57 protein-coding genes and 2 tRNA genes (2 of these 59 cut by a window edge) are annotated in these 55,167 nt (G+C 58.7%); 22 read left to right on the top strand and 37 right to left on the bottom strand.

Annotated features, from left to right (window positions below; all coding sequences use genetic code 11):
• Positions 1–271 carry the 3' portion of an urease subunit beta gene (locus AC1DNI_RS05015; protein ID WP_477691045.1) on the top strand. It extends 35 nt beyond the left edge of the window, so the window shows 271 of its 306 coding nt (coding positions 36–306); its start codon lies off the left edge, out of view; it ends in the stop codon at positions 269–271.
• Positions 272–360: 89 nt separating this feature from the next.
• Here AC1DNI_RS05015 and AC1DNI_RS05010 read toward each other — a convergent pair whose 3' ends face one another.
• Positions 361–744 (bottom strand): hypothetical protein, encoded by a 384-nt coding sequence (locus AC1DNI_RS05010; protein WP_027230283.1) that lies wholly within the window; start codon positions 742–744, stop codon positions 361–363.
• A gap of 175 nt (positions 745–919) precedes the next feature.
• Between AC1DNI_RS05010 and ureC the strand changes: the two genes are divergently transcribed.
• From ureC to ureG, 5 genes are read left to right on the top strand one after another with little or no spacing between them, the layout of a single operon-like run.
• Complete coding sequence (gene ureC / locus AC1DNI_RS05005) at positions 920–2,632, top strand: urease subunit alpha (protein WP_477691044.1); 1,713 nt, start codon at positions 920–922, stop codon at positions 2,630–2,632.
• 14 nt (positions 2,633–2,646) lie between these two features.
• Positions 2,647–3,162, top strand: a complete 516-nt coding sequence (locus AC1DNI_RS05000) for a DinB family protein (protein ID WP_244532718.1) — start codon at positions 2,647–2,649, stop codon at positions 3,160–3,162.
• Positions 3,159–3,668: an urease accessory protein UreE gene (locus tag AC1DNI_RS04995; RefSeq protein ID WP_477691043.1), complete on the top strand. Its 510-nt coding sequence runs from the start codon at positions 3,159–3,161 to the stop codon at positions 3,666–3,668. Before AC1DNI_RS05000 ends, AC1DNI_RS04995 begins: the two co-directional genes overlap by 4 nt.
• Positions 3,669–3,722: 54 nt before the next feature.
• Positions 3,723–4,337 (top strand): urease accessory protein UreF, encoded by a 615-nt coding sequence (locus tag AC1DNI_RS04990; RefSeq protein ID WP_477691482.1) that lies wholly within the window; start codon positions 3,723–3,725, stop codon positions 4,335–4,337.
• Positions 4,334–4,957, top strand: a complete 624-nt coding sequence (gene ureG, locus AC1DNI_RS04985) for an urease accessory protein UreG (protein ID WP_477691042.1) — start codon at positions 4,334–4,336, stop codon at positions 4,955–4,957. Before AC1DNI_RS04990 ends, ureG begins: the two co-directional genes overlap by 4 nt.
• On the opposite strand, the gene AC1DNI_RS04980 is transcribed toward ureG, so the two are convergent.
• From AC1DNI_RS04980 to AC1DNI_RS04950, 7 genes are all read right to left on the bottom strand, one after another.
• Positions 4,940–5,953 (bottom strand): LLM class flavin-dependent oxidoreductase, encoded by a 1,014-nt coding sequence (locus tag AC1DNI_RS04980; RefSeq protein WP_477691481.1) that lies wholly within the window; start codon positions 5,951–5,953, stop codon positions 4,940–4,942. The genes ureG and AC1DNI_RS04980 overlap by 18 nt on opposite strands.
• A 115-nt stretch (positions 5,954–6,068) precedes the next feature.
• Positions 6,069–6,263 (bottom strand): hypothetical protein, encoded by a 195-nt coding sequence (locus tag AC1DNI_RS04975; RefSeq protein ID WP_477691041.1) that lies wholly within the window; start codon positions 6,261–6,263, stop codon positions 6,069–6,071.
• Between the two features lie 321 nt (positions 6,264–6,584).
• Entirely contained in the window at positions 6,585–6,914 is a 330-nt protein-coding gene (locus AC1DNI_RS04970; protein WP_477691040.1) for a hypothetical protein, read from the bottom strand.
• A gap of 482 nt (positions 6,915–7,396) precedes the next feature.
• Positions 7,397–7,615 carry a hypothetical protein gene (locus AC1DNI_RS04965; RefSeq protein ID WP_091919731.1) on the bottom strand — a complete coding sequence of 73 codons (219 nt, stop codon included), beginning with the start codon at positions 7,613–7,615 and terminating at the stop codon, positions 7,397–7,399.
• Positions 7,616–7,706: 91 nt separating this feature from the next.
• A complete protein-coding gene (locus AC1DNI_RS04960; protein WP_477691039.1) occupies positions 7,707–8,966 on the bottom strand; it encodes a glycerate kinase type-2 family protein in 1,260 nt (419 codons plus the stop codon).
• A 2-nt stretch (positions 8,967–8,968) separates the two neighbouring features.
• Positions 8,969–9,280: a Dabb family protein gene (locus AC1DNI_RS04955; protein WP_477691038.1), complete on the bottom strand. Its 312-nt coding sequence runs from the start codon at positions 9,278–9,280 to the stop codon at positions 8,969–8,971.
• Positions 9,281–9,410: 130 nt separating this feature from the next.
• Positions 9,411–10,718 (bottom strand): amidase, encoded by a 1,308-nt coding sequence (locus AC1DNI_RS04950; protein ID WP_477691037.1) that lies wholly within the window; start codon positions 10,716–10,718, stop codon positions 9,411–9,413.
• A 192-nt stretch (positions 10,719–10,910) separates the two neighbouring features.
• Between AC1DNI_RS04950 and AC1DNI_RS04945 the strand changes: the two genes are divergently transcribed.
• A complete protein-coding gene (locus AC1DNI_RS04945) occupies positions 10,911–11,054 on the top strand; it encodes a DUF1127 domain-containing protein (protein WP_081815759.1) in 144 nt (47 codons plus the stop codon).
• Between the two features lie 64 nt (positions 11,055–11,118).
• Here AC1DNI_RS04945 and AC1DNI_RS04940 read toward each other — a convergent pair whose 3' ends face one another.
• From AC1DNI_RS04940 to AC1DNI_RS04920, 5 genes are all read right to left on the bottom strand, one after another.
• On the bottom strand, positions 11,119–11,475 hold the full coding sequence (locus tag AC1DNI_RS04940) for a VanZ family protein (protein WP_477691036.1): 357 nt from the start codon (positions 11,473–11,475) through the stop codon (positions 11,119–11,121).
• Between the two features lie 94 nt (positions 11,476–11,569).
• Positions 11,570–12,898 carry an HlyD family type I secretion periplasmic adaptor subunit gene (locus tag AC1DNI_RS04935; protein ID WP_477691035.1) on the bottom strand — a complete coding sequence of 443 codons (1,329 nt, stop codon included), beginning with the start codon at positions 12,896–12,898 and terminating at the stop codon, positions 11,570–11,572.
• A gap of 12 nt (positions 12,899–12,910) precedes the next feature.
• A complete protein-coding gene (locus tag AC1DNI_RS04930) occupies positions 12,911–15,031 on the bottom strand; it encodes a type I secretion system permease/ATPase (RefSeq protein ID WP_477691034.1) in 2,121 nt (706 codons plus the stop codon).
• Between the two features lie 36 nt (positions 15,032–15,067).
• Entirely contained in the window at positions 15,068–17,092 is a 2,025-nt protein-coding gene (locus AC1DNI_RS04925) for a hypothetical protein (RefSeq protein ID WP_477691033.1), read from the bottom strand.
• A gap of 99 nt (positions 17,093–17,191) precedes the next feature.
• The gene (locus AC1DNI_RS04920) at positions 17,192–18,082 is read right to left on the bottom strand and encodes a hypothetical protein (protein WP_228019234.1); all 891 of its coding nucleotides are present in this window, start codon (positions 18,080–18,082) and stop codon (positions 17,192–17,194) included.
• A 671-nt stretch (positions 18,083–18,753) separates the two neighbouring features.
• On the opposite strand from AC1DNI_RS04920, the gene AC1DNI_RS04915 reads away from it, so the two are divergent.
• From AC1DNI_RS04915 to AC1DNI_RS04905, 3 genes are all read left to right on the top strand, one after another.
• Positions 18,754–19,566, top strand: coding sequence for a helix-turn-helix transcriptional regulator (locus tag AC1DNI_RS04915; protein WP_477691032.1), 813 nt, complete (start codon positions 18,754–18,756; stop codon positions 19,564–19,566).
• A 20-nt stretch (positions 19,567–19,586) separates the two neighbouring features.
• Positions 19,587–20,069 carry a hypothetical protein gene (locus AC1DNI_RS04910; RefSeq protein ID WP_027230299.1) on the top strand — a complete coding sequence of 161 codons (483 nt, stop codon included), beginning with the start codon at positions 19,587–19,589 and terminating at the stop codon, positions 20,067–20,069.
• A 667-nt stretch (positions 20,070–20,736) separates the two neighbouring features.
• Positions 20,737–20,970 carry a hypothetical protein gene (locus AC1DNI_RS04905; RefSeq protein WP_139202545.1) on the top strand — a complete coding sequence of 78 codons (234 nt, stop codon included), beginning with the start codon at positions 20,737–20,739 and terminating at the stop codon, positions 20,968–20,970.
• A gap of 442 nt (positions 20,971–21,412) precedes the next feature.
• Here AC1DNI_RS04905 and AC1DNI_RS04900 read toward each other — a convergent pair whose 3' ends face one another.
• The 5 genes from AC1DNI_RS04900 to AC1DNI_RS04880 form a co-directional block, all read right to left on the bottom strand.
• Positions 21,413–22,150: a TfuA-like protein gene (locus AC1DNI_RS04900; protein ID WP_477691031.1), complete on the bottom strand. Its 738-nt coding sequence runs from the start codon at positions 22,148–22,150 to the stop codon at positions 21,413–21,415.
• An 8-nt stretch (positions 22,151–22,158) separates the two neighbouring features.
• Positions 22,159–23,409, bottom strand: a complete 1,251-nt coding sequence (locus tag AC1DNI_RS04895) for a YcaO-like family protein (protein ID WP_477691030.1) — start codon at positions 23,407–23,409, stop codon at positions 22,159–22,161.
• A gap of 62 nt (positions 23,410–23,471) precedes the next feature.
• Positions 23,472–23,921 carry a hypothetical protein gene (locus AC1DNI_RS04890; protein ID WP_153668143.1) on the bottom strand — a complete coding sequence of 150 codons (450 nt, stop codon included), beginning with the start codon at positions 23,919–23,921 and terminating at the stop codon, positions 23,472–23,474.
• Between the two features lie 121 nt (positions 23,922–24,042).
• Positions 24,043–24,306 carry a hypothetical protein gene (locus AC1DNI_RS04885; RefSeq protein WP_477691029.1) on the bottom strand — a complete coding sequence of 88 codons (264 nt, stop codon included), beginning with the start codon at positions 24,304–24,306 and terminating at the stop codon, positions 24,043–24,045.
• A 36-nt stretch (positions 24,307–24,342) separates the two neighbouring features.
• The gene (locus AC1DNI_RS04880) at positions 24,343–26,367 is read right to left on the bottom strand and encodes an AfsR/SARP family transcriptional regulator (protein WP_153668145.1); all 2,025 of its coding nucleotides are present in this window, start codon (positions 26,365–26,367) and stop codon (positions 24,343–24,345) included.
• A 553-nt stretch (positions 26,368–26,920) separates the two neighbouring features.
• Here AC1DNI_RS04880 and AC1DNI_RS04875 point away from each other — a divergent pair.
• Together AC1DNI_RS04875 and AC1DNI_RS04870 are read left to right on the top strand one after the other, a co-directional pair.
• Positions 26,921–27,961, top strand: coding sequence for a glycosyltransferase family 2 protein (locus AC1DNI_RS04875; protein ID WP_477691028.1), 1,041 nt, complete (start codon positions 26,921–26,923; stop codon positions 27,959–27,961).
• A gap of 383 nt (positions 27,962–28,344) precedes the next feature.
• Positions 28,345–29,073 (top strand): hypothetical protein, encoded by a 729-nt coding sequence (locus AC1DNI_RS04870; RefSeq protein ID WP_477691027.1) that lies wholly within the window; start codon positions 28,345–28,347, stop codon positions 29,071–29,073.
• A gap of 172 nt (positions 29,074–29,245) precedes the next feature.
• Here AC1DNI_RS04870 and AC1DNI_RS04865 read toward each other — a convergent pair.
• Positions 29,246–29,321, bottom strand: a tRNA-Phe gene (locus AC1DNI_RS04865).
• Positions 29,322–29,514: 193 nt separating this feature from the next.
• Between AC1DNI_RS04865 and AC1DNI_RS04860 the strand changes: the two genes are divergently transcribed.
• Positions 29,515–30,600 (top strand): Gfo/Idh/MocA family protein, encoded by a 1,086-nt coding sequence (locus AC1DNI_RS04860; RefSeq protein WP_477691026.1) that lies wholly within the window; start codon positions 29,515–29,517, stop codon positions 30,598–30,600.
• On the opposite strand, the gene yacG is transcribed toward AC1DNI_RS04860, so the two are convergent.
• The 9 genes from yacG to AC1DNI_RS04815 all read right to left on the bottom strand — a co-directional run bounded on the left by yacG (position 30,601) and on the right by AC1DNI_RS04815 (position 36,304).
• A complete protein-coding gene (gene yacG, locus AC1DNI_RS04855; RefSeq protein ID WP_477691025.1) occupies positions 30,601–30,804 on the bottom strand; it encodes a DNA gyrase inhibitor YacG in 204 nt (67 codons plus the stop codon).
• Positions 30,805–30,818: 14 nt separating this feature from the next.
• Positions 30,819–31,445 (bottom strand): Maf-like protein, encoded by a 627-nt coding sequence (locus tag AC1DNI_RS04850; protein ID WP_027230308.1) that lies wholly within the window; start codon positions 31,443–31,445, stop codon positions 30,819–30,821.
• 32 nt (positions 31,446–31,477) lie between these two features.
• The gene (gene infA / locus AC1DNI_RS04845; protein WP_008122731.1) at positions 31,478–31,696 is read right to left on the bottom strand and encodes a translation initiation factor IF-1; all 219 of its coding nucleotides are present in this window, start codon (positions 31,694–31,696) and stop codon (positions 31,478–31,480) included.
• 126 nt (positions 31,697–31,822) lie between these two features.
• Entirely contained in the window at positions 31,823–32,245 is a 423-nt protein-coding gene (locus tag AC1DNI_RS04840; protein ID WP_051614812.1) for an arsenate-mycothiol transferase ArsC, read from the bottom strand.
• 62 nt (positions 32,246–32,307) lie between these two features.
• The gene (locus AC1DNI_RS04835; protein ID WP_153668149.1) at positions 32,308–32,793 is read right to left on the bottom strand and encodes a UPF0262 family protein; all 486 of its coding nucleotides are present in this window, start codon (positions 32,791–32,793) and stop codon (positions 32,308–32,310) included.
• A gap of 7 nt (positions 32,794–32,800) precedes the next feature.
• On the bottom strand, positions 32,801–34,093 hold the full coding sequence (gene hisD / locus AC1DNI_RS04830; RefSeq protein ID WP_477691024.1) for a histidinol dehydrogenase: 1,293 nt from the start codon (positions 34,091–34,093) through the stop codon (positions 32,801–32,803).
• Between the two features lie 20 nt (positions 34,094–34,113).
• A complete protein-coding gene (locus AC1DNI_RS04825) occupies positions 34,114–34,551 on the bottom strand; it encodes a DUF2948 family protein (RefSeq protein ID WP_477691023.1) in 438 nt (145 codons plus the stop codon).
• A 152-nt stretch (positions 34,552–34,703) separates the two neighbouring features.
• The gene (murA, locus tag AC1DNI_RS04820) at positions 34,704–35,993 is read right to left on the bottom strand and encodes a UDP-N-acetylglucosamine 1-carboxyvinyltransferase (protein ID WP_027230313.1); all 1,290 of its coding nucleotides are present in this window, start codon (positions 35,991–35,993) and stop codon (positions 34,704–34,706) included.
• Positions 35,994–36,106: 113 nt separating this feature from the next.
• Entirely contained in the window at positions 36,107–36,304 is a 198-nt protein-coding gene (locus tag AC1DNI_RS04815) for a hypothetical protein (protein ID WP_091950449.1), read from the bottom strand.
• A 156-nt stretch (positions 36,305–36,460) separates the two neighbouring features.
• Here AC1DNI_RS04815 and AC1DNI_RS04810 point away from each other — a divergent pair.
• Positions 36,461–36,535 (top strand) — tRNA-Thr (locus AC1DNI_RS04810).
• 256 nt (positions 36,536–36,791) lie between these two features.
• Here AC1DNI_RS04810 and AC1DNI_RS04805 read toward each other — a convergent pair.
• Both AC1DNI_RS04805 and AC1DNI_RS04800 read right to left on the bottom strand, forming a co-directional pair.
• Positions 36,792–37,382 carry a Holotricin-3 precursor gene (locus tag AC1DNI_RS04805; protein ID WP_477691022.1) on the bottom strand — a complete coding sequence of 197 codons (591 nt, stop codon included), beginning with the start codon at positions 37,380–37,382 and terminating at the stop codon, positions 36,792–36,794.
• 107 nt (positions 37,383–37,489) lie between these two features.
• Positions 37,490–38,101 carry a TetR/AcrR family transcriptional regulator gene (locus AC1DNI_RS04800; RefSeq protein ID WP_477691021.1) on the bottom strand — a complete coding sequence of 204 codons (612 nt, stop codon included), beginning with the start codon at positions 38,099–38,101 and terminating at the stop codon, positions 37,490–37,492.
• A gap of 207 nt (positions 38,102–38,308) precedes the next feature.
• Between AC1DNI_RS04800 and AC1DNI_RS04795 the strand changes: the two genes are divergently transcribed.
• Genes AC1DNI_RS04795 through AC1DNI_RS04785 form a run of 3 tightly spaced genes read left to right on the top strand, consistent with a single transcriptional unit; the run spans position 38,309 to position 42,056 of the window.
• On the top strand, positions 38,309–38,785 hold the full coding sequence (locus AC1DNI_RS04795) for a (2Fe-2S)-binding protein (RefSeq protein WP_091919777.1): 477 nt from the start codon (positions 38,309–38,311) through the stop codon (positions 38,783–38,785).
• Positions 38,782–39,765, top strand: coding sequence for an FAD binding domain-containing protein (locus AC1DNI_RS04790; RefSeq protein ID WP_477691020.1), 984 nt, complete (start codon positions 38,782–38,784; stop codon positions 39,763–39,765). The genes AC1DNI_RS04795 and AC1DNI_RS04790 overlap by 4 nt, the downstream gene beginning before the upstream one ends.
• Entirely contained in the window at positions 39,762–42,056 is a 2,295-nt protein-coding gene (locus AC1DNI_RS04785; RefSeq protein ID WP_477691019.1) for a xanthine dehydrogenase family protein molybdopterin-binding subunit, read from the top strand. Before AC1DNI_RS04790 ends, AC1DNI_RS04785 begins: the two co-directional genes overlap by 4 nt.
• A 164-nt stretch (positions 42,057–42,220) precedes the next feature.
• On the opposite strand, the gene AC1DNI_RS04780 is transcribed toward AC1DNI_RS04785, so the two are convergent.
• A complete protein-coding gene (locus tag AC1DNI_RS04780) occupies positions 42,221–43,126 on the bottom strand; it encodes a LysR family transcriptional regulator (RefSeq protein ID WP_477691018.1) in 906 nt (301 codons plus the stop codon).
• 125 nt (positions 43,127–43,251) lie between these two features.
• Here AC1DNI_RS04780 and AC1DNI_RS04775 point away from each other — a divergent pair, with 125 nt between their 5' ends.
• The gene (locus tag AC1DNI_RS04775) at positions 43,252–43,869 is read left to right on the top strand and encodes an FMN-dependent NADH-azoreductase (protein ID WP_027230319.1); all 618 of its coding nucleotides are present in this window, start codon (positions 43,252–43,254) and stop codon (positions 43,867–43,869) included.
• A 69-nt stretch (positions 43,870–43,938) separates the two neighbouring features.
• Here AC1DNI_RS04775 and AC1DNI_RS04770 read toward each other — a convergent pair whose 3' ends face one another.
• Positions 43,939–44,127 carry a hypothetical protein gene (locus AC1DNI_RS04770; RefSeq protein ID WP_027230320.1) on the bottom strand — a complete coding sequence of 63 codons (189 nt, stop codon included), beginning with the start codon at positions 44,125–44,127 and terminating at the stop codon, positions 43,939–43,941.
• 190 nt (positions 44,128–44,317) lie between these two features.
• Between AC1DNI_RS04770 and AC1DNI_RS04765 the strand changes: the two genes are divergently transcribed.
• Positions 44,318–44,764 (top strand): MgtC/SapB family protein, encoded by a 447-nt coding sequence (locus tag AC1DNI_RS04765; protein WP_051614557.1) that lies wholly within the window; start codon positions 44,318–44,320, stop codon positions 44,762–44,764.
• Positions 44,765–44,774: 10 nt separating this feature from the next.
• On the opposite strand, the gene galE is transcribed toward AC1DNI_RS04765, so the two are convergent.
• Positions 44,775–45,767, bottom strand: coding sequence for a UDP-glucose 4-epimerase GalE (gene galE, locus AC1DNI_RS04760; protein ID WP_113279790.1), 993 nt, complete (start codon positions 45,765–45,767; stop codon positions 44,775–44,777).
• 323 nt (positions 45,768–46,090) lie between these two features.
• Here galE and hemA point away from each other — a divergent pair, with 323 nt between their 5' ends.
• Positions 46,091–47,368 (top strand): 5-aminolevulinate synthase, encoded by a 1,278-nt coding sequence (hemA, locus tag AC1DNI_RS04755; protein WP_027230323.1) that lies wholly within the window; start codon positions 46,091–46,093, stop codon positions 47,366–47,368.
• Positions 47,369–47,425: 57 nt separating this feature from the next.
• On the opposite strand, the gene AC1DNI_RS04750 is transcribed toward hemA, so the two are convergent.
• From AC1DNI_RS04750 to mscL, 3 genes are all read right to left on the bottom strand, one after another.
• Positions 47,426–48,469 (bottom strand): AbrB family transcriptional regulator, encoded by a 1,044-nt coding sequence (locus AC1DNI_RS04750; protein ID WP_477691017.1) that lies wholly within the window; start codon positions 48,467–48,469, stop codon positions 47,426–47,428.
• The gene (locus AC1DNI_RS04745; protein WP_477691016.1) at positions 48,466–49,632 is read right to left on the bottom strand and encodes a pyridoxal phosphate-dependent aminotransferase; all 1,167 of its coding nucleotides are present in this window, start codon (positions 49,630–49,632) and stop codon (positions 48,466–48,468) included. Before AC1DNI_RS04745 ends, AC1DNI_RS04750 begins: the two co-directional genes overlap by 4 nt.
• A 252-nt stretch (positions 49,633–49,884) precedes the next feature.
• The gene (mscL, locus tag AC1DNI_RS04740; protein WP_153668168.1) at positions 49,885–50,292 is read right to left on the bottom strand and encodes a large conductance mechanosensitive channel protein MscL; all 408 of its coding nucleotides are present in this window, start codon (positions 50,290–50,292) and stop codon (positions 49,885–49,887) included.
• A gap of 206 nt (positions 50,293–50,498) precedes the next feature.
• Here mscL and AC1DNI_RS04735 point away from each other — a divergent pair, with 206 nt between their 5' ends.
• The gene (locus tag AC1DNI_RS04735) at positions 50,499–53,969 is read left to right on the top strand and encodes a hybrid sensor histidine kinase/response regulator (RefSeq protein ID WP_477691015.1); all 3,471 of its coding nucleotides are present in this window, start codon (positions 50,499–50,501) and stop codon (positions 53,967–53,969) included.
• Positions 53,970–53,977: 8 nt separating this feature from the next.
• Here AC1DNI_RS04735 and AC1DNI_RS04730 read toward each other — a convergent pair whose 3' ends face one another.
• The gene (locus AC1DNI_RS04730; RefSeq protein ID WP_091919797.1) at positions 53,978–54,637 is read right to left on the bottom strand and encodes a response regulator transcription factor; all 660 of its coding nucleotides are present in this window, start codon (positions 54,635–54,637) and stop codon (positions 53,978–53,980) included.
• Positions 54,638–54,856: 219 nt separating this feature from the next.
• On the opposite strand from AC1DNI_RS04730, the gene pip reads away from it, so the two are divergent.
• Positions 54,857–55,167, top strand: the beginning of a protein-coding gene (pip, locus tag AC1DNI_RS04725) for a prolyl aminopeptidase (protein ID WP_477691014.1). It continues 640 nt past the right edge of the window; only the first 311 of its 951 coding nucleotides appear in the window; its start codon is at positions 54,857–54,859; the stop codon falls past the right edge of the window.

Here is a 55,167-nt window from a genome sequence, read left to right as displayed (position 1 = left end):
CATCGAACTCAACGCCGGCGCGATCACGGTGACCTTGAAGGTCGCCAACAGGGGCGACCGGCCGGTTCAGGTCGGTTCGCATTACCATTTCTTCGAGACCAATTCCGCCCTCGACTTCGAGCGCGGAAAAGCCCGCGGCATGCGCCTCGATATTGCCGCCGGCACCGCAGTCCGCTTCGAGCCCGGACAGGAGCGCGACGTCACGCTGGTGCAGCTCGGCGGGAACCGGACCGTCTATGGATTCCAGCAAAAGATCATGGGCAAGCTTTGAGAATACCGCTTGAATCTTTCATGCCGAAAAGCGACCGGAAGATCTCCGATCGCAACGCGCCTACCGAATTGCCGGGCAGAAGCGGGCGGTCAGCTCGGCTTCTTGGTGACCAGCGTCAGCAGACCCTTGGAATCAAGACTTGCGATGACAACGGCAGCGGACGTCAGGCCCTTTTCCTTGAGGGCGGCCGAAACCTGGGGCGACTTGTCAATCGAGGTCCGGAGCTTCTGTACGTCCGTATCGCTGCGCTTGGCGATAGCCTCGTTGACCTGGCTCTTCGTCCCTTCGGGCAGTTCGTTGATATCGACAATGTTGATGGTGGTGATCGGCGTCGCTCCGGCTTTTGCTGGCGCCTCGGTCTTGCCTGCCGGCTGTTCAGCCGACGGGGCCTGCGGAGCGGCGGACTGCGCGTAGGCAACGGATGTCGCCAGCGGGAATGCCGCACACAGCGTCAGGACTATCATCTTTCGCATCGTTTTTCCTTTCATGCGATTGGCGAACGATCATCTACTGATGACGGGCGCAGTTCACATGCGGAATTCGATCTGAAGCGGTCAGCAATCGGGTCTTGTCGGGGCAATAACACGGCGAGAATGTGTCGCACTGAACCGGCAATACCGCAGCCTACTCATGCAAGAGGGAATGTTCATGCCCGCTAAAATCAGCCGTCCCGCCTATGCCCGCATGTTCGGCCCGACGACCGGCGACCGTGTGCGCCTTGCCGATACCGAACTCTTTATCGAAGTCGAGAAGGACTTCACGGTCTATGGCGAAGAAGTGAAATTCGGCGGCGGCAAGGTCATTCGCGACGGCATGGGGCAGAGCCAGATCGCACGGGCGGACGGCGCTGTCGATACGGTCATTACCAATGCCTTGATCGTCGATCATACCGGCATCTACAAGGCCGATGTCGGCCTGAAAGACGGTTTGATCGCCTCCATCGGCAAGGCCGGCAATCCCGACACGCAGGCCGGCGTTTCGATCATCATCGGGCCGGGCACGGAAATCATCGCAGGCGAAGGCAAGATCCTGACCGCTGGGGGCATGGACGCACATATACATTTCATCTGTCCGCAGCAGATCGAGGAAGCGCTGATGTCGGGCGTGACCACGATGTTCGGAGGCGGCACCGGCCCGGCCCATGGAACCTTGGCCACCACCTGCACGCCCGGGCCTTGGCATTTGGCACGAATGATCCAGTCCTTTGACAATATTCCGATGAATATCGGCCTTTCCGGCAAGGGCAACGCCTCGCGGCCGAAGGCGCTTGTGGAAATGATCCTCGGCGGCGCCTGCTCGCTGAAACTGCACGAGGATTGGGGAACGACCCCTGCAGCCATCGATAATTGCCTCACTGTTGCCGATGAATACGACGTACAGGTGATGATCCACACCGATACGCTCAATGAAAGCGGCTTCGTCGAGGATACGGTCAACGCCTTCAAGGGGCGCACCATCCATGCATTTCACACGGAAGGCGCCGGGGGCGGCCACGCGCCCGACATCATCAAGATCTGCGGACTGGCGAATGTCATTCCTTCATCGACCAATCCGACCCGGCCCTATACGAAGAACACGATCGCCGAGCATCTCGACATGCTCATGGTCTGTCATCATCTCTCTTCGTCGATCCCGGAGGACGTTGCCTTTGCCGAGAGCCGCATCCGCAAGGAGACGATCGCGGCTGAAGACATACTCCACGATATCGGAGCTTTCTCGATCATCTCGTCCGACAGCCAGGCGATGGGCCGTGTCGGCGAAGTGCTGATCCGCACCTGGCAGACGGCCGACAAGATGAAGCGGCAGCGCGGAAGCCTGCCGCAGGAGACCGGCGACAACGACAATTTCAGGGTGAAGCGCTATATAGCGAAATACACGATCAATCCTGCCATCGCGCAAGGCATCTCGCGGCATGTCGGTTCGATCGAAACCGGCAAGCGGGCCGATCTTGTGTTGTGGAACCCGGCCTTCTTCGGCGTCAAACCCGATCTTGTGTTGCTTGGCGGCTCGATTGCCGCCGCGCCCATGGGCGATCCCAATGCCTCGATCCCAACACCGCAGCCGGTGCACTACCGCTACATGTTCGGCGCCTTTGGCCGCAATGTCAGCAATTCGTCGGTGACATTCGTCAGCAAGGCGGCTGAGGAAGCCGGCCTGCGGCAGTCGCTTGGCGTCGACAAGCAGTTCATCGCCGTCGAGAACACCCGTGGCGGCATTTCAAAGGCTTCGATGATCCATAATGACGCGACGCCTCATGTCGAGGTCGACCCCGAGACCTATGAGGTGCGGGCCGACGGCGAATTGCTGACCTGCGAGCCGGCCACTATACTGCCGATGGCGCAGCGCTATTTCTTGTTCTGATGGATGGTAAATTGATGAAAGAGCACTTCAAGCGGCTGGCCTACTATAATAAATGGGCCAATACCCGCATATATGACGCTGCCGCGGCGCTCGACAGCGAGGACTATTATGCCGACCGGCGGGCGTTCTTCCGGTCCGTGCACGGCACGCTGAATCATATTCTCGCCATCGACAAATTGTGGTTCGGGCGGATTACGGGCGATCCCTACATTCCGCCGAGCCTCGACGTCATCCTTCATGACAACCTCGCGGATTTGCGGGCCACCCGCGACGCATTTGACAATCACATCATCGATGTCATCGGTGACCTCGGCGAGGATCGCGTCACCGGCGTGTTCCGCTGGACGACGATGGAGGGTGCGCCCTATGCATCGACGCTCGATCGCTGCCTGACGCAGAACTTCAATCACCAGACACACCATCGCGGGCAAGTACACACCCTGCTCAGCCAGTTGACCGGCAATGCGCCGCCGCTCGACTTCTTCTTGTGCATGAACGACGATTTCAATGAGGAAGACCATTTGCAATGAAACGGGTGACCGATCACGACCACGCCGGGCACTATCATGGCGCACCGTTCGACAGCGTCGTCCTTGCCCATGATGAGCGGCATTTGCGGCGTAAGGTTCTGACCTTGCGCAACGGCGAACAAATTCTCGTTGACCTGCCCGAGGCGATCGCCTTTGCCCATGGCGACGTCCTTGTGCTCGAAGACGGGCGCATGGCCGAAATCATCGCCGCCGACGAGCAGCTTTACGAGGTCTTGCCGCGCGATCGCCAACATCTTTCGGAGCTTGCCTGGCACCTCGGCAACCGTCACCTGCCGGCGCAGTTGGAAGAACAGCGGATCGTGATCCTGCGCGACCATGTCATCAAGGCCATGCTCGAGGGGCTGGGGGCAAGGGTCAATGAGATTGTCGCCCCCTTTCAACCGCTGCGCGGGGCGTACCATGGCGGGCACGGGCACCATCATCACGGGCACGGCCATGAGCACGAGGATGAGCATGAGCATGAGCATGAGCATGAGCATAATTGAGGCCGTCGCTTACGTGAGGCCTATGTCGTGAACACCCCTCACCTCATCCGCCTCATGACCTGGCTGTCGCCGGCCTTCCCCGTCGGGGCGTTTTCGTACAGCCATGGCATCGAGCGGGTGATCCATGACGGCATAATTCGCGACAGGGCGACGCTTGAAGACTGGCTGCGCGACCTCCTCCACCAGGGCTCTGTATGGAATGATGCCGTCCTTTTTGCTGCGGCGTGGCGTGAACCTGATGCCGGTGAGGATATCGCCGCGCTTGGCGCGGCGATGGCGGGCTCGGCTGAGCGATACATGGAAACGACGCTGCAAGGCAGCGCTTTCATCCAGGCGGCAAGCCATTGGATGGACGTGCGATCCGCAGACGATATACCCTACCCCGTAGCTGTCGCAAAAGTCGCAGCCGCAAACGGTGTAGAACTCGAACCGGCGCTTGCCGCCTATCTCCATGCCGTCCTGTCCAACCTGATCCAGGGCGCGGTCAGGCTGGTACCCCTCGGGCAAAGCCAGGGCGTGGCCCTGATGGCTTCGCTTGAACCGGCGATCCTTGGCGTGGCAAGTGCCGCAGCACGGTCCAGCCTTGATGATCTTGGCTCGGCCGCGATCATGTCGGAAATCGCCGCCATGCAACATGAAACACAATATTCGAGGGTCTTTCGCTCATGATTTCCCAGAATGGACCATTGCGGGTCGGCATTGGCGGACCCGTCGGCTCGGGCAAAACCACCGTCACGGAAATGCTGTGCAAGGCGTTGCGCGGCAGATATTCCGTCGCGGTCGTCACCAACGATATCTATACGAAGGAAGATGCGCTCATTCTCAACCGCTTGCAGGCCCTGCCGGAGGACCGCATCGTGGGCGTCGAGACCGGCGGTTGTCCCCATACGGCCATCCGCGAGGACGCGACAATCAATTTGCAGGCCATTGCCGAGATGAACAAGCGGCATCCCGATCTCGACATCATCTTCATCGAATCGGGCGGCGACAATCTGGCGGCGACGTTCTCGCCCGATCTTGCTGACCTCACCCTCTATGTGATCTCGGTGTGCCAGGGCGAGAAGATCCCGCGCAAGGGTGGCCCCGGCATCACGCGATCCGATCTCCTGATCATCAACAAGAAGGACCTTGCGCCCTATGTTGGAGCTGATCTCGAGGTGATGGATGCAGACACGAAGACCCAGCGCGGCGGCAAGCCCTATGTCTTTACGGATATGCTGCGCCGCGACGGGCTCGATGCCGTCATTGCCTTCATCGAGGCAGCCGGCGGCCTACGCCAGGCGGCTTAGCGCATCGCTGGGTCCGATCATCGCTTCGGCCAGGATCTCATAGGACCTGATTCGCGCCTTGTGATCGAAAATCTGTCCAGTGACCATGACTTCATCGGCGCCGGTGCGTTGAATGAATTCCTCTACACCGGCCTTGACCGTCGCGCGCGAGCCAACGACGCTGCATGACAATGCCAGGCGAAGAATGGCCTTGGAGTGCAGGTCGAGTGTTTCCTCGTAGTTTTCGACCGGCGGCGGCAGCGGGCCGGGCCTGCCTGTGCGCAAGTTTACGAAGGCCTGTTGCTGCGAACTCTGCAGGAGTTTTGCCTCCGCATCTGTTTCGGCCGCAAAGACATTGAGGCCGAGCATCACGTAGGGCTGATCGATATGTCCCGAAGGCTCGAAGCGGGCACGGTAGATTTCGATCGCCCGCTCCATTTCCGCTGGCGCAAAATGCGACGCGAAGGCGTATGGAAGTCCGAGCGCCGCAGCAAGCTGCGCGCCGAAGAGGCTGGAGCCCAATATCCAGACCGGCACGTTCGTGCCGGCACCCGGTACCGCGATGACCCGCTGGCCGGGTTCCGGGTCGCGCAGATAGCCCATCAACTCGACCACATCCTGCGGAAAACCGTTGACGTCCTGATTGAGATTGCGGCGCAGCGCCTGCGCCGTGATCTGATCGGTTCCGGGCGCGCGCCCGACGCCGAGATCAATGCGACCCGGATGCAGCGAAGCGAGCGTGCCGAAGGCCTCTGCTACCATCAGCGGCGCATGATTGGGCAACATGATGCCGCCAGCGCCCACGCGGATGGTCGAAGTTCCAGCGGCAATATGAGCAATGACGACCGCAGTCGCCGCGCTGGCAATGCCGCGCATGCTGTGATGCTCGGCGAGCCACAAGCGGTTATAGCCGAGCCGTTCGGCATTCTGGGCAAGATCGAGTGAATTGCGAAGCGATTGCCCGGCATTGCTGCCTTCGGCGATCGGTGAGAGGTCGAGGACGGATATTGGGGTCATCGGCTTCATATAGGCGCGCGCCTACGCGGCGCAATGCACGCCCGCCGTTTCATGATTCACAAATATTGAAGCTTGTTTGAATTTGGAGGCGAACACGGCAGCCCAATGGCCGGTCTCAGAGCGAACGGGAGTGAAGACGCAGTTCCGGCCCCTTGAGGGCACGCGTCTCCTGCGACAACTGCTCATCGGCCTCGCGAATAGCGGTCTCGATGAAATAAGCGATCATTTCAAAACCTTCATCATCTGCCATGGCGCAGAGTCTCGAGAGTTCTTCTTTTAATTCTTCAAGTTTATTGGCTCTCTTCGTCATTCCGTTCCATCCATCCAATGAATCCCGGCTTGCCCCATCACATCGGTCCGCCGGCACTAGCCATGCGAGCAACGCGGGGTGCAAGACGTTCCACGATACTTCCGCGGAATTTCCCCGTCATAGTTAATTGTGCTTGTTGATTCCGACAAGACTTCGCACAAACAATAATCGCAACTTGCTCGTATTGAAAAGACCCCATATATCCTCAAATCATTGTGACAACTTGTAATAGTAATATAAACTTTCATTAAAATTTTACATGACGTTTCACAAGCCACTGAAAAGCCTGACCTATTACGTCAAGCCGCAATTAAGGACTTATCAAAAATGTGAGAGTTGAACTTCGGCCTTGCCGCAGATTTTCTGTGATTTCGTCTTTACGGCCTGATCGATAATTCCCGATGCTAGGTCCGAGACGATCTCGACCGCGATGTCCTCCGGAAGGCCAGTCTCTTTCATGCCCTTGCGCATCGCAGTTTCGCTGGCCTCGCTGGTCCCGCAAATGTATGCGCGCGCCTCAAGATAGGCCGCACGTTCAAGCTGCGGGTTGTTGACTTCGTCGCCCTCGCCGCCTTTTGGTATTGAAGACTGCACTTCGCTCTTGATGCTGAAAGCCTGAACAGGTGCATAGCCCGCGGCAACTGATATCATCAGCCCTGCTGCGAGTACGGGGATACATGATTTAGAGAATTGCATTGCCCTGCCCCTTCCAACCAAGTTCAAACGGCGCTCGCAGAATTGCTACTCGCCTCATTCATAGGTTGTTAACGGATTGGGGACTGGTTCCGTTCCAATTATATAGTCAACGCTCCGTGATAGAGGCGTGACGACTGCACGCAAATTGCTGCAATGCACCAAATGCAATGCTGCTATGCAATATTGTGCATATTAAATCAGATCAGTTGAGTTATTCTCAAATCAGGAATTTTCGGCAGCGTCACCTCCTCCCGGCTCTGTCGAAACGGATGGCCTCTCTCCTCCCAGAAGGCCTTCCATACCCAACGAAACCCACCGCACCTCCTCCCGCGGTGGGTTTTGTCGTTTCAGGCCCTGACGTCGATCATCCGGCATGAAGAAAGCCGCCTCGCGAAATCGCCAGGCGGCTGCACTAAGCACGGTCGAATTCGATAAAACTATTGAGGCGCGGCGGGCTTCGCCGGCTTTGCCGCATCGGCTACGCTCGGTTCCTTCGACGGCGATGCGCGTGTGGTCAATGATTTCGGCGGCGGCACGTAGTAGGTATCCTTGGCCGGCGACGGCCCTGATGCGGCCGTGCTGCCGCCCTTCATTCCAGTGGTGCAGCCCGCAACGACGAGGAGGCCAAGGGCGATGACGGACAGTGCTGCTCGCATTCGATATTCCTTTGCGTGATGGCGCCAAAGGGGGCGCTGGAGAATCGCTACCCCGTTGACCATTCAATCGTGGCGATACCGCGTCAAGGCATCAGCGAATGAGAATGGCGCGCAAGTCGTTGACATTCGTCCCGGTCGGGCCCGGCACAAAAAGGTCGTCGATCGCTGCGAATGCAGTCCAGGCATCGTTGCTGTTGAGGCGTGCCGACGCATCGTGTCCCTTGGCAAGGAGCCGCGCCACTGTCGTGCTGTCGGCAAATGCTCCGGCATTGTCCTCGGAACCGTCGATGCCGTCCGTATCGGCCGCAAAGGCGCTGATACCGTCCACACCGTCGATATCAATGGCGAGCGACAGCAGGAATTCGCTGTTGCGCCCGCCCTTGCCTTTGCCGCGAACGGTTACGGTCGTCTCGCCGCCGGAAAGAATGACGACCGACTTCTTGAACGGTTGATCCTTCGCCAGAACCTGCCTGGCCATCGCTGCGTGGACGTGGGCAACCTCGCGCGCTTCGCCTTCGATTGCATCCGAAAGGATCGCAGCCTGTATATCCATGTCGCGCGCCACCTTGGCAGCTGCTTCGAGCGAGACCGCAGCAGATGCAATCACATGGTGTTCATGCTCCGTAAAGACGCTGTCCGAGGGCTTGGGCGCATCGGCTTTGGCCGAGTTGAGATGAGCGAGCGCGGCCTTGGGCAAATCGAGATTGTAGCGTTCGACAATGCGCAACGCGTCTTCGCGTGTGGTCTCGTCGGTGACGGTGGGGCCGGAGGCCACGAATGCCGGGTTATCGCCGGGAATGTCCGACACGATCAGTGAGTAGACGCGGGCCGGATGTGCCGCTGCGGCGAGCCGCCCGCCCTTGATCGTCGAAAGATGCTTGCGCACCGCATTCATCGCCGAAATAGGCGCGCCCGAGGCAAGCAGCATCTTGTTGACGGCAATCTCGTCGTCAAGCGTCATGCCATCGGGAGGCGAAGGGAGAAGTGCCGACCCGCCGCCTGAAATAAGAGCCACCACCAGATCGTCGGCCGACAGGTCCGACACTGTTTCAAGCAGGCGCTTGGACGCGACCAGCCCAGCAGCATCGGGAACCGGATGCGATGCTTCGATGATTTCGATATGTTTGCAGGGCGCGCCAAAGCCGTAGCGGGTGACCACGACACCTTCGAGCGGACCGTCCCAGACCTTCTCGAAGGCGCTCGCCATCTGCGCCGAGCCCTTGCCAGCGCCGATGACAATGGTCCTGCCCTTCGGCTTAGGCGGCAAGTGTGCAGCAATCGTCCGCTCAGGATCAGCGGCATCAACTGCGGCCCGAAACAGTTTTACGAAGAATTCCTTGTCCTCACCCATTTTCACACTTCCAGATCAAAAACCAAAACGCCCGCAACACCGTCTGCCGTGGCGGCAACGATGCGCCCTGCTATGGCCTGGTGTTCGGGATGGACGAGATAGGCGTCACGCGCCGAAGCATCGGCAAAATCGAGAATAAACCCCTCGGAATAGCCCTTGTCCATGCCTGCCTCCGGGCTGACATTGCCGCCATACGCCATTGCCAGCGCACCGGGGAGATTGTCGCAAAGTTTTCGCAGATCGCGATAGATCGATTGGCGCTCCTGCGCGGTGACCTCATCACGAAAGCGGAGAAAAACACAATGGCGGATCAAGACCGGAACCCCTCTAGAATAATGCACGGGCTGGACGTCGTAATGTCCGGCTGCGCATCCTGAACAGATTGCCGGAAATTGCGAGCGCTATTTCCGCCTTGAGGCAAAATAGCATCAGGCGAAGCAAGGACTACATCGCTTTCGAAAGAAGCTGTTCAACAGAGAGAGCCATAGCAAGCAGTCGACGGTCCGCGCCGTGACGCCCAATCAGCATCAATCCGCCCGGCAAGGCCATGCCGGGCATCGGCAGGCTGATCGCCGTCAGGTCGAACTGGTTGGCAACCTGCGTGTTGCGCAGAAGCAATCCTTCGATCTCCCGGTACCGCTGCTCGTTGGCGGCGACTTCCTCGATCAGCGGTGCAACGATCGGACAGGTCGGCACCGCAATAAGATCAAAGGCGCTGATCCGCCGATCCATCGCCTCTACAAGCGCACGCCGGCGCTGCATCAACGCGATGTATTCACTCTCGGGGACAGCAAGGCGGCGAAGCAGAGGACGACGAACACGTTGATCGACATCGAGGCCCTCATCATGCAGCCAGTCGGCGTGGACCCTGCTTCCCTCAATGCCGGCGATCGAGCCGACGGAGGTTGCGACAGCCATCGAATCGATGAGATCGTCAATCGAGCAATCTGCAAGGATGGCACCGGCGGCCTCGAAGGTGCTTAGGCTAGTCTCGAATGCCGTAGCGATCGATGGTTCGGTCAGGTCGAAGAGTTGGCCGCGCGGCACACCGATTCGCAGGCCCTTCAGCGCGATGGGCATGGGCACAGCCGGCAATTCATCGGCCATGACGGCATCCACCAGCGCGCAATCCGCGACGGAGCGCGCCAGTGGACCGAGAGAATCAAGGCTGGGAGACAGCGGAAAGGCGCCCTGAAGCGGGATGCGCCTTGCCGTAGGCTTGAAGCCGACGACGCCATTCAACGCCGCGGGAATGCGGATAGAACCGCCAGTATCGGAACCGATGGCGATTTCGCTCGTGCCTTCGGCAACTGAAATACCGGCGCCTATCGAAGAACCGCCCGCGACCCGGTCAGGATCACCTGCATTTCCTGCGACAGGATAGTGCGGATTAAGGCCGACCGCTGTAAAGGCAAACTCTGTCATGAGCGTCTTGCCGATGATCACGGCACCGGCCTTGCGCAATCTTTCCACCACCAATGCGTCGGCTGCGGGGGCTGCAGCGGTTCGTCGGATGACGGATCCCGACAGTGTCGGCTCGCCGGCGACATCGAGAAGGTCCTTGATCGAGACGATGCGCCCGTCAAGCGGACCGAGGGAGCCGCCTTCAGCGGCACGTCTGTCCGCGGCCTCGGCGGCGTTGCGCGCCGCGTCAGCATAGACCTTGACGAAGACACGCTCGTCGTCCCGTCTGGCATCGAGTTTGGCGAGCGCCAGTTCGAGCCGTTCGCGTGCTGATGGTACCGTTTGCATCTCTACCCGCTGCAGTTGTTTGCACCGAGATATAGCTGCTGGGGATCCAACTTTGGAAGAGCACCGCGCAAACATTCGGTTGCTGCTATGCAGCATCATCAATGCTGCTCTGCAACATTGGCAATTTTCTTGCCCGCCGAAGCAACGCATATTCCTTTCAGGGAGGCCAATGAAATCAAAGGGGTATAAAAAATGAGCCTTCGCAACCGTATTCTTCAGTATCGCCAGTACCGCCAGAACCTTCATGAACTCAGCCGCTGCACCGATCGCAATCTCGCCGATCTTGGTATTGCCCGCGCTGACATCCGCCGCGTTGCCTGGCAGGCCGCACTTTAATTGCCGCACAATTGATATATGGCGTTCGTGACCGTGTAGTCGCGAGCGCCATGTGCATTTTTGGCTAGCGAATGAGCGTTCCCGCCAACATACCGACCACTGCCCCGGCGCTCTTGACCAGGAAATTCCCGAAGTCCGGATGCCGACCCGGGATGAAGTGCTGCGCGTATTCGAGCAATCCGCATGCGAGTACGATCAAGACTGTGTTTGCAACCCGTCGCGTGGGATAGGTCAGGCTGAACAGCCCCCCAACCACAACAAAGGCGGCGAACCGCTCCACATCCGGCCCAAACGGCGTGATCGGACGCAGGCCGATCGGCCCAACTGTTACGATGACGATCAGCGCCAGCGCAATCCAGGCAAACAGGTGATAGCGCGCGGGGATACCAGCGAGCGCTTTGTGAAGCCTGCGCCAGTTCATCTTGCCCCTCCCCGCGTTGCAATGGACTCAAACGTCAGCACGCTTGATATTTGAGCCAAATCCTGCGCGGAGGCAATCTGTTGGCGGCCGCTTCTCAATACTCCCTGAAGGCGCGAGACATGCTGTCGATCACGGGCTTGGCCAGATATTCAAAGAATGTGCGCTCATGCGTCTGGATCAAAATATCCGCCGGCATGCCGGGCGTTGGCGTGAATCCGTGCACCCGCGCAAGTTCGTCCGCCGGAATGCTGACGCGGGCGAGATAGACTTCCTGGTGCTGGTTGGTGTCGGTCATCGAGTCGGCCGATACATAGTCGACCCGCCCGTTGATGATCGGCGTGGTACGCTGATTGAGCGCGCTGAGGCGTACATGCGCGACCTGCCCTTCCTTGACCTCATCGATCTGCATGCGCGGTATTTGCGCCTCGATGATAAGCGGCACGCCGGCTGGCAGGATCTCGATGATCGGCTTGCCGGTCTCGATAACGCCGCCCGGCGTGTGATAGTAGAGCCGTATGATCGTGCCGGCGACCGGCGCCTTTACGACGGTGCGTTCGAGGATGTTTTCTGCCTGGCGCGATTGCTCGCGTACAGTGTCGAGTTCGGCTTCGGCGCTTTGTATCTCGTCAAGGGCTGCCTGCTTTTCAGTATCCTTTGTCTGGATCATTTCCTTCTGGAGCTTCTCGATCTGCGCGTTGACTTCCTCGATCTCGGCGTCGAGCCGGGCGATCGTGCCCTCGCCATCGGCAATGGCGCGCTCCAGCACATTCACTTCAGAGCGAGCCATCAGTCCCTGACGGAAGAGAGAATCCTTTGCTACGTACTCGTCCTTCAAGAGGGCCAGCTGTTTTTTGGTGGAGATAATCTGCGCGTTACGGCCAATGCGGCGAAATTCGAGCGCCGAGATGTTACGCTGCATCATCTGGTATTCATTGGCATATTTGGAGTGAGCGGCATTGAAGTTGTCGCTCTGGCTGTCATTGACCGCCTTTATTTCGGGATTGGCGATATTATCGAGGATGATTGCCGGCGGCTGATACCGGTCTTCCCCGCGTACGATCGCGTGCAGCCGGGCAAGAATTGCCTCAAGGCGGGCCTGACGCAAGTATAGTTGCTGCGCATTGGCGCGCGGTGCGGTTTCATCGAGCGTCAGCAGGTCGTCGCCCTCCTTGACGCGGTCGCCTTCGCGGACCAGCAGGTCCTTGATAATGCCGCCCTCGAGATGCTGCACTATCTTGTTCTTGCCAGTGGCGACGAAGGTGCCAGGTGCAATCACCGCTGCGGCAAGCGGCGCTGTAGCCGCCCAAGTGCCGAAACCACCGAAACAGACGATGATCAGCATGATGCCGAACCTGGTGTAGGGCTTGATGGAGCGCGGAACCCCATCGTACCATTGAAGATCGTTAACGGCGTGCGTGGCCATCTTTTATCCCACCTATTCCGCCGCTTCGATGCTCGGCATGATCCCGGCTTCCTTATTCTTGCGCGCAATCGCTTCAAGCACCGTCGCGCGCGAGCCAAACATCGTCACCGTACCGTTGCTGAGCACCATGATCTTGTCGACGCAGCTGAGCAGCGCCGGGCGCTGCGTGATCGTGACAACCGTGATCTTGTGCTTCTTGGCGTGCGACAGCGCCTTGGTCAACGCCGCATCGCCCTGCGAGTCAAGGTTCGAATTTGGCTCGTCGAGGACGACCAATGTCGGGCTGCCGAAGAAGGCTCGCGCAAGCGCGATGCGCTGTTTCTGCCCGCCCGAGAGCGGCGCACCGTCACCTGCCACAACAGTTTCGTAGCCTTGCGGGAAGCTTGCGATCAATTCGTGCACATCAGCAAGGATAGCCGCGTCGTAGATCGCCTCGTCGGTCACATCCTCGCGCATGCGGGCGATGTTGGCCTTGATCGTTCCCGGGAAGAGCTGCACATCCTGCGGCAGGTAGCCGATGTTTTCGCCGAACTGCCGTTGGTCCCAGTTGCGCAGGTCCATGAGATCGAGACGGACGCTGCCCGACGTTGGCAGGATCGATCCAACCAGCATCTTGCCGAGCGTCGTTTTGCCCGCGCCGGAATTGCCGATGATCGCAAGGGACTCGCCTGGCATCAGCGTGAAGGATATGCCGTTGAGAATGACCTTCTTGTTGGGCGGCGGCACGTAGAGAATGCGATCGACGTCGAGCCTGCCTTCCGGGGTCGGCAGGCGAAGCCGCTCGAAATTCAGCGGCGAGGTCTGCAGGAGGTTCTTGATGCGGCCAAAGGCGGAACGGAACTGGATGAAACTGTTCCAGCCCTCAATGGCACCTTCGATCGGTGCGAGCGCACGGCCGGCGATGATGGAAGCTGCGATCACCATCCCGCCGGTCATCTGACCGTCGATGGCAAGGTGGGCACCCCAGCCGAGCATGGTCACTTGCGTCAACAGGCGCGAGCATTTGGAGATGGTCGCGAAAACGATGTTGCGATCCTGCGCCTTGACCTGCGCACGCAGCGAACCCGCCATATCGCGGCCCCAGATGCGAACAGCTTCGGGGATCATGGCAAGGGCATTGATGATCTGCGAATTGCGCGACATCGAATCGAGATGCAGCATGGCGCGGCTCTGGAAGTTGGTTGCCTCGGCGAACGAGGCGGCGGTTGCACGCTGGTTGATGAAGGCAATGCAGATCAGGATCAGCGACGACACGACGACGATGTAACCGAGGTGCGGATGGACGAAGAATACCGCAACGAGAAAAATCGGTGCGATCGGCGCATCGAAGAATGAAAGTAGGGTCCCCGACGTCAAGAAGGAGCGCAGCTGCTGCAGGTCGCCAAGCACCTGATAGTCCTTGCCATTGCCATTCAGCGAGGCGCGCGCGGCTGCGCTGAGGATCGGGGCGCCGAGTTGTACTGCGACCTCGACCGCGGTGCGCATCAGGATGAAGCGGCGTATCGCATCGAGCACCACCTGGATAACGACGGCACCGACAATCACCAGCGTCAGCATTATCAGCGTATCGGTCGAGCGGCTCGTCAGGACGCGGTCGGAGATCTGAAAGAGATAGATCGGTATGGCGAGAACGAGGATGTTCAAGAACAGGGTGAAGCCCATGACGATTATCAGATTCTTGCGAACTGCCGTGACACCATTGTTGAAACTGTCGCTGAAACTGGCGGTGGCAACGCGCTTGTGAAAGCTGCCGGCCGCGCCGCGATCGGCGTCGCGCTTCATAACTGGCCCACGATCGCCTTCGATAACCTTCCCGACTTCGCGTGCCAGCGGATTGCTGGCGGCAGCGGAGCTGTCCGTTTTCATATCGGGCGTTTCGCTCAAGGGGATCGCGGCAGCCTTGTCGAGCGGTTCAGGATCAACCGGTGCCGGGATCGGCATTTCCTCGACCGACGTTTTTTCGGCAGCGGGCATAGCGGTGGCGGCTTCTTCCGGCTCACGGCGGTAGAGCTTGAGGATGGTTTCCTCCATCTCGGCGAGAAGATTGTCGAAGCGGTTTTGCTCATTTCCGCGCGCTGCCTGCCGCCCATTTTCCATGGCGACCCGCAAATTTGCCTGCTCTTCATGTTTCATCTATTTCGCGCCCCCCTGGCGCACGTCTTCTTGTTCTTACGAGAGGACCGTCTGCATGACATCGACTGAGTGGCTGGTGTCGGGCACGTGAATGGATGTCGAATGGTCTGCCGGCGCCGAAGCGTCTGCGTCGTGATCGAGGAACGCTACGACCTCGTTGGCCAAAGGCTGTCCTTGACCCGGCCCTGTGCTCGGCGGCTGTGATCCGATGATTTCAGCCTGGATCAGAATGGCATCGGAATAGAGCGCGCCGCCGACATAGGATAGCCCGGCGCCGTGGGTGTCGTGGTCGACGATGGCTGCGATATTCACCAATGCATTGGAACCCGTGCTGATATCCCATTGCGTGTTCGATGTTGCGGCAAGAAGTGAATCCTCGTAATGCGCGACATAGTCGGAATCGCCGAGAATATTCACCTGCTCGACATAGTTGAGATCGTAGACGCTGCCCGTGATATAGAGCGCGCGGAGGCCCTCGATGCCGTGAAAGTTCGGGTCGCTGCCAAAACCATCCGGCATTTTATAGTTGCCGCTGGCAAGTCCTGTGAGTGCGTCCCGATAATGCTGCGGTATCCCCGTAACCCAGTTGGTCGCGTCGCCACTCTGGATACTGGCGGCATTCCACAACAGGTTGTCACTGGTTGAAAGCTTGCCGTTATATGCGCCGGCTGCACCGCCCGTGGTCAGAGTGTCGTTGTCGAACAGTATATTCGTCTGGAAGATGAAATTGCCGTCGTAATAGTGTCCACCGATCATGACGAGATCGTAGGTGTTGCACAGTTCGGCGAAGGTCGCAGTGTTCATCGACATGTTCGCGCCGGTGGTGATCGTCGTATAGGAACCGGTTGCGTTGAGAACATGCATGTCATTGTCGGAGATGAAGCTGTACTGGGAGATCCAGTTCATCTGCAGGAGATCGCCATTGATGACGGTGATTTGCCAGTTCTGCGGAAGATGCGTCGTATCGCCGGACGATGCTGGGGTTCCACCGGTACTATCCGCCTGATGCACGAAGTTGGCGATGTTCATCGCGTTGGTGGAAGGTTGGCACAGGGATTGCTGTCCCGCGAAACCGTTCTCGAAAGTATCGCTGTCGCTATAGGCATTGGTCTGCACGATCGCATCGATGCGATAATGATTGCCGGCCACCGCGAAATGCCCGCTTATCGCATCAAGGCTCGTGAGGACGACCTGGTTGACCATAAGGTTCGCGCCGGCCTGAACGGTCACCGAACCCGCAAGGTCCGAACCATCGGTCAATATGGATTGGCTCGACACGATGGTGGGTTGTGCCGCGTCATGGTCCGTCGCCTTGATGAAATCCGGCAGCGACTGGCTGATGCCCGGCGCGCTCGTCACCTGCTCGCCATTGACAAACAGGCCGTCGATGGCCGGTCCGGCAATAACCGTGACACCCGGTGTCGCCGCGAGCGGTCCTGTCGCTGCCGCATGGATGAAACCAAGCTGATCGTTGAAGAACTGCGCAACCTCGGCGCCGTTACCCGGAACGGCCGCTGATGTGAAGGATTCGGAGACCGCGAATGCCTGCGACGACAGGTGCGCGAAGCCAGCATCGTCAGTGAAGTCGAGATTCACCGGCATCTTGTTGCCCATGATGACGACGTCGTTGTCCTGCATGTGGTTGGTCTGCTTCAAGACCATCGACGTCTCGGAGGCACCGGACCCGAAATATGGCCCCTCTTCCACGACCCCATGCGCGACATCTGAACCTGATCCGTGCGGATGGGTCGGCGTGTGCGGCAGTCGGTGCATGCCGATTTCGATTTCGTCGAGATTGACTTCGACCCAGGGCATCGATGGCAGGCCGACCGGCGACCATGGCACCGGCGTGTAATCAATATGCGCGTCTGAAAACGCCGGCGGCAATTGCGGGGTCGTATGGGTATCGATTGCAAGAATGTCTTTGAAATGCGGATCGGCGTCGGGGGTGATCTTGAATTCGCGGTATTCCAGCCGCGCTCTCGCGGCTTCGATGGATGTGTGGAAATAACCTACGAAATGGGCAATTGACTCTGAAATCTGATCACTGAAACCCAGCATTGCAGTCCCCGCCACATTCACGGCATCTGCCTTTTGGACAAAGAGGTCTGCGCAAATTTCGCGCAGACCAATGTCAGGCAGTTTGCCTGCGTGTTACCGTTACTCGCTGTCACCACTGATGGTGGTATGCGTGTAGGTTCCATTGATAACGGTAGCGTCGAATGCGTTTTGCTGCAGGTTAGCGCCTAGAACGATATCCTGCGTGAACGCTGTTGATGTCAGATTGGCTGCGGCACTTGCCGCACTGGAGCCAGCCACATCGTCGCCGGCATGTGCGCCGCCGCCGTGATTGCCGAACCAGCTGTCCCAACCGTCAGCACCACTTCCGATACCATCGCCCGCTGTAGCAGCGCCCCCGGTTGCATCCAGCGTTACGCTGCCCGAGTTGTCTTGGCTGACATGAGAGAGCTGATCGTTGTCGACGAGATCGGCCACCTGATTAATGGCGAATCCGGTGTTTGTTCCCGCACCGTTAAACGCGCCATTGAAGATGTCCGAAAAGTGAACGTCGTTGCCTGGATCGAAGTTGATACTGCCCGAGTCGGTTATGAACATGTTGTCGAAGTTGGTGTGGCTCAGATCGAGATCTGCAAAGTCGTTGTCGGTTGGCAGATATCCATCCAGGTTCACACCGACATCCACATGCACGGCCGTATCCGACGTGTTGGTGTTGGTATTTGCGTTGTGGTTGTCACTTTCATTGAGGTTGGCATTGAGATTGCCATTGGCATTCAGATTGCCATTGCCATTAAGGTTACCATTGCCGTTGAGGTTACCGTTGCCATTCCAGTTCGAATTGTCCGAACTTGAATGTTGATCCTGGCTTTGGCTTTGCCCCTGTCCTTGCCCTTGAGCCTCCAGTTGCCCCTGGGCTTGCCCCTGCAACTGTAAGGCCAGCGCGGCGGCCACAGCGGACGCATCGGCATCTGCAGTCGCTGACGGATCGCCGCCTGGGTGGAAATTGTAGGTGTTGTTCTTACTGTTACTCATAAAAAGCCCTCCGATGTTTTGTTTTCGGAGCTAGCAAGAACCTCTATGCATTTCCAACGAGGTTTTTATGCGAGCTCGCATTGGTCTTTTATTTTAACAGACGTCGGTTATTATGATAACAAACCAGCGTGTTTCTGGATTGCTATTGCCAATGGTATAGATTTTGTTTTTTACACGAGAGTTTTTACTTGCGTTTTCCCCACACACAAACGTCGCGCAAGCCTTGTAAGGTTAGCCCCAAAGCCACCCAAGGTTAAGCTACCAATTCTGTTTAGGGGTGGGATTACCACTTCACACAACCTAAGGTGCTGGCCGGCTCATCAAAAAGTGCAATCTTTTCAGCATCGTCGCGGAGCAGCTTTTTAGAGGTGGAGCGAGCCATGGATTAGGGGCGTCCGGCAGGTCTTAGTCCCTATTGTCGAGGTGGCCCTTCGCGCACTAGTTCCGCCTTCCGGCGCCCATCCTGCTAGGCACAACAAACTATTGAGTTTTCGGCGGTCACGGCCGTGTCACGCACGATTTATTAATCCTTCCTTAATCAACAGGGATAGTTGAGGCGCAGGGAGCAGAACGACACTAAATAAACGAACTCACCCGAATAAAAAAACAATAAGAGCAAACAAATCCGGAGGGAAAATACTTCCCTCACTAAAAGGGCGTAGGGGCTTATTATGAGCGCAACAATATCGCATACCAGGTCGGACCATGTACATCATGGGGCGAAGAATGAAGACGGCTCTAAATTCAGAAACGGCATCTTTATCTATGCCGAAGCTGGAGTGGTTTTCCAGGGATTGGTACAATCACTGGAACGCACCTTCCCTGATCTGAAGATCCGCCTTTCGAGCAAGCTCAACGAAACCGAAGAATCGGATGAGAACACAGGTCTCGTCCTTATTCATGCCGGCTTCGGCTTCGATCTCGCAGATAGCGTCGAACGTTGCAAGCATCGCTTTCCGCATGCTTCGATCACTTTGATGATCGATGAAAACAGCACCGGCATTCACGAATACAACACACTCTTTGACAGCAAGCAGGTCCAGGGATTGCTTCCCTTCAGCCTGAAGCTCGACATCTGGCTTGCAGTCGTATGGCTGCTGCTGAATGGCGGTGAATACTATCCGTCGACCATCGTTCGCTCGATGGAAAAGACGGCGCCTGCCAAGTCGCATGGTGCGAACGGCCAGGCGAAGAGCGCGGCCGGACCGATGAAGTCGCTGACCATTCGCGAACATCAGATCCTCGAACTGCTTTCCGAAGGACTGCAGAACAAGATCATCGCGGATCGGCTGGCCCTGTCGGAGCACACCGTGAAGGTGCACGTCCATAATCTCATCCGCAAGCTGCGCGTCCATAACCGGACCCAGGCTGCCGCGATCTATCGCGACAGTATCGATCAGGAGGAGGCCCGGCCCCCTTTTAGAGGGTATAGCGCACCACTCCAGCATCCGCAGAGCACATATGTGATGAGCCAGGCCGTCTGAGCTAATCCGAGGCAAGGCAAATGTCCCGCATCAATGACGTACTGATGCTGGTAGGCAAACTCAACTACACGTGGACGAACACCGAAAGCCTGTTCATCTACCTGATTGCCCACCTGCTGGACACCAACAAGGAAGCGGCGACCGTCATCTTCCTGACGTTGAACACGACGCGCGCCCGCATCGACCTGATCGAGCGGCTGGCGAAGATCAGTTCGACGCCGCCAGAAACCAAGGCCGCAGTGCTCGAGATCACCGGGCGGATGTCGCGCGAACAGCGGCTGCGGAACAAATACAACCATTGCATCTATTCATTCGATGAGGCTGGCGTGCTGACATCGACGCAGTTGATGCGCATCGTCGACATGGACGACAACCTCAAATACGGCAAGGTCGAAGCCCTGGACGACCAGGAGCTTCAGCGCATCCAGGCAACGATCGACGCCATCATCGAAGTTAATCGGGATATATGGGCGTTCATCAAGCTGTACAGGATACCGGTATGAGGAGCCCCCCAGTTCGATCCATCGTGATTCCCGGTGCACCGGCCCATGTCGCCGACGCGGCATGGAACCTCGTTTTGCATCATTTCTAGTAGTTATTGCTATGGCGTTTATGGCACCGTTAATCATTATTAATTATTGACGAAATATCAATATACTATACCCTATTCTTGGTACAATGATTGAGGAAATCGTGAAATATAAAGACTAACCGCTAATATTCAAATATAAATCCGAAAATTCTCCTGATTTGTACACTAAACAACCAGCGACGCTTCTTTTTGTGGAAGAAGAAACGTCTAGCCGCTTAAAAGCTGCGGCTACGAATGAAGCAACGGTCTGCGTCGCCGTGGGGGAGGACGCAGGCAAGAATGAAAAGGGTCATTTTGGGGGGCCTGCAACGTGACACACATGCCAGAACCGCTGAACAAACAGCGGCGGAAAAAGACGACGATACGACGCCAGGATCAAGAAGAGACACGGCGCGCTATCGCTTCGATTGCCGGACTCGTTGACGGGTCCTTGGTGGTACTGACCGGAATTTACCCGGCCATGCGTGACAACGCGTTCAGTCGTTGCACTTCCCGTTCCGCGGCGAATGTCGACCGGGCCTAAAGCCCACCGAGTGAACAGAAAATGCAATTTCACGCAACATTATGCCAAGGGTATCATGAGTAACCGCCTGCAAAACTTCTGCCCATCCAAGACAGTGCATTCACGGATCGTCAATGCCTTGTGGATCGAATATGGCGGCACGCCATGGAACATGGCTCCCGACTGGGAGCCGGAACGCGCCTGGGCGCGGCAGCTCGACCTGACGCTCATCCCGAACCTCGGACCTATGTCCGTGGCCATTCTCGTGCAATGGCTTGCAGCTGGCGATGAGGACGAACAGTCGAAATAGGGAAATCTTTCATCACGATGCTCAGCGCACAACATTTTGCTGCGTTCACCTGGAGGTACGCGCATTTTCCCGCTGTCGGGATTGGAATGGAATCGAAGTGATTATGGTCCGGGACAGGGGTGCTACGCCGAAATTCTGACTGGCATACTATAGAATTCCGGCGTAGGTCCCCCACTGACTGCCCGCTTGCTCCCACACACGCTTGAATGCTTTTTTGTTTTGTTTTCATGCGTTAAACTTGCGACCACGGGTTGAGACTATGAATGCTCCCGTTACGCAAGCGTGACTCAAACCGCGTTTTTGCGACTAAAGTCGCAGATTCGGATAATTAATTGGGTCTAGGCGCAATTAGACCGAATTCATTCATGCGCGATCGGCTTCCGGCGGTGTCGTCCCGAACACTTTGAACTGCGCCAGTTATCATTTCAGGAGATAGAAGCCTTCAGCCGCGAAGCTTGCGCCACTGCGTCGTTGCGTTGAAGCGCCATCCGGCAAATTCAGGAGAAACGTCTCCAGGAGCCGAAGGCTTGCCTTCCAAGAGGATGCCGAGAAGCGCTTGCGCATCCTCGCGCTTGATGTTGCGCATATGCGGCTTCAGCCGGTCAGCCGGATTTTCGATATCCGCAGCGACGGCGTCGAAGATGCGCCGCCAGCTGCGCTCCTTGAAGAACACTGCATCCGCCCTGGTGCGGATCAGATCATGCTCGTCCCGATGAATGGAGCCAGCGGCGAGTGCGGCGTCGAGCGTGGCGTCGACAGTCACCATGGCTTCGCTGAAGGCACGATAACCAAATTCGGCAGGCGCATGCACCTGCGCGACCGCCGCATCGTCCTCGAGCCCGCCATGGGCGTAGCGCTCGAAAACATGACCAATGCCGATCATGCCGAAGGGGTGGCACTCGGCGGCGCGCAGCGCACCCATGCTCGCCGCGCCGTAAACCGTCGCGCCGGCCGAGAGGGCGTGCAGAATCTCCTTGTGCCAGACGGCCGCGACATCCTCGAAGCGTCCGTCAACGAGCGCAATGACGTCAAAGCCCTGATCGACCGCATGGGTGATGTCGCCGCATTTCGCCGGGCCGCGGCACGTCAGGCCATATTCAGGGAGAACCCTGTCCTCGCCGCTTTTCAGCGGCACGAATTTGGTGCCGGACAGGCTCGGACCTGCAAAGAGAACCTGCATCGCCCCTCCTACTGCCGCAGCATGGCGTTGAGCGCACGCCCGCCGAAACGGTGCTTGCGCGTGCCGGCGGGACTTTCGAGCTCATTGACGAGCACGCGGCACACCGACAGGCCATAGGCTTCGCCGCCGAGCGGCACGGCGATGACGCTGCCGATGCCGCACCGACGCAGCGGTTCGAGATAGGTTTCGAGGCTGGCGCGCGTATGCGGCTCCGGCTCCTCGAAACGCCAATGGTCCGAAGGCGTCGCATGTATGTAGACGGCAAGGTCGGGCGCGAGGCGCTGGTGATATTCCGACGGGTCGAAATCGTCGCGGGCGCCGGAAATATTGGTGATGCGGGTCTGCGCCGCCTCGGTGATGGCGCGCATGGCGGCAACGCGCGGCGACAAATGGCAGCCATAGCCGGCGGCGAGGTCGAAATGCAGGTAGGTTCCGTGCTGGGTAGCGGGGCTGATCGTCGCCATGAACACCGGCAGGCCGATATCGGATGTGGTGTTGAAGAGCCGCAGGACGAAATTTGCCGCCGCGATGCGCTCGGCCATCCAGTCGATCCCGGCATCGGCAAAAACCGCGGGATCGACACAGCGCGCATGAACGCCGGCATCGCGCTGGAAGCGCCACAGTTCGGTGGCGTCACGTTCGACGCGCTCACAAAGCCCGTGAATCACCGCCTCGAGCAGGCAATTGCCGGAAGCAAGGCCGTCGGTCGACTGGCAATAGTGGAAGGACTGCCGTTCCGCCGTGAAATCGAGCGTCACCAGTTCGCGCGGCACGAAAACCGGCCTGTCCTTCAGAAGATCGTAGCCTTCGAGCCAATGATCCGTCTCGTCGGGGCCGGCCTCGTCCGCGCCGCGCATCAGCAGCATGCGCCCGTCAAAGACTTCGTGGCCAGCATCGCGCAAGGCGCGGCGGCTGGCGGCGAAGGAAGCCACCGGAATGTTTTCGGCTATGGCGATTTCGGCCGCTTCCATGACCGCCGAGGCGCGGGCGTGGGCCGCGGTGACGCCCTTGCCCTGGCTGACGGCGAGGGTGCGGCCGTTGGGCCGCACAGCCATCCACACGGGAATGCCGATGCGATCGAGGCCGGTGACCTCGGCCATGCGCACGATGCCGAGCGCAGAAAAATGCGGACGCAAACGATTTACCGTCGCATCCGCATCGATCAGGCGCGTGGAGGATGGTTCGCCGGCGCGGAAGGCGGTGCGAAGCCTTGCTTCGTCAGCCGCCAACCGATCGCGAACCCCGGCCAATGGTTTCATTGCAACTCCATCTGGCCGCACATTACGCATTCAACACAAATCAACTCCGAATGCCGTTTTCGTCAGTTCAACCCTGCATGATGTGTAGAGATCGATCGATCGGACGCATTGGAAAGGCCATCGAAGGAAAACGCACGATCAGACGCATCGCTGCGACCGTCGAACGAAAAAGCACGATCGGACGCGTCACTGCGGCCGTCGAACGAGAAAGAACGATCGGACGCATCGCTACGGCCGTCGAACGAAAAAGCACGATCGGACGCATCGCTACGGCCGTCGAATGAGAAAGAACGATCGGACGCGTCACTGCGGCCGTCGAACGAAAAAGCACGATCGGACGCATCGCTACGGCCGTCGCTTGCAGCAATGCGGTCGTTCAACAACCCGCCTATTGAAGAAAGAAACTCCTGACCGGCCAATCCCAGCGAACCGATCAAATCACGATCAAGACACTCAGCAGTTCGGGTTTCCGTATTTACAAGCCAGAGCTTGTTGGAATCCACGTCGTCCACGATATAAAACTTTGCCATGCGAATAACCTTTCTATGAAGGAGAGCCCACATGGCAAAGGTATGACGATTCTGAAACAGATCAAGGAGAACTATTGATTGTTACAAAAATTCGGAACTATTTTTAGTCTTTTGGCTCCACTGGATCTCCCGAGAACATCTGAGCCTCAATATCGGAACGACCACTGGTTGCAATTGCTATGTCGATGCCTTTTAGCGTCGCAATTCCAACTTTGCGTGCCTTACTCACAAACTGCATCAGGTCAGCGTTGGCGACACTCGATCTTGTGAGAGTGGTTTCCGTTAGCGGTTCTACACGCCGTTCGTCCACATCAACGAGCCACAAGTCATCGCTTCCAGTCTCGCCGATTATGAAATACTTCGCCATGCTGATGTCCTTCTGTTGCTGTTAGTTTGGAGGTGCTTATTGGAAGCCTGCTTGTCGCAGAGATGCTTCATATCGCTGGCGCTGTTCAGGTAACCTGACGCCTAATCCTTTGATCCAGTCATCAATTCTAAAATTGGGATTGTCCTCGAGCGCATACGCTCTGTATTCTTCTGCTTTCTCGCGCTCGCCAAGCATGGCCCAGCACGCCGCGATCAATCGAGCCGCCGCCCGCGGGTTTTTCATTTGCTGCAGCCATTCAAGAGCTTCAGAATGCCGTTCAAGATTGTGTAGAGCACCTCCACCTACCCAGTAGTAATAGTCGGGAGCCAGGGGGTTATGGGCCACGGCCTGCCGGATTTTCTCCAAGGCTTCTTCGAGTGCGCCATAGTGGGTAAGCGCATCCGCGTAGTCGGCAAGAAGGTCAGCGTGCTGGGGATTTATCGTTGATCCCTGGTCGAAATATTCCAGGCTCTCGTCGAACTTGCCGAGATACATGCTGATCGTGCCGAGTTCGCGCAAGGGGCGCTCGTCGTCAGGATCAGCAGGAGCCGCGCGCTTTGCAACCTTTTCGCCTTCGATAAGGATATCCTTGTCGCTTCGTGCCAGAACGAGCCACTCGCGTTGCATCGTGCGGGCAATGCCGCTCAGCGCCGGCACGAAATCCGCAGAGGCGGTAAGCGCGTTCTTGAACGACTGGCGCGCTTGGCGCAGCTTCGACAGATCGAGCTTTTCGAAATCGCGCTTGCCGACCAGATACCAGTAATAGGCGTTCGGATCCTGGATCAGGCGGTTGTAGCGGTCGAGTTCCGACTTCTCGATGACCGAGACGACCGAGAGGATGATACGGATCGAAAGCTGGCGATATTGCTGCTCGGGCAGGACATAATCGAACTTCTGCTTCTCGGCCCAGACGATTTCCTGTGTCGCCACATCGACAAGCTTGACCGAGAGGAAGCAGAAGCCATCGCGCCGGGTGATCTTGCTGTCGACCACATAGTTGACGCCGAACTGATCGTTCAGCCCACCGAAACTCTCGATCGGCGATTCAGTAACTACCCGCGCCGAGGTATAGGGCGCGAGCACGGAGATTGTGCGCAGGCGGCAAAGGCCGATGGTGATGTCGTCGACCAGCGAGGCGGCAAGCTGCTCCATGGGATCGGCGGCATTGTGGTGCATATAGAGCACCATCAGCCGCGGCAGCCCCACCTGCTTGTTCTGTTCGATCTGATGTTTCGCCTGCATTGCGCGCGGGGTCTGGATTTCCAGGCCATTGCCGTTGGAGGGCTGTGGCGCAAGCGGGAGGATCAGGCTGCGGGTCGTTGCGGGCGAAAGCTTGGGCAGGAGTTGCTGGTAAAGTTCGACGGTTTCTTCTTCGGGATCAACGTCGAGATCGTCGCGCAGGCGCTTGGTACATTCGCGGAAGGTGCGCTCCACCTTGGCGATGAGGCCGAGTTGCGAGGCGGTCTGCATCAGGGTGCGGTAGCCGACTTCCTGGTAGGGGTCGATCTCGATGAGCTTGCGCGCACATTGGCGCTTTTCATCGATGCTGACGCCGACAGGCTGGTTGACCATGCCGAGCAGCATCGTGATCATGTCGTCGCGCAGGCGCACCCGCTCGATGTCGAGCCACTCGTCGAAATCGGAATTCTGCGGCTCGTTGGGCGCAAGCAGATCGCCCTTGTAGAGCTCGCAAAGGGCAAGGACGGATTCGATATCGCCCCGGCGCGCATTGTTGATGTATTCGAGTAGGTCGATGCTCAACAACTCAGCCTTCACCTGCGACAGGTTGAGGTAGACGTAGGTTGCATCGCCCTGAATAAGGTTCAGGCCGTACTGTTCCTGGAACTTGCGGATGCGAGCGAGACTTTGCCTCAGGTTCATCGAGGCATGGGCCTGATCCGTATCCGACCAGAGCACCTGCGAGAGCTTGCCGCGCGAGACGGAATGGCTGGCATTGACGAGCAGCAGATAGACGACGATGCGAAGGAAATTTGCGGGGACGCGCGGCACAGGCTGGCCGCCCAGACTAACAGTCGCCTCTCCAAAAACCGTCAGTTTCATTCTATGCTAAACCCCAGATTTTATTTGCTTTTCTGTATGCCGTTGCCCTGTTGCCGTAGTTGTTGCCATGCTTCTTATAAGCTAACTCTACTATAGCTTGAAGTAGTTCACTATAGGGTCTCTACGACAAAAGTCTAATAAATAGGAATTAAGGTTTCCCTGATTCCAGCCCAATTTCTTTGATGAATTTCTCCTAACCGCCCTGATTTCCAAGCATGTTCGCCCCTAAAGGCCCCGTGTGGACTAAATCAGTGGCAGCGCGGCTCTACCCGACAATGGCGGGTTTATATGACAATAATACTGCAACCGCAAATATTCATTTGCCAAAGTGAAACCGGTTTCTTTCAACCACAAGCTTTCATGCAATTGTAAAACTTTGCCCATCCAAGCGCTTGAGAACGAGCGAAAGCGTTACCGGATCCGGTAGTTGGCTTTCGGGCTCTTTCGTGCGCAAAGGGAAACCCTGCAACTATCCAAAGGTTCCACCGATAAAGATTGCGCTTGCAATTTCTGGTTTCGCGTAGTTGAAGGCGGGACAGAGGATCGGACCAGCATGAGTTTCAAATACCCCGTCAAACGCACTGCCGATTGGCACAAGCAGGGGAGCGTGCCTGTCGTCCGGAAGCTGAAATCCTTCTTTCGGCACGCGAAATCCAAAATCGGGGTTCGCGTCAACGACCCGAAGCTTGTGCGGCAATCCGGGCCCCACCATCCGCTCTTGGAACACGATATACCGGCGATCTGCGTTGTCAGGAACGCCAACAACTACATCCGTTCGTTCCTGCGCTATTACCGCTCGCTCGGCGTCACCCGCTTCATCATCATCGACGACCGCTCGGTGGATGGCACGACCGCGGCGCTTTCCAACCAGCCGGACGTCGATCTGTTCAGTTCGGAGTTAGAGTACAAGGATACCGATCGCGGCAAGGACTGGCGCGATGCTTTCTTCGACATATATGGCCGCAATCGCTGGTACCTGTCGCTCGACGCCGACGAGTTTTTAGTCTTTCCAGGCTCGGAGAGCCGCTCGATCCGCGATTTTATCGGCGATCTTGAACGCGCCGGCATGTCGCGGGCGCATTGCCCGATGATCGACATCTATCCGGCGGGCGCGCTCAGCAGCGGCGTCTTCGTCGATGATGGCAGCAAATGGCCTTTCGAGATCTCCTCCCACTTTGACGGCGATGGCTACACGGTCAAGCATGAGCGCTACGGCAGTGCGCTGCGCGGCGGCCCGCGGCAGCGTCTGTTCGGCCGCGACATGCGCCTGTCGAAGTTTCCATTGCTGTGGGTCGATGACGCAACGCATTACCGCCTCGGAAGCATCCATGGACCGGCGCCATCGATGCGAAATTTCACGCCGATTACGGGTGTCCTGCTGCACTACCGCTTTTCATCCGACTCCATCGACGAATTTCGCAAGATCGTCGAAGTTGGCGGCCATGCCGACGGCGGCGCCCATTACGGCGCCATTCTCGCCTCCCCGCATTTTTCTGAAGATTTCTCGCTCGCCTACCCCGGATCACTGCGCTTTAGCGGTTCCGAAGACCTCGTCGAACGCGGCTTCATGCTGGATTTGCGCCGCACCGCATAGCACTGGGGCAGCCGGTCATAGGGTCATTCGCTGGGAGACACTCGGTTTGCCACGACATTGGCGTGATGGGTCGTAAATCGATGAGGTCACAGGAGAAGTGGTGCCCAGACGCGGCCTTTTCAGGGGAGTCATAAAGGCAGTTAGCACAAAGTAGAATTGTTACTTCGCAACCTTTTATGCATGGATTCCCTCGGCGCCAATGGGGACCGGTCGATGGATTCTGCATATACGGTTCGATCGCGTGGGCGAGCACCGACTTTCTTTTCATCGACAAAGGCTGAGAGTTTGTGCCGATGGAAGCGACTCGTAGGCTCGATGACAGCCCCTCAGATCCCAGAAGGCACGTTATCGTGACTGCAGCGTCCAGATGGGGACGAATGCTATTGGCTATTGTCACGCTCCTATGGGCGACGGCCGCTTTATCCAACGAATATCCTTGCAAGCCAGTCTCTCCGGACGACACGAAGGTATGGACGCGCTCCTCGCCGATCGATCCCGGCTACCTGGTTAAATTCAAGCTCAAGGATGGTCCCGCATTTGCAATACCTTACGGCTATCACAGCTTAACAATTCCGGAATTAGTGAACTGTCAGCCGTTGCGGGATGTCTTTCGCTTTAACTTCTGGATGCCCGATCTAAGGGCGCCAAAAAAAGACCCTTATGGGTTGGCCTATTTCCGGGTACAGGAGGATGGGCATCCGAAACCCGGTCCCGATGACTATATAGTCCAGGCACTCTTTGTTGAGCGGGCCACGGACGCAGATTATGCCAAGCATAAGTTGCCCTCGAGCTGGCTTTTCACCTGGTTGGGTGTCTACGACAACCGCTTTCTTTTGAGACCCGAAGTGAATGGACTGCTGCGCGTCATCGATCTCGAGGCCGGCAGCAGCCCCGCAGTAAGTACGGAAGACTACGTCCGCCTGGCTGATCCGCGCGAGGAAATTCGATTGGAATGCCATCCGGACACGCTCAATCCGACTTGTAGATACGAATTCTACTTAAGCGATTTGCAAATATTGATCACAGGAATCTTTCCTTACGACGCCTTGGCCCAATGGCGCCAGATTATGACCGCAAATCGCACACTGATCGAACGTTGGATCATTAAATAGGCTTCAGTGCCGCCTTGCTGTCTTTGGTTTGCGCACTCGGAGCGGTCGAAACGAGCTTTCGATCGCCTTCAGAAAGCGTCATAAACAAGTGCCCCACTTTCTGACGAATGAACATACGGCGAGACAAAATTGCGCTCTAACGCATTGATCTAGAACGATAACGAGAGAGAAGTGGTGCCCAGACGCGGATTCGAACCACGGACACGCGGATTTTCAATCCGCTGCTCTACCAACTGAGCTATCTGGGCACTTCAAGGCTTTTTCCGTTGTCCGGCAAAGCTTGTGGACGGGGTTGGCTTTCCGTCAGAAGCGCGTGGGTTATAACACTAAAAATCATCCTGTCCAGCATCAACTCGCGAATTTTTTGCCGTTTTTCTGCCTCTTGCCAAGGGCATGCATTGATGCGTTTGTTGATGGCATCGGAGACGGGATTCGCAACATATGGTCGAGACGGGGGAGAAGTCCGCCAAGGCTGGGGCCTTTGGCTGGGGAATTATTGGCAGCGGGGAGAGCGCCCGCCGTTTCGCGTCCGATCTTTCGCTGCTTCCCGATGCGGCGCTCGTCGCCAATCACTCGAGAATGCTCTCCAGCGCCGAAAAATTCCGCGAGGCTTTCGGCGGCGCATCCGCCTATGCCGACCTTGATTCGTTCATCGCAGATCCCGCTATCGACGCCGTCTACATCGCAACCCCGAGCTCGCTGCATCTCGCACAGGCGCTGAAGGCGCTGCGTTCGGGCAAGCCGGTGCTGATCGATAGGCCCCTCGCCCCTTCGCACACGGAAGCCGCCGTTATCCAGCGCGAAGCCACACGCGGCAATATCCTTGCCATGGAAGCGTCCTCGGCGCGCTTCCTGCCCGCTGTGATTGCGGCCAAAAAGAAGGTCGATGCCGGCGAAATCGGTGCGATACGGCGGATAACCGCCGAACTGTCGGCCTTGCACGCCTTTGACGCCGAAAGCCGGTTCTTCAACCGCTCGCTCGGCGGCGGCGCCGGGCTCACCTTCGGCATCGATTGTGTCTCGCTCGCCATGCATTTCCTGGGCCAGCCGCAGAAGGTCTCCGGCCTCTGGCACGCCGCGCCGAACGGCGTGGACATGCGCTGCGAGATTGTCCTGCACTATGATGAGGCGGAAGCCAGGCTATCCTCAGGCCTCGATAAGGATGGCGCCAATCACTTCGTCATTGAAGGCACAAAGGGTGCGATCCGGATCGACGCGCCATTTACCGGCGCGCGCAGCCTGACCACCTTTCACGGCTTTGCGCTGACGCCGCCATTCGGGCCCCTGCCGGCAGCGCGCGGTCTCCTCGGCAACCTCCTCGCCCGCCTGCCCGTTCCCGGACGGGTCGTCGAAGATCACCCCTTCTCAGGCACAGGTCTGCAATTTCAGACAATGGCGGTCATGGCGGCCATACGGGCCGGCAAGACGGGCGCTGAACTCATGCCGCTTGCCGACAGCATCAATGCACTGCGCGCCGTCAACATCGTGCTGTCGCAGCCGGCAACACAGCGCATCATAAAGCTCTGATCAGTCCTCGCCGTCGCTGTCGTCGGCGCTTTCCACCGCCGGCAGCACATAGGCGCCGGTCAACCAGCGGTTGAGGTCGACATTGCGGCAGCGTGCCGAACAGAAGGGATAATGTTCGCGGTGCGATGGGCGCTTGCATTCGGGGCAAGGACGCGTCGACCGAAGCGGCATGACCTTGGCTGTGCTCTTGTTATCGTCAGTCACGGGATCCGATCCCCTCAATGACCTGAATTCTGCCAATTGGCATAGACGGGGTAGCCTTCGCCATGCAAGAGGCTTGCAGTCTCGTAGAGCGGCAGGCCGACCACATTGCTGTAGGAGCCAACCAGCTTGACGACGAAACCTCCGGCAAGGCCCTGGATGGCGTAGCCGCCGGCCTTGCCGCGCCATTCGCCTGACGCAAGATAACTCTCCAGTTCCTCGCGGGAAAGACGCTTGAAGCGTACGCGCGTCTCGATGAGGTCCTGGCGCTGCTTGCCCTTCGGCGTGATCAGGCAAAGCCCGGTATAGACGCGGTGGGAGCGGCCGGAGAGCAGGCGAAGGCATGCGGTGGCGTCATCGAGAATTTCGGCCTTCGGCAGGACGCGCCGTCCTACGGCGACCACCGTATCGGCGGCGACGATATAGGCTTCACCGAACTCGGCATCGCCCTTCAACTCCTCGGCGATCCGCTCCGCCTTGATGCGGGACAGGCGGCGTGCCAGCGAGCGCGGGTGTTCGGCGCGCAGCGGGGTCTCGTCCACGTCGGCAGGCAGCAGGCGGTCAGGTTCGATGCCGATCTGGCCCAGCAGGGCGAGACGACGCGGCGAACCGGACGCGAGAACGAATTTTGGCTGATCGCTCATCAAGGCATTTCCTGCGGACGGGTCCGGGCCGATTACTTGAAGCGGTAGGTGATGCGACCCTTGGTCAGATCGTAGGGGGTCATTTCGACAAGGACCTTGTCGCCGGCGAGAACGCGGATGCGGTTCTTGCGCATGCGGCCTGCCGTGTGGGCGATGATTTCATGATCGTTTTCAAGCTTGACGCGAAACATCGCGTTGGGCAGCAGTTCCGTCACGAGGCCGGGAAATTCTAGTACTTCTTCTTTCGCCATGCGTAGTTCTATCTCCGAAAGGGCAATTTGTGGTCGTGCTCGACCGCAATTTTGGGCGGAACCTATAGTATTGCGCGCCATTTGTGAACAACGGAGTTCAGCAAATGCACGCAAGGGTTTGGCGGGTCAGTTCGCCGCCTTGAAACGTTCCTCGATGTGGCGTTTCAGGTTGTTGCGCACGTCGCGATAGGCATCGAGAATCTGGGTGCGGCGCCCGCGTACGAGCGTCGGATCGGGCGTCGGCCAATATTCCACATGCACTGACGTCGTCCGGGTCAACTCAAGTGCCATATGGTGCGCCTTGGGCGACAATGTAATGATGAGATCAAAATAATGATCCTCGAGTTCCTCGAAGGTCCGCGGCTGGACAGCAATGCGCTTGAGGCCGATCTCCGCCAGAACTTCATCGACGAAATGATCGGGCTCGCCCTTCTCGACGCCTGCGGAGGCAACATAGACGGAAGAGGGCAGGAGACTGCGCGCAAGCGCCTCGGCCATCGGCGAGCGGATCGAATTCTGGCCGCAGATGAACAGCACCGCGCCTGGCATCGCGGATTTGGCGGGCCCTTCATCGTCCGGCAACTGCTCCGGACCGACGGGCGTCGGTTCGCCTATCCCCGCCAATGCAGCACACAAACCAGGGTGAAGATGCGGCGCGCGGTATCAAAATCCACCTCGATCTTGCCGCTGAGGCGATCCATCAGCGTCTGCGAGCCCTCATTGTGCAGACCGCGCCGCCCCATGTCGATCGCTTCGATCTTGCTCGGGCTCGCCGAACGGATAGCCTCGTAATAGCTTTCGCAGATCATGAAGTAGTCCTTGACCACCTTGCGGAGCGGCGTCAGCGACAGGATGTGCGTAACAACATCGTCGCCGTTCTCGCGCGCGATCGCGAAGATCAGCCGCGATTCGACCAGCGACAACTTGAGACGGTAGGGCCCGGGGCCATCGTCATTTACGGGACGAAAACTGTTCTCCTCGATCAAATCGAAGATCGCGACAGCACGCTCATGCTCGACATCCGGTGTCGAACGGCCGATCGTCTCGTCCAGTTCCACATCGATCAGCCGTGCATCGGTATCGCCCGTTGCTGTCATTATCGTCCTAAAGGTTCAACCGGATCGCTACCGATCTGCCGTGCGCATCAAGTCCTTCCGCGCGCGCAAGCTCGATTGCGGCCGGGCCCAGTTCGCGCAACTGATCGGCGCCAAGCTTCAGGATGGAGGTTCGCTTCATATAGTCAAGCACTGAAAGCCCGGACGAAAAGCGTGCCGACCGCGCTGTTGGCAACACATGGTTGGAGCCCCCGACATAATCGCCGATGACTTCGGGCGTATGACGGCCGACGAAGATCGCGCCGGCATTGCGCACGCCTGCGAGCAAGTTTTCCGGCTCGGCCGTGGCAATCTCGAGGTGTTCGGCGGCGATCCGGTTGACGAGGGGGAGCGAGGCTTCGAGATCGTCTACCAGAATCACGGCGCCAAAATCGCGCCAGCTCGCGCTCGCGGTCTCCCGGCGCGGCAGGGCAAGGAGTTGCCGCTCGACTGCTGCAGTGACAGCTTCGCCGAACGCGGCGTCATCGGTGATGAGGATCGACTGCGCGGCGCTGTCATGTTCGGCCTGGGCCAAAAGGTCAGCTGCGATCCATTCCGGGTCATTCTCCTTGTCGGCAAGGATCAGCACCTCCGATGGACCAGCAATCATATCGATGCCGACCGTACCGAAGACACGGCGCTTGGCCGCGGCCACATAGGCGTTGCCCGGACCGACAATCTTGACCACAGGAGCTATTGTCCCGGTGCCATAGGCGAGCGCTGCGATCGCCTGCGCACCACCGACGCGATATATTTCCGAAACGCCCGCAAGCCGCGCGGCAACGAGGACGAGCGGATTGAGCTTGCCATCCGGGGACGGCACGACCATGACGACGCGCTCGACGCCCGCGACCTTGGCCGGAACGGCATTCATCAACACCGAGCTCGGGTAGCTCGCGGTGCCGCCTGGAACATAGAGCCCAACCGATTCGACAGCGGTCCAGCGCGAACCGAGTTCGACCCCGAGCTCATCCGTGTAGCGATCGTCCTTGGGCAGCTGGCGCGCGTGGTGGGAGTGAATGCGGTCGCGAGCGAGCGTCAGCGCCTCCACGGTCACTGCCGGCGCCGAGGCAACCGCGGCATCGATTTCGGCCGGCGAAATTGCAATGCCGTGCGCTGCGAGATCGATGCGATCGAAACGCCGCGAGTAATCGATCAGCGCCGCGTCACCTTCGGCGCGCACGCGCTGGATGATATCGGCAGCCGCGCGGTCCACATCTTCCGAAACCTCGCGCTTGGTGGCAAGGAAGGCAGAAAACGCCGCCTCGAAATCCGGTTGCGATTGCTTGAGGACAATGGCCACGTCAATTGCTCCTTTGCCGGTCAGGCATCATGGTCGGGCTTGAACGGGGTCTCCCAGGCGCCGCCGAGGTCGGTGAGTTGCGCCTCGATGGCCTCGACTTCGACCCGCAGGGCCTTGCCGGCGGCAAAGGTCAGCTCGACAGCGCCCGAGGGCGCGTCGCCGACGATAAAGCGGATCGCCAGCAGCGACAGGATGTCATCCTTGTACTTGCGATCGATCCCCGTGGCCTTGACGCTCATGACGCGATCGAAAAGGACGGCCGTCCGGCGACGCTCGAAGCTGCGATGGCGCTTGCCATCGGCGGCGAGTTCCCAGACAAAGCGATTGACGGCGAGAACGAGCTTTTTCTCGGCGGCAAGGTAATCGATATCGCTCACCTTGAGCACGGAATCCTGCAGATGCGCGGAAAGAATTTGCAGATCTTCCTCATCGAGCGCGATGAGTTTCAAAGTGTCCATGTCTACCCTATGCACAGCTTAAGCGAGGCGCGGCACCGTCCCGGCGCCGCACACCCTTTCCTGTTAGAGGAAAGTGCGGACAAATGGAATTACAGACTTGGCAAAATCCGGAGCGAGTTCAGATCAAGACCCTGCGCCACCGACTGCGAAGCCTAGTCGCTGATGCGCTGAACCTCGGCGCCGCAACGGGTGAGCTTCTCTTCGAGCCGCTCGAAGCCGCGATCGAGGTGATAGACGCGGTTGACGACCGTTTCGCCCTCGGCGGCAAGGCCAGCGATGACCAGCGACACGGAGGCGCGCAAGTCGGTCGCCATGACGGGTGCGCCCTTCAGCCGGTCAACGCCCTCGATCTTGGCCGTCTGGCCTGAAAGGGAGATCCTGGCACCGAGGCGCGCCAGCTCCTGGACATGCATGAAGCGGTTTTCAAAGATCGTCTCGGTAATGTGCGATGTTCCCTTCGCCTTGGTCATCAGGCCCATGAATTGCGCCTGCAGATCGGTGGGGAAACCTGGGAACGGCTGCGTCGTCACATCGACGGGCATGATGCCGTGGCCGTTGCGAACGACGCGCAGGCCGGAATTGGTCTCGGAGATTTCTGCACCTGCCTGGCCAAGCGTCGTCAGGGCCGCCTGCAGGAGGTTCGCGTCAGCGCCTTCAAGGATGACGTCGCCGCCGGTCATGGCAACGGCCATCGCATAGGTGCCGGTCTCGATGCGATCGGGGATGACGCGGACGCGCGCGCCCGAAAGGCTGGTGACGCCCTCGATGGTGATCGTCGCCGTCCCGGCGCCACTGACCTTGGCGCCCATCGCATTGAGGCAGTCCGCAAGATTGACGACTTCTGGCTCCTGCGCGGCATTTTCGATGATCGTGTCGCCCTTGGCGAGCGTCGCCGCCATCATCAGCACGTGGGTCGCGCCGACGGAAACCTTGGGGAAGGCAAAGCGCGCGCCGACAAGGCCGCCTTTCGCAGTCGCCTTGACGTAGCCGTTCTCGATTTCGATGTTGGCGCCGAGCGCCCGCAGGCCATCGATGAAAAGATCGACCGGACGCGTGCCGATGGCACATCCACCCGGCAGCGACACGGTGGCGGTGCCCATGCGGGCGAGCAGCGGGCCGATCACCCAGAAGCTCGCGCGCATTTTCGATACGAGTTCGTAGGGAGCCGTCGTATCGACGATATGGCGGGCGCTGAAATGAATGGTGCGGGAATAGGCGCCGTCCTGGCGCTCGCGCCGGCCGTTGACGGAATAGTCGACGCCATGATTGCCGAGGATGCGGATCAGCTGTTCGACGTCGGCGAGATGCGGGACATTTTCGAGCGTCAGCGTGTCATCGGTCAACAGCGAGGCGATCATCAGCGGCAGGGCCGCATTCTTGGCGCCGGAAATCGGAATGACGCCGTTGAGCTTGTTACCGCCAACAATCTTGATGCGATCCATATCTATCACTTTCGCGGGAAAGTCCCCGTCCTAACGTTTGAGCCCCATGCGGAGCCGGTTGCTGTAAACCATCCCACGGAATGGTTCAAGAAAGGCTTATGACCGGTTTCCGGTCAATCATGGTCCCCTTTGGAGGAACCGGCAGGTTTTTCTGCGGCCGCGACAATGCCCTCGTCCCGGTCGTCGGCGGCGCCAGCCCTACGCGAGCGCGCCTGTTGCTTGCGCCGTGCGAGATTGGCACGAAGCTCATCCGAGCGCCGCTTCTCGCGATTTAATTGTTCGCGATTCGGGTTTTTCGACGACGAATTCATGTCCTGTCCCACATATCCCGGACGAATAAGGTGCCAATTTATCCACAAGCAGACGTGGCTTAGGCGCCTTATGAATAATCGGGCGCAAAAAGATTGCGATTGCTTGCTTGCGATTTTACCAATGATATGGCAGAAGTCCGCCGCGTTCGCAAATCGGCTGCGGTAGCTCAGTGGTAGAGCACTCCATTGGTAATGGAGAGGTCGAGAGTTCAATCCTCTCTCGCAGCACCAGCGAATCTCTGATCAACTCGCACACCGTCTCTCCTTTTTAACGCAGAAACTGGTTCACGATTGCACCCGGTGGAAAGCCGCCGCATGTCGATATAAACGCTGCTTTGATTACAATGGGTCCCCGTCGGCCCGTTGGATGGGGCGCAATCAGATGCAACATGTTTGAGTTAGGACAGAAGAATGTCCGGAGCGACGGCTAAGCGCGAACAGCGACCACGGCCGCTATCCAAGGCTTTACCTCGGTCAGCCAAAAAGTCTACTGCCTGGCATCCAGTAATGCATTGACCTGACCAATCTGGTCGTCCGTCAGGGTCCGTCCGAAATCCGACTCGAGCCGCGATACGGCGTCATCGAGCGCATGATCGCGCATAACGGGGTCTGCCAATGCCAAGGCTGCTTCTCGGTTTCGCTCATAAGTTGCAATCTTGCCAACCGAGGAATTCGGCGCCGCCCGTTCGCGCGCCCGCGCCGAAGCATGCGCCGCATTCAATGCGCCAAGCGTGTTATCGTCATCATCGTCAACGACGAAATCATCGCTGACCTTGACCGAAGCCTTCTGCACCTTGGACTTGTCGTGTTGAACCTTCGATCTATCATTGGAGCTGGCTGTTTTGGCGTGACCGGACGTCTTGGACTGGCTCGACGATTTGCCGCCGTGATCTCCGCTGTCGCCCTTGCCGTTGCCGCCCTTGCCGCCATTTCCATGGCCCCCGCCATTGCCCCCATTGCCGTTGCCACCCTTGTCGGCGAGAGCTTGTCCCACAAAATTGTATTGGCCGGTGGCCGTTCCTGCCAAAACCAACCCTAGACAAGCGGTTGCAACGAGACCGAACTTGAGCTGCATCATATTCCACCTCCTGATATGCGCACTACCCCATGTCTCAACTCACCGGCCGTTTGCGGCCCGAGTGTGGCAGGAACCGCCCGAATGCGATCAAATAGGATTTCAAGCGCTTACAACCGCGCCTTCTTCGAACCCCAGCGCAATCCGTCCATCAGCAAAGAGACGAGGCGACGCGATTGTTCGCGCCACTCGGGCGTATCCGGCGCCGAATATATGCCCGAAAGCGCCTGCAGGAGGTCGGCGCTGTTGATATCGCTGCGGATCGAGCCATCAGCCACCGCTGCGTCTACGAGCTTGCGCAGGGCCCCTGCGACCATGCCGGACGTATTGGCGAAAACTTGCGAATTGCCGTCGAAGAGAATGCGCAGGCTATTGGCCATGCCGCGCTTGGCGGCGATGTAATCGACGAAACGCTGCATCCATTCGCCAAGCGCCGCATCCGGCGCGTTGTGTAGTGCCAATTCGTCCGCGGCGGCGCAAAGCCCTTCGACCTCCCGCCTGTAGACGACCTCCACCAGATGTTCGCGCGTCGGAAAATGCCTGTAGAGCGTGCCGATGCCGACGCCGGCCTGCCGGGCAATCTCCTCAAGCGAAGCGTTGCCGCCGCGCTCGGCAAAGACGTGGCCGGCAATCTCGGCCAGCTTGTCGCGATTGCGGCTGGCATCGGCGCGCAACGGCCTCGGTGCCTTTGCCTCTCTCGCTTTCTCCGGCGGGGATACCAATTGTCGAACTCCAAAAATACAAAGCTGGGGCTTGAACCACCCTCGGCCAACCGCTATGTTTCAAAAACGGAGGCACCTCCGATTATAGCGTGATCTCTGAACTAATACCCTATCTGGACCCGTCGTGTCATGTTTTTTGGGCTATTGCTCGTGGAACGCCCGGCGGCCCTTGGGACTTACTGTCATCAGAACGGAGTCAAGACGCCGATGACAAATCAAATCAGCCTCAATCTCGATATTAACGGAAAGTCGCGGCAAGTGACAGTTGAGGCACGCGTGACGCTGCTCGACGCCTTGCGCGAACATCTGGAACTGACCGGCACCAAGAAAGGCTGCGATCACGGCCAGTGCGGCGCCTGCACGGTGCATGTGGACGGCGAACGCGTCCTCTCCTGCCTTACGCTCGCCGCACAGGTCGAAGGCAGCAAGATCGAAACGATCGAGGGCCTATCCGCGCCCGGCGACGCGCTGCATCCAGTACAGGCCGCGTTTCTCGAGCATGACGCCTTCCAGTGCGGCTATTGCACGCCCGGACAGATCATGTCCGCCGTCGCCTGCATTCGCGAGGGTCATGCCGGCTCCGACGATGAAATCCGGGAATACATGTCCGGCAACCTCTGCCGTTGCGGCGCCTATCCGCACATCGTCGATGCCGTGCGCGAAGCTGCAAAGGAGCTGTCATGAGGGATTTTTCCTATGTTCGCGCCGCTACGATTGACGAGGCGCTGAGCGCCGCCGCAATGCCGGCGACAATGCTGCTTGCCGGCGGCACCACCCTGATCGACCTTGCCAAATGCTGCGTGGCCGAGCCGGAGCGCGTTGTCGATATAAGCCATCTCAAAGGCCTCGATGAGGTGCGCATCGACAGCAGAGGTGCCACGATCGGCGCACTCGCGCGCATGAGCCGCGTTGCCGAAGACCCAGCAATCAAGGGCGAGTTCCCGGCAATCTCCGAGGCGCTCTGGCAGGCGGCATCGGCCCAGATTCGCAATATGGCGACGATTGGCGGCAACCTCCTGCAGCGCACGCGCTGTGCCTATTTTCGCGATCCGGCAACATTTCCCAATTGCAACAAGCGAAATCCCGGCAGCGGCTGCGCCGCACTGACCGGCGTCAATCGCTCGCATGCGGTGCTCGGCGGCAGCAGCGCCTGCATTGCCACCTATCCTGGCGATCTTGCGGTGGCACTGACGGCATTCGATGCTCTCGTGCATCTCGGCGACCGCCAGGTGCCCATCGATGATTTCTTCTTGCTGCCGGGTGCAACGCCGGACAAGGAACACGCCATGCGCCCGGGCGAAATCATAACCGCGATCTCGATCCCGGCTTCGCCAGCGGCGCGGCGCTCGACCTTTCTCAAAGTGCGGGACCGGCAATCCTATGAATTTGCCGCGGCGAGCGCTGCCGTCGGCATCGAACTTGGCGGGGATGGCCGCACCATCACCGACATTCGCATCGCCCTTGGCGGCATCGCTACAAAACCCTGGCGCGCGCGGGCCGTCGAGGACGCCTTGCGCGGCAAGGTCTTCGCCCCCGACGCTATCAAGGAGGCGAGCCGTTTGGCCGTCGAGGGCGCGATCGACCATGGCGCTAACCATTACAAGATCGAACTTGCCCCGCGCGTTGTCGAACGCGCCATCCTCAAGATTGGAGCCGCGGCATGACTATCGTTGAAACCAGAGCAAAGCGTGGTGACGCCGCCGACGGCGCCTTGGGCGGACGTCTGTCGCGCATCGACGGGCCGGCAAAGATAACCGGCCTTGCCGATTATGCCCTCGAGCACCATCCGCAAGGAATGGTACACGCCGTCCTCGTCGAAAGCGCGATCGCGTCGGGCCGCGTCGTTTCCATTGACGCAAGTGCCGCCGAACGCGCGCCGGGTGTACTGCTGGTAATGACCCCCGATAATGCGCTGCCGATCAAATCGGCAACCGACTGGCTCAACACGCCGCCTTCCGATGCGCCCTACGAACCGCTGGCCCGTAACATCACCTTTGCCGGCCAGCATATCGCGGCTGTCATTGCCGAAACTTTCGAGCAGGCAACGGCGGCAGCGGCGCTGGTCAAGGTTTACGACGAAGAGGCGCCGGCGATCGCGGGCCTCGATGATCCCAAGGCCGGGGACGGAATGCCACTCGACCGAATGACCATCGAATGGGGCGACGCGCATGGCGCGCTTGCCAACGCCCCGATCCGCATCAAGCATGAGTACCGGACCCCGCGCGAGTATAATGTGCCGATCGAACCGCACGGGCTCATTGCGGAGTGGAAAGGCGACAGGCTGACGGTCTGGGAGCCCAGCCAGTGGATCGACGGCATGGCGCGGACCTATGCGGAGTGGTTCGACATCCCCTTCGAAAACGTTGAGTTGCGCTCGCCCTATATTGGCGGCGGCTTCGGATCAAAGGCGCTCGCCCTCGAACACGGCGCTATCGCCATAAATGCTGCGCGCATGCTCGGCCGCCCGGTGAAGCTCGCGGTCACGCGGGCGCAGACCTTTACGGCCTATGGCGGCCGGCCGGCGACACGCCAGACGATCGAACTCGGCGCAACGCGCGACGGCAAGCTTGTCTCCATCGTCCAGACAGGCGCCAACGAAACTTCGATGAAAGCCGTTCAAGTCGAGCCGCTGGGCTCGGTGACGTCGATCATGTATGCAACGCCGAATTTCAGTTCGCGCCAGAACGTCGTTCCCGTCAACACGGTGAAGCCCGGCGCCTTGCGTGCGCCCGGTGAAAATCCCAGCGCCTTCGGCATTGAATGCGCGATCGATGAACTCGCTTATGAAGTCGGCATCGACCCGTTGCAGATCCGCCTTCTCAACTACGCCGAGGAAGACCCGCATGCCAGGAAGCCGTGGTCGACCCGCCGCCTGCGCGAAGCCTATGCGGCCGGAGCGGAGGCCTTCGGCTGGAGCAGGCGCCAGCCAAAGCCGCGTTCGATGCGCGAAGGGAACCAGCTCATCGGCTACGGTGTCGCAGCGGGCACGTACCCGGTACGCAGGACCCCAGGCGAAGCATTGGTTCGCATCCTTGGTGACGGTTCGGTCGAGGTCGCCAGCAGCGGCATCGACATGGGCCAGGGCACCTATACCATCCTGGCCCAAACGGCTGCCGAGGCCATCGGCGTTACAGTCGAGACAGTGCGCGTCAAGCTCGGCGACTCTTCGCTGCCCCGGGCGCCGGTCGCCGGCGGTTCGCAGTTCGCCAACCTGATCACCGGCGCCGTGCACAAGGCGGCGCTTGCCGCACGCGACGAGTTGATCGGTCTCGCCATCAACGATCCGAATTCGCCGTTCCGCGACCTCCAGGCGAATACGCTCATTGTCGAGAACGGCGTAATATCGTCACCGCGCGATACCGGCGCCGGCGTCGGCATTGCTGAAATCATGCAGCGGACGGGCCGCGAGCGGATCGAAGCTCTGCGCGATACGTTGCCGGAGAACCTGCGCAACGAGAAAGATCACTTCCGCAACTTCACCACCATCACGACGATGCTGTCGCCGACCGATGGCGACTACTCGCTGCACAGTTGGTGCGTCCACTTCGTCGAGGTGCGGGTCGATGCTGATTTCGGCACCGTCCGGGTGGCGCGGATGGTCTCGGCGTTGGACTCGGGCCGGCTTTACAATCCGAAGCTCGCCGAAAGCCAATGGAAGGGTGGCATCATCATGGGCATCGGCCAGGCCTTGCTTGAGGAAGGCATCGTCGATGCGCGCAACGGGCGGGTGATCAACAATAATCTCGGGGACTATCTCGTGCCGACCAATGCAGACATTCCGGACCTCAAGGTGATCTCGGTCGGCATACCCGATACGCATGCATCGGTGCTCGGCGGCAAGGCGGTGGGCGAACTCGGCATCGTCGGGGTCGCGCCGGCCATCGCCAATGCGGTCTATCACGCGACAGGCGTAAGGGTGCGCGATTTGCCGATTACAATGGACAAGCTGATTTGAGGGGGGCCGCTGCGGTGAGCTACGCGGTCACCTCGGGCTTGGACCCGAGGATCCACTCTTTCAAACTGATGCGTTGAGGTCTCAGCCAAGTGTCATGGATCCTCGGGACGAGAGCCCGAGGATGGCCTGGGCGGACCCGGCGGGGGCCATGGTGACTGTTTCGGTCAGCTCCCAAACCGTGCCAATTCCTGCTTGAACCGATCAATCAGCCAGTTTGAGGCCGGTCCGAGCGGCCGGTCGACAGGGTATATAGCCAAGAGCGGATACTCGGTTTCCGGATAGGGTTCGAGATCGAGCTGCACCAGCCGGCCGGCAGTGATATCATCCTTCACCATCCATTTCGGCAGGCCGCCCCAACCGAGGCCGGCCACGGTGAGATCATATTTGGTTCCGACATCCGTAAGGCGCCAGATCTTGTAGGCGAACACGCCGAAATTACGCCCCTTGGTCTGTTCGCTAAGATCGGTAATGACCAGTTGCGTATGATCGCGAATAAAGGAAAGCGGGACCGGCCCCTCATAAAGCGCAAGCGGGTGGCTCGGTGCCGCAACGGGGGTCATGGCCGTCTGGCCGATTTGCACCAGCACAAGTTCGTCATGGGCGTTGAGAGGAGGACCGGCGATGCCGAAATCCGCCTGTTTCTTCAGGACCAGATCCCAAACCATGCCGAGCGCGCCGACATGAACGCGCAAACTCACTGTCGGAAACTGTTCCTGGAACGCCTTGAGCACGCATGTCATCACGGGCGACGGCAATGACACGTCTATGGCGACGGCAACCTCGGCTTCGAGGCCCATTTTCAGCCCTTCGACACGTGAACGCAGGCTCTGCAGCACGGATACCATGCGCCGCGCGTCCTCGAGCATGGCCTTGCCGGTTTCCGTCAGGCGGGGCTCGCGCGTTCCGCCGCGTTCAAACAATTGCAGTTCCAGCTGCGCTTCGAGATTGGCGATCGTATAGCTGATCACCGACTGCGAGCGATTGAGCTTGCGCGCCGCAGCCGAAAAGCTGCCGGATTCCGCAACCGTCACGAACACCTGAAGCTGGTCGAGCGTCGGATTTGCCTGCATTGCCTGACCTATCGATCTATTAGATGGAATTGATCGATATTTTCCCAGTTTTCTAAATGGATGTCGAGCACCAAATTACGGCCATCAGTTCTCACCCGAGAATATCAATTGAAGGAACTTAGGCTATGTCTTCCATTCTTCTCGTTACATCGAGCCCCCGCGGTGCCGCTTCGCATTCGACGCGCGTCGCTACCGAACTTGCCCAGAAGCTGCAGGCAAAGACGCCCGGCAGCGCCATCGTCAAGCGCGATCTTGCCAGCCAGCCGCTGCCGCATATCGATGCGGACTATTCGTCGGGCATCTATACGCCGGTCGAATCCCGTTCGGAGCGTCAGCAGAGCGTCGTTGGCGTATCGGATGCCATCGTCGATGAACTGTTTGCCGCCGACAGTATCGTTATCGCCACGGGCCTCATCAACTTCAACATTTCTTCGACGCTGAAGGCCTGGGTCGATCATATCGCCCGCGCCGGCAAGACGTTCAGCTATGGCGCTGAAGGCCCCAAGGGCCTGGTCACAGGCAAGAAGGTCTACATCGTCATCGCTTCGGGCGGTGTCTATTCGAGCGGTCCGGCAGCAGCATTCGATCATGCTGTACCTTACCTCAAGACTGCGCTTGGCTTCCTTGGCATGACCGATGTCGAAGTTATCCGCATCGAGGGCGTCGCCATGGGTCCTGATGCAGAAGCCAAGGCCGTATCGTCGGCTCTCGACCTTACCAGCGACCTGGCGCTTGCCGCCTAAGGGTAATGCGCTGATCGCGAAAGAGGCGGGCTTTTGGCCCGCCTCTTTTTTTGTACAAAGTTTATTTGGTCAGGACTTTCGCAAGGTCCGCTCGGCGTCATCAAGACGCCTAAGCTGGTCGAGAAGACTTTCCGGGACGGTTTCATCAACCTTGTAGATACCTGCAGCTCGTATCGCCGATCTATAGGACGACTGGGAAATCTGCCGTCTCAAAATCTGCGAGAGTTCTTTTTCGTAGGTACGGTTTCGGCCGTCCATCAATCAAGCTCCAACTAGTGCCTCGTTGAAAGAACAACCGTTCCCCAAGAAGAAGGTTCCCCTTTTCAAGCCTTAAGACTTCAATGGCAATGTGTCGCGGCGCCGCAGGCCTGCGCGTCGTACGATCTCTGGGAACCGCTGACCACTACCTGGCGTTGTGCTCAACGTTCATAATGGTTGGAGACTGCGCTTGTTCGAAACGTTTCATTACCTGAATACCCTGCCGCTTTTCCCACATGCCTTTGCTTTGGCGGTGGCCTATATCCTTGCCTTTCCCATCGGGTGGGAGCGCGAACAGGAGGAGCGAAGCGCCGGCCTGCGCACGTTCCCGCTGGTAGCGCTGGCGAGTTGCGGTTTCGTTCAAGGGGCCGAACGCCTGATGACGGACAATCCCGAAGCGCTGGCGCGCATCGTCGAGGGCCTTATCACCGGCGTCGGCTTTATCGGAGGCGGGGCAATCCTGCAGGGCAAGAACTCGGTACGCGGCACGGCGACCGCGGCGAGCATCTGGTCGACTGGCGCCATCGGCGTTTCGGTCGGGCTCGAAAGCTACGATGTCGCGATTATCATATCCGTGCTGACGCTTCTAACGCTACGCCTCATGCTGCCGCTTAAGAAGGAGCAGAAAGAAGATTGATACGTCGGCTTCAGCCCTTATTGTTGCGGTGCTGCAGCGCCTTTTCCCATTTCATCGCCGACTCGACGATAGTATCGAGATTGTCGAGCTTCGGCTTCCAGCCGAGGTCTAAGCGCGCCTTGCTGCTGTCCGCGACCACGGAGGCCGCGTCGCCGGGCCGGCGCACCGTCAACCTTGCGTCGATCGGCTTGCCATGCACACGCTCGACACTCTCGATCACTTCCTTGACGGAAAAGCCGCGTCCATAGCCGCAATTCGCCACCATGCTGCTGCCACCCGAGCGCAGGCGCTCCAGCGCCAGGCGATGCGCCGCCACAAGGTCGCTGACGTGAATATAGTCGCGCACACACGTGCCATCCGGCGTTGCAAAATCGTGGCCGAAGATTTCCATATACGGGCGCTTGCCGAGCGCCGTCTCGCAGGCAACCTTGATGAGATGGGTGGCGCCGCGCGTCGATTGACCGGTGCGTCCCTTGGTATCGGCACCGGCGACGTTGAAATAGCGCAGCGCCGTATAGTGGAAATCATGGGCGGCGGCGGTATCGCGCAGCATCCATTCGGTCATCAGCTTGGATAGGCCATAGGGCGACTCCGGATGTGTCGCTGCATCCTCGGTGACCGGCTTCATGCCCGCGTCGCCATAGACGGCCGCGGTGGATGAAAAGATGAAGTTCTTCACGTCCGATTTTACCACGGCCTCGATCAGGGCACGCGACTTGCAGGTATTGTTCTCGTAATAGGTGAGCGGGTCGCGGACGGAATCGGGCACCACCACCGATCCGGCGAAGTGGATCACCGCATCGACATAGTTGCGCTCGATCGTCTGGCGCACGAGGCTCTGATCGGCGATGTCGCCGACGATCAGTTTCGCCTCGCGCGGCACGGCCCATTCGAAACCCGTTGAAAGACGATCCAGCACGATGACGGAATCGCCAGCATCGAGCAATTCCCAGACCATGTGGCTGCCGATATATCCAGCGCCGCCGGTCACAAGCACGGTCATTGACACAGCCCCTTGGTCCCCATTCTGTTGCCCAGAGTTGATCTTGTCGCATCGAGTCAGACGTTGAAAGCTAATCATCGAGACAATGTGATGCAACTTACGTGGTATGCGGACAAAGGGAACCGACAAAATGTGAGTAAGGTGAATGCCCGTTCCCGGCGCCGTGACTTTGCGCCCGACATCACGCGCTGTCTTCGACTATTTTTGCCGGCTTCAACATTTAGGGGTTAGAGTTTCGTTTAAACCGTGGCAAATTGACCCTCAACTCACAATGGATTTTGCCAGGCAAAAACGGTACTACGTTCATGATACAGGAGCAATTCATGGACTATCGTCGGTTTTTCGAAGACGCGATCGACCAGTTGCACGCTGAAAAGCGCTACCGGGTCTTTGCCAATCTGGAACGGATCGTGGGTCGTTTTCCGCGCGCGATCTGGCGCGACGAAGGTACGCAACGCGAAATTACGGTCTGGTGTTCAAACGATTATCTTGGCATGGGCCAGCATCCGGACGTGATTGCAGCGATCCATGACGCGTCGAGCCGCATGGGCTCCGGCGCCGGCGGCACCCGCAACATCTCCGGCAATAACCATCCGCTGGTTGAACTCGAACATGAGTTGGCAGACCTTCATCAGAAGGAAGCAGCCCTCGTATTCACGTCCGGTTTCGTGTCGAACGAAGCGTCGATCTCGACGATCGCGCGGCTCCTGCCGAATTGCCTCATTCTTTCTGACGAGCTGAACCACGCCTCGATGATCGAAGGCGTGCGGCGTTCGGGCGCCGAGAAAAAGATTTTCCGCCACAACGACCTTGCTCATCTGGAAGAGCTGTTGAAAGCGGCGGGCAAGGAGCGCGCCAAGCTCATCGTCTTCGAATCCATCTATTCGATGGACGGCGACATCGCCCCCGTTCAAGCAATCGCCGACCTTGCCGACGAATACAACGCCATGACCTATATCGATGAGGTTCATGCTGTCGGCATGTACGGCAACCGGGGCGGTGGGATTACCGACCGCGAGAACCTGTCGGACCGTATCGACGTTATCGAGGGCACACTCGCCAAGGCGTTCGGAACGCTGGGCGGCTATATTGCCGGCCCAAAGACTGTCATCGACGCCATCCGGTCCTATGCACCCGGCTTTATCTTCACGACCGCACTGCCTCCTGTAATTGCAGCCGCAGCGACGCAATCGATCCGGCACCTCAAAGTGTCGCAGGAAGAGCGCCGCATGCACCAGTGCCAGGCAAAGCTCACCAAGGACGTCCTCGCCCAGGCCAATCTGCCCGTGATGAAATCGGAGACGCATATTGTTCCGATTCTCGTTGGCGACCCTGAACTCTGCAAGAAAGCCAGCGACCGGCTCCTGCAGAAGCACGGCCTCTATATCCAGCCGATCAATTATCCGACCGTCCCGCGCGGCACCGAACGTCTGCGCATCACGCCGACGCCGTTCCATTCCAACGAACTCGTCGTCGAGCTGAAGGACGCGTTGGTCGAGGTGTGGACCGCGCTTGGCATTCCTTTCTCCAAGGACAGCGAACCCGCCATCGAAACGAGCGAGCGGGTCGTAACGCTCGCTGTGTCAAAGGCCGGCGGCTGATTGCATCTGGTTGCACGCAAGTGGACCGGCGCGTGAGCGCCGGTTTTTGTTTGTGGTTCAGCGCGCAACAAGGCGGGCGAGAAACGGCACCGAGAAGGCGATCATAAGAAACCGCACCACATGATGCGAAGCCACATAGGACGGATCGACGCCGAGGGAAAAGGCGATCACGGTGAGCGCCTCGAGCGCCCCCGGTGCAAAGGCAAGCGCTATCTGTGCCGGGTGAATGTCGAGAAGCAGCCAGACGACCAGGGCGGCGACGAAGGACGCTGCCGTTCCGATCAGGAAGGCAAGAAGCGCCGCCGGCAGATAGCGCACCAACTGGCTTCTATGTTCTACGCCGACCCGCGAGCCTATCAGCACGCCGAGCACGATAAGGCCGATATCGGCAATCGAGCGGGGAACGACAGCTGTCACGATGGACGTGGCATGCAGGATACCGCTGGCAAGAAGGGCGCCGAGCATCATGCCTCCAGGAATGCGGCTATAGTAGCCGAGCAAGGCGCCGGCGCCGCCGCAGACGAGGAGGATGACAGCCTCCTGAATGGTCCAGTCATAATTGACTGCAACGACGACATGCGGCGCATTCCTTGCGATGATGGCGAGAAGCGGCGCCAGGAACCCGATGAGAAGCAACAGGCGCACGCACTGGATGACGGTGATTTTCACCATGTTGGCCGAGGTGCCCATCGCCGCGACGAGGACAAAGGAAAGTGCGCCCGGAAGCGCCGAAAAGAGCGCCGTCGGACCGTCCCAGCCGAAACCCTTGCGCAGCATGAGGTAGGTGAGCGACGTCACGAGAACGAGCGCCACGAAAAGCATCAGGAAGCTCACCGGCCACAGCACCATCTGGTCGAGGATGCCGGGTGAGACGCCCGAACCTGCCTGAATGCCCAGCGAAAAGAAGACGAAGCCGCGCAGCCGGTCCGGAATATAAATTCTTACCCCCGACAGCGAGGCGGCCGTAACGGCTATGGTCGAACCGAGCAGGAAAGGAATCGGCAGGTCGATCAGCCAGGCGGTCAAGCCGCCGGCCGTGGCTATCAGCAATGAAAGAAGGGTGGCTTTGATCTTGTCGAGATGAACGGGGTTCGGCGTCAACGTTTCCGGATCCAGTCTGCGAGGCGGTCGGCCGCCTCCTCGACCTGATCGATCCGTCGGGCGAAGCAGAGCCGTAGAAAGGCGGCGCCACCATCGCCAAAAGCAGTCCCCGGCGCAAGGCCGACTTTAGCCTCATCGACAATATCAAAGGCGGCGCGATAGGAGTCGCTGATGCCATCTATGCCGAAAAGCAGGTAGAACGCGCCTGCGGGCGGCGACAGCCGCACCCTTCCCGTCGCCGCGAGCTTGGCACAGAGAATATCGCGGGCCTTGTGGGCGCGCTCGACCTGCATGCGAATGAAGTCGTCGCCTTGATCGAGCGCGACAACTGCGCCGCGCTGCATGAATTGGGCAACGCCCGACGTCGAGTACTGGATGAGATTTTCGATCGTCTTGCCAAGCGAGGGGTGAACCACCATCCAGCCGACCCGCCACCCCGTCATCGCCCAATTCTTGGAAAAACTGTTAACGAAGATGATGCGCTCATCCGGATCCATGATGTCAAGGAAGGAGGGCGCGCGGCGGGCGCCGTAGTAGAAATGCGCGTAGATCTCGTCGGCAACAATCCACAATCCGTGCTGACGGGCAATGCTCAGGATTTCCTTCAGCGTATCGATGTCGGCGGTCCAGCCGGAGGGATTGGAAGGCGTATTGATGAACAGCGCCCGGGTTCGCGGCGTGATGGCATCGCGTATTTTCTGGGGATCGAATCCCCAACCGTTGCCGGTGAAGTCCTGCGTCACCGCTACGGGGGTTGCGCCGGCAATGCCTGCGGCGGCGGCAAAATTAGGCCAGGCAGGAGAGAGATAGATGACTTCGTCGCCTGCGCCGGCCGTTGCCTGGATTGCAAGCTGGATCGACTGCATGCCCGAGCCGGTAATATAGAAATGCTCGACCGGCAGATCCGCATCGAAATGGCGCTTGTAGTACGCCGCGAGCGAGTGGCGCAGTTCCGGTATGCCGGCCTGCCAGGTATAGAAGGTCTCGCCATTGGCAAGGCCTGTCGATGCGGCATCGCGAATGAAATCGGGCGTCGGAAGATCGCCCTCGCCGGCCCAGAGCGGGATGACGCCCTCCTGGCGACGACCATGATTCATGACGGCAACGATGCCGCTCTCCGGTGCCACCGCTGCTTCATGCCGCAATTGCTGAACGAGGTTCATTATTCGTGTCTCCAGTCTGCCTGCCGCAGACCTATAACAACGAATTCTGTTTCGCACGTGGATATTTGTGATGTTTCCATCATCGCAAGTGATGGGCTCCCGCCACCGTTATGGCGGGAGAGGCACTCCGCGACCTGACCACCATCATCCTCGGGCCTTGGGCACAGGATGACGGCAAAGGTATTGGGATAATGGCCGATGGCGGCTCGAGATCGGAGGGCTGCCCTCAGGGCAACCCTTGAGCGACATCTGTCAGGTGCGCTTGGCGAGAAGGTCGCGAATTTCCGTGAGAAGCACTTCTTCCTTCGTCGGTTCGGCAGGCTTGGCGGCTTCCTTCTTCTTGAAGCGGTTCATTGCCTTGACCACCATGAACAGGACCCAGGCCACGATCAGGAAGTTGATGAGCAGAGTGATGAAATTTCCGTAAGCGATGGTCGCGCCAGCCTGCCGGGCCGCCGCGAGGGTCGGCTGCGCGTCGCCCGAAAGCTGGAGATACAGGTTGGTAAAGTCGGTGCCGCGCGTGAGCAGACCTATGATCGGCATGAAAATATCGGCGACGATCGACTCGACCAGTCGGCCGAAGGCAGCACCGATGATCACACCGATGGCGAGATCAACCATGTTTCCTTTCAAGGCGAATTCTTTGAATTCTTTCAGCATGATGTACCACTCTCCAGTATTATGTGTTAATCCAAACCAACGGTCATCGCATTTGCCATAACCTGAAAACTGTAACAGAAGTTTTGAAATTATTGATAGAGCGTTCGTTTTCTTCTACCAGTATTAACGGCCTGGGCAATCGGCGGGCAAGCCGAAAAAGCCTGAACGCGAAGCGTGCCAAAGCAAAGTAACGGAAGGTGAAGCCCATGTCGGGCTTGTATATTGCAGTCCTTATCATTGTGCTTTACCTCGCGTTCCAGTCGATCGTGGTAAGGCGCGCGAACCGGCTTCCCAGCCGTTTTCGTCTGCCGCGGCCCTTTGTCTACTCGATCTGCCTTGCTGCAAGCGGTACGTCCTGGCTCTACTACGGCAGCGCCAGTTACGCCGCCAAGAACGGGATCGAATTTGTCGGGCTCTTCCTCGGCATTGGTCTCATGTTCACGTTGGGATTTCCAATTCTCGGCAAAGTCAGCCAGCTTGCCAAATCGGAAGGTATAAAATCGATCTCCGATTTTGTCGGCGCACGGTACGGCAAGAGCTTTTCCGTCGCAGCGCTGGTTACTGCGATCACGACGATCGGGCTCATCCCCTACATTGCGCTGCAGTTCGCCGCCATCCACCAGATGATGGATATCTATTCCAACCACATGAGCGAAGGCGCGGATCACCACCACATGATCATTGCCCTGGTCCAGCTTGGGATCGCCGTCTATACCGTTTACATCGCCGCACGTGGTCCGCAGCAGAAGGACCGATACGATGGTTTCATCAAGGCAGTTGCCGTGGCGGCCACGATCAAGCTTGGTGTCTTCCTGCTTATCGGCATTGCCACCGTCACGTTCCTGTTCGGATCACCGACAGAACTTTTCGCCAAGGCAATGGAGCGCCGGCAGGACATTCCGCTTCTCAACAACGGCATATCCGTTGCCAACCTCGTTGCCCTGATGCTTGTCGGCGCATCGACCGTACTGCTTTTGCCCAACCAGTTCTATCTGACGATCGTCGAGCATCGTGGTGGCGGAGAAATGCGCCTTGCGCGCTGGTTCACACCGCTCCTCTTGCTGGTCGGCGGTGTCTTTGTCATCCCCATAACCGTGGCAGGGGCGATTTCCCTGCCGCCGGAGGCTGCGTCGGACTTTTACTTCATTTGCGTGCCAATCGTTGCCGGCCAGAAATTGCTTGCCGGCATCGCCTTTCTTGGCGGCGTTCCGGCAGCAACGACGATGATCATTGCGCCATCGATATTGCTGTCGATCATGATCACCAACGATTTGATGCTCCCCCTGCTTTTGCGCCCGGCAGCCGGCAATCCAGCCGAGCCAAAGGACTATACCAAGGTCATTCCCCGGATCAGGCGCTGGTCCCTCGTCGCCATTCTCGGCATAGCCTGGGCCTATCAGTATTTCGTATCCTGGAAGATGGACTTCTCCGAACTCGCGCTGATCTCGGCTGTCGCGGTCATCCAGTTGGTGCCGCCATTCGTCGGCGCCCTTATTTGGCGCCGGGGGACGGCGCGCGGCGCTAACTGGGGCATGATCGCGGGATTCAGCGTCTGGCTTTATACGATGGTCGTCCCGACGCTGATCGATCCAGGCTCCGCGCTCTTGACCGACGGTCCGCTTGGGATTGCAGCGCTCAAGCCGCAGGCGCTTTTTGGCGTCGAGGCGGCAAGCTACGTGCACGGCCTTTTCTTCAGCCTTGCCGCCAATATTGTTTGCTATGTTGCCGGCTCACTATCGCGCAGCGCCACGCCGCTTGAGCGCATTCAGGCTTCGGTATTCATCACCGATAAAGCCCCGCTGTCGACGCCGGTCGGAACACTTCAGCCCTCCATCACCGTCGGGCAGCTCAAGGCGACTATCTCAAGATATATCGGCTATGAGCAAGCTGAATTGGCTTTCGCGTCCTTTCACAAACGTGAGGGCATTCTGCTCGACGACGAGGATGGAGCAGACTTCAAGACGGTACATTTCGCCGAACAACTGCTCTCCGGCATTGTCGGCTCGCCCTCGGCCCGCATGATCCTGTCGCTCGCCATGGGGCCGACAGGCCCCGCACAACGCCGCGCCCAGATGCTCCTCGAGCATGCGACCGATGCACCGGCACAAAACCGATATCTGCTGCAGACGGCGCTCGATCAGATGGATCAGGGGATTTGCGTGTTCGACCCGCAATATCGGCTGAGCTGCTGGAACGCCCAGTTCCGCGTGTTGCTCAATCTGCCAAGGGACCTGCAGCGCATGGGCACCCCGTTTCGCAGCATCGTTCATTATCTCTACGAGCGCGGCGATCTCGGAAGCGCCGACCCGGCGCTCCTCAACGATCTTGCCAAATCAACCGCGCCGTGGCGCATCACGCTGGCGGATACCGGCCAAACAATCGAAATCCGTTCCAACTCCATTCCGGACGGCGGCATCGTCACGACGTTGACGGATGTCACACAAGCGGTAAATGCCGACCATCTCTTGCGGCAGACAAATGAGTCTCTGGAACAGCGTGTACGGAACCGCACCAACGAGCTCACGCTCGCCAACCAGCAACTCGCCAAGGCACAGCAGCGGGCCGAAGAAGCCAATATCAGCAAGACGCGTTTCCTTGCCGATGCGGGCCACGACATTCTCCAGCCCTTGAACGCGGCGCGGCTGTACTCCTCCTCACTGATGGAGCGCCTCGGCAATTCGCGCGAAAAGCAACTCGTCAGCAATGTCGACTCGTCGCTTGAGGCTGTCGAGGTCATCATCAACGCCCTGCTCGACATTTCGCGCCTTGATACGGGCGCGCTCAAACCGGTTGTATCCGTCTTCCGCCTTGATTCTTTGCTTGAACAAATCGTCCGCGATTTTTCGCCGACGGCGCATGCAAGGGGCCTGACGCTGGACGTGGTCATGAGTTCGGTGGTCGTGGCGACCGACCGCAATCTTCTGCGCCGCCTCGTTCAGAACCTTGTCTCGAATGCGATCAAATATTGTCGCAGCGGGAAGGTGCTTGTCGGTGCCCGCCGGCGCGGCGACAGGATTGAATTGCAGGTGTTCGACACCGGCATCGGCATTCCAAAGTCGCAACTCGAAAACATATTCCGCGAGTTTTCCCGCCTCGCCGAAGGCATGAAGATTTCGGACGGACTTGGCCTCGGGCTTTCCATCGTCGAGCGCATCGCGAAAATCCTCGACCTTTCCGTGCAAGTGCAATCGACGCCGAACAAGGGATCGATGTTCTCGGTGACAATCCCGGTCTCGAAGGCGGGCGCGGCTCCCGCTGCCGAGAATGTCCGGGCCATTCGGCCTGCGGCGCCCCTGTCGGGATTGTCTGTGCTGTGCATCGATGACAACCCGCACTCGCTTGCCGGCATGCAGGAATTGCTGGCAACATGGGGTTGTCATGTCGTCATGCTGGATAGCGGCGAAGCGCTGAAAGCCTATTGCCAGGACAATCCAGGCGTTCCCGATGTCATCTTGGCGGACTACAATCTTGGCAATGAAAACGGAATAGAAATGGTCGCCTACACACGCGAACACTTCCAGCGCCATATACCAGCGGCACTGGTTACGGCAGATCGCTCGAATGCCACGCGCGATCAAGCCAACGCCGAGGACATCGCCGTCATCCAAAAGCCTGTCCGACCTGCTGCGCTGCGGGCGTTGCTTTCGCATTTCCGCCAGGCAATCGCAGCGGAATGAGGACTTGATTACATAAGAGACTGGCTGGGCATCGACTCTTCTTTGAAGCGTGCCAGCCGGATGACTGCTTGCGTGCGGCTCTCGACGCCGAGCTTGTAGAGAACGGCGGAGACGTGTGCCTTGATCGTCGCTTCCGAAACGTTCAGTTCATGGGCGATCTGCTTGTTAAGCATGCCATCAGCCATCATGCTCAATACACGTGCCTGCTGCGGCGTAAGTTTGCGGATGCAGCGAATGAGTTCGATCATCTCCGGATCCAGCACGTCGTCGTCACCATCGGCCAGCGGCGACCAGATGCCCCCGTCAAGGATCGTCTGCACTGCTTCCTTGATAACGTCCGGCCCCGACGACTTGGAAATGAAGCCCGATGCGCCGAGTTCGAGGGCGGCCCGGATGGTAACCGGATCGTCGGTTGCCGAGATGATGGCGATCGGCAGTGATGCCTGCAGGGAACGCAGCGCCACAAAGCCGGTGAGCCCACCGACACCGTTCAACGAAAGGTCAAGCAGAAGAAGATCAAGATCGGCTTCTTCCTGGATAAGAGATTTTGCAGTCTCGATATCGCCAGCTTCAATAATCTCGGTGTTGTTTCTTGGAGAAGTAAGCGCCAACCGCAAGGCTCCCCTGAAGAGGGGGTGATCATCCACAATAAGAAATCGGTAGTTCATGATTTAAAAAATCCTTGTTGCTGAAATTGCAGCAGTCTTAATCCAAAAGCCGTAATGCTAACGACTAAATCTGAAATGACTGATATATCAAGAGCAATTCGGTACACGCCAAAGTTTTGTTATCCGCCTAGGTGAGGCGATCCGGTTGAAATGCCTTGGCAAAACCGCATTCCCGCGCAATTATTTGCCGTGGGGATGAAATTCTTGAAAGTGGGACGCATGATCACAAACATTCTTTATCCAGAACTTCAACCGACATCGGAGGAAATGCTGCAGGTCTCCGAGCTTCACACGATTCATGTGGAGGAATGCGGGAATCCGAATGGCAAACCGGTGATCATGGTACACGGCGGACCCGGTGGCGGCATCAATCCGACGATGCGGCGCCTGCATGATCCGGAAAAATATCGCATCATTCTGTTTGACCAGCGCGGCTGCGGAAAATCGACGCCGCATGCGGAGCTCAACGAGAACACGACATGGGATCTCGTTGCCGACATGGAGAAGATCCGCAATCATTTCAACATCGA

This window comes from Phyllobacterium sp. 01N428 (assembly GCF_056399405.1).
This window is presented reverse-complemented; position numbering and strand designations above follow the sequence as displayed.

Bases quoted from the DNA above. Each gene is read 5' to 3' on its own strand.
- AC1DNI_RS04990 (WP_477691482.1), top strand. From the start codon at position 3,723: ATGACCTGGCTGTCGCCGGCCTTCCCCGTCGGGGCGTTTTCGTACAGC.
- AC1DNI_RS04885 (WP_477691029.1), bottom strand. From the start codon at position 24,306: ATGGCGAAGTATTTCATAATCGGCGAGACTGGAAGCGATGACTTGTGG.
- AC1DNI_RS04770 (WP_027230320.1), bottom strand. From the start codon at position 44,127: ATGGACGGCCGAAACCGTACCTACGAAAAAGAACTCTCGCAGATTTTG.
- AC1DNI_RS04995 (WP_477691043.1), top strand. From the start codon at position 3,159: ATGAAACGGGTGACCGATCACGACCACGCCGGGCACTATCATGGCGCA.
- AC1DNI_RS04945 (WP_081815759.1), top strand. From the start codon at position 10,911: ATGAGCCTTCGCAACCGTATTCTTCAGTATCGCCAGTACCGCCAGAAC.
- AC1DNI_RS04815 (WP_091950449.1), bottom strand. From the start codon at position 36,304: ATGAATTCGTCGTCGAAAAACCCGAATCGCGAACAATTAAATCGCGAG.
- infA (WP_008122731.1), bottom strand. From the start codon at position 31,696: ATGGCGAAAGAAGAAGTACTAGAATTTCCCGGCCTCGTGACGGAACTG.
- AC1DNI_RS04910 (WP_027230299.1), top strand. From the start codon at position 19,587: ATGTCCCGCATCAATGACGTACTGATGCTGGTAGGCAAACTCAACTAC.
- AC1DNI_RS04940 (WP_477691036.1), bottom strand. From the start codon at position 11,475: ATGAACTGGCGCAGGCTTCACAAAGCGCTCGCTGGTATCCCCGCGCGC.
- hemA (WP_027230323.1), top strand. From the start codon at position 46,091: ATGGACTATCGTCGGTTTTTCGAAGACGCGATCGACCAGTTGCACGCT.
- AC1DNI_RS04835 (WP_153668149.1), bottom strand. From the start codon at position 32,793: ATGACAGCAACGGGCGATACCGATGCACGGCTGATCGATGTGGAACTG.
- ureC (WP_477691044.1), top strand. From the start codon at position 920: ATGCCCGCTAAAATCAGCCGTCCCGCCTATGCCCGCATGTTCGGCCCG.
- AC1DNI_RS04980 (WP_477691481.1), bottom strand. From the start codon at position 5,953: ATGACCCCAATATCCGTCCTCGACCTCTCACCGATCGCCGAAGGCAGC.
- AC1DNI_RS04895 (WP_477691030.1), bottom strand. From the start codon at position 23,409: ATGAAACCATTGGCCGGGGTTCGCGATCGGTTGGCGGCTGACGAAGCA.
- AC1DNI_RS04965 (WP_091919731.1), bottom strand. From the start codon at position 7,615: ATGCGAGCAGCACTGTCCGTCATCGCCCTTGGCCTCCTCGTCGTTGCG.
- AC1DNI_RS04975 (WP_477691041.1), bottom strand. From the start codon at position 6,263: ATGACGAAGAGAGCCAATAAACTTGAAGAATTAAAAGAAGAACTCTCG.
- AC1DNI_RS04825 (WP_477691023.1), bottom strand. From the start codon at position 34,551: ATGGACACTTTGAAACTCATCGCGCTCGATGAGGAAGATCTGCAAATT.
- AC1DNI_RS04950 (WP_477691037.1), bottom strand. From the start codon at position 10,718: ATGCAAACGGTACCATCAGCACGCGAACGGCTCGAACTGGCGCTCGCC.
- AC1DNI_RS04780 (WP_477691018.1), bottom strand. From the start codon at position 43,126: ATGCAGGCAAATCCGACGCTCGACCAGCTTCAGGTGTTCGTGACGGTT.
- AC1DNI_RS04785 (WP_477691019.1), top strand. From the start codon at position 39,762: ATGACTATCGTTGAAACCAGAGCAAAGCGTGGTGACGCCGCCGACGGC.
- AC1DNI_RS04920 (WP_228019234.1), bottom strand. From the start codon at position 18,082: ATGAGTAACAGTAAGAACAACACCTACAATTTCCACCCAGGCGGCGAT.
- AC1DNI_RS05000 (WP_244532718.1), top strand. From the start codon at position 2,647: ATGAAAGAGCACTTCAAGCGGCTGGCCTACTATAATAAATGGGCCAAT.
- AC1DNI_RS04730 (WP_091919797.1), bottom strand. From the start codon at position 54,637: ATGAACTACCGATTTCTTATTGTGGATGATCACCCCCTCTTCAGGGGA.
- AC1DNI_RS04775 (WP_027230319.1), top strand. From the start codon at position 43,252: ATGTCTTCCATTCTTCTCGTTACATCGAGCCCCCGCGGTGCCGCTTCG.
- ureG (WP_477691042.1), top strand. From the start codon at position 4,334: ATGATTTCCCAGAATGGACCATTGCGGGTCGGCATTGGCGGACCCGTC.
- AC1DNI_RS04790 (WP_477691020.1), top strand. From the start codon at position 38,782: ATGAGGGATTTTTCCTATGTTCGCGCCGCTACGATTGACGAGGCGCTG.
- AC1DNI_RS04840 (WP_051614812.1), bottom strand. From the start codon at position 32,245: ATGCCAGGCGCGGTGCTGTTCATCTGCGGCCAGAATTCGATCCGCTCG.
- AC1DNI_RS04875 (WP_477691028.1), top strand. From the start codon at position 26,921: ATGAGTTTCAAATACCCCGTCAAACGCACTGCCGATTGGCACAAGCAG.
- AC1DNI_RS04930 (WP_477691034.1), bottom strand. From the start codon at position 15,031: ATGAAACATGAAGAGCAGGCAAATTTGCGGGTCGCCATGGAAAATGGG.
- AC1DNI_RS04735 (WP_477691015.1), top strand. From the start codon at position 50,499: ATGTCGGGCTTGTATATTGCAGTCCTTATCATTGTGCTTTACCTCGCG.
- AC1DNI_RS04970 (WP_477691040.1), bottom strand. From the start codon at position 6,914: ATGATATCAGTTGCCGCGGGCTATGCACCTGTTCAGGCTTTCAGCATC.
- AC1DNI_RS04805 (WP_477691022.1), bottom strand. From the start codon at position 37,382: ATGATGCAGCTCAAGTTCGGTCTCGTTGCAACCGCTTGTCTAGGGTTG.
- AC1DNI_RS04850 (WP_027230308.1), bottom strand. From the start codon at position 31,445: ATGAGCGATCAGCCAAAATTCGTTCTCGCGTCCGGTTCGCCGCGTCGT.
- AC1DNI_RS04880 (WP_153668145.1), bottom strand. From the start codon at position 26,367: ATGAAACTGACGGTTTTTGGAGAGGCGACTGTTAGTCTGGGCGGCCAG.
- AC1DNI_RS04745 (WP_477691016.1), bottom strand. From the start codon at position 49,632: ATGAACCTCGTTCAGCAATTGCGGCATGAAGCAGCGGTGGCACCGGAG.
- AC1DNI_RS04900 (WP_477691031.1), bottom strand. From the start codon at position 22,150: ATGCAGGTTCTCTTTGCAGGTCCGAGCCTGTCCGGCACCAAATTCGTG.
- AC1DNI_RS04905 (WP_139202545.1), top strand. From the start codon at position 20,737: ATGAGTAACCGCCTGCAAAACTTCTGCCCATCCAAGACAGTGCATTCA.
- AC1DNI_RS04860 (WP_477691026.1), top strand. From the start codon at position 29,515: ATGGTCGAGACGGGGGAGAAGTCCGCCAAGGCTGGGGCCTTTGGCTGG.
- galE (WP_113279790.1), bottom strand. From the start codon at position 45,767: ATGACCGTGCTTGTGACCGGCGGCGCTGGATATATCGGCAGCCACATG.
- AC1DNI_RS05010 (WP_027230283.1), bottom strand. From the start codon at position 744: ATGCGAAAGATGATAGTCCTGACGCTGTGTGCGGCATTCCCGCTGGCG.
- AC1DNI_RS04960 (WP_477691039.1), bottom strand. From the start codon at position 8,966: ATGGGTGAGGACAAGGAATTCTTCGTAAAACTGTTTCGGGCCGCAGTT.
- mscL (WP_153668168.1), bottom strand. From the start codon at position 50,292: ATGCTGAAAGAATTCAAAGAATTCGCCTTGAAAGGAAACATGGTTGAT.
- AC1DNI_RS04925 (WP_477691033.1), bottom strand. From the start codon at position 17,092: ATGCTGGGTTTCAGTGATCAGATTTCAGAGTCAATTGCCCATTTCGTA.
- murA (WP_027230313.1), bottom strand. From the start codon at position 35,993: ATGGATCGCATCAAGATTGTTGGCGGTAACAAGCTCAACGGCGTCATT.
- AC1DNI_RS04915 (WP_477691032.1), top strand. From the start codon at position 18,754: ATGAGCGCAACAATATCGCATACCAGGTCGGACCATGTACATCATGGG.
- AC1DNI_RS04935 (WP_477691035.1), bottom strand. From the start codon at position 12,898: ATGGCCACGCACGCCGTTAACGATCTTCAATGGTACGATGGGGTTCCG.
- AC1DNI_RS04795 (WP_091919777.1), top strand. From the start codon at position 38,309: ATGACAAATCAAATCAGCCTCAATCTCGATATTAACGGAAAGTCGCGG.